Raw genomic sequence first — 57,671 nt, forward strand, 5'->3', positions numbered from 1 at the left:
CACGAGGTCAGGTCGACCCCGATCCAGGCATCGTACGTGAAGGGGCTGCAAATCTCATCTGCTGTCGAAATGCAGCCGCCGCGATACACCATCTTTGGGACACCAAGAGGCGCTCGCGCCGCACGGCAACACCAGCCTCGCGCGCACGCCCCTCTGTCCTCTACGCCCCAAATCTGCCAAGAGCGGCGCCAAGCCCGCCGCGTTCTCCAACTGCATCCCGCCGTACCGCGCGCGGACTGCAGCTAGGCCTAACCCGGCCTAACCTTCTTTTCCCAGCCAAGTCCGACGACTCGGCTCACCGGACCCACGCCATGACCCAATTTCCCCGCCGCACCTTCGCGATCATCTCGCATCCCGACGCCGGCAAGACCACGCTGACCGAGAAACTCCTCTATTTCGGCGGTGCGATCCATCTCGCCGGCGAGGTGAAGGCGCGGGGCCAGACGCGCCGCGCCCGCTCCGACTGGATGAAGATCGAGCAGCAGCGCGGGATTTCGGTCACGTCCTCGGTGATGACGTTCGAGCGCCAGGGGATCACCTTCAACCTGCTCGACACGCCGGGCCACGAGGACTTCTCCGAAGATACCTACCGCACGCTCACGGCAGTCGACTCGGCCGTCATGGTGATCGACGCCGCCAAGGGCATCGAGCCGCAGACGCGGAAACTGTTCGAAGTCTGCCGCCTGCGCAACGTGCCGATCATCACCTTCGTCAACAAGGTCGACCGCGAGGGCCGCGATCCGTTCTCGCTGCTCGACGAGGTGGCCGAGATGCTCCAGCTCGACGTCTGCCCGATGAGCTGGCCGGTCGGCATGGGCGGCGAGTTCGAGGGCGTCTACGATCTCTACGCCAACACGCTGAGCCGTCCCGAAGGCGACAGCCGGGAGTTCATGGGCAAGGCGATCCCGTTCACCGGCATCGACGATCCCGAACTCGCCAAGATCCTCAGCCCCGAAGCGATGATCCGCCTGAACGACGAAGCCGAACTCGCACAAGGCGGCTATTCGAGCTTCGACCCCGAGGCCTATCGCGCGGGCAATTTGACGCCGGTCTATTTCGGGTCCGCGCTGAAGGACTTCGGTGTCGCCGAACTGATCGCCGCGCTCGCCGACTATGCCCCGCCACCGCGCGCGCAGCCCGCCGAGCCTGCGCCTGTCTCCCCGGATGAGCCCGAAGTCACCGGCTTCGTGTTCAAGGTGCAGGCGAACATGGACCCCAACCACCGCGACCGGATCGCGTTCATGCGGCTATGCTCGGGCGTGTTCAAACGCGGCATGAAGCTTACGCCCACCGGCCACGGCAAGCCGATCGCAGTGCATTCCCCCATCCTGTTCTTCGCGCAGAACCGCGAGCTGGCGGACGAGGCATTCCCCGGCGACATCATCGGCATCCCCAATCACGGCACGCTCCGAGTCGGCGACACGCTCAGCGAAAAGGCCGCGATCCGCTTCACCGGCCTGCCGAACTTCGCGCCCGAAATCCTGCGCCGCGTCGTGCTCAAGGACTTCACCAAGACCAAGCAGTTGCGCAAAGCCTTGGACGACATGGCCGAGGAGGGAGTCACGCAGGTGTTCTACCCCGACATCGGCTCGAACTGGATCATTGGCGTGGTTGGGCAGCTCCAGCTCGAAGTGCTGCTGTCGCGGCTGGATGTGGAGTACAAGGTCGCGGCCGGGCTGGAGCCTGCACCGTACGAGACCGCGCGCTGGATCTCGGCGGAAGACCCGCTCGAACTCAAGACCTTCGCCGAGATCAACCGCGGCGCGATGGCCAAGGACCGCGACGGCAACCCTGTCTTCCTCGCCAAGAGCGCCTGGGAAGTGAACTACATCGCCGAACGCTATGCGAAGATCCGCTTCGCCGCCACGCGCGAGCGGTAGGATACCGGATCGGCCGGCAAGGTCTTCAAAGACTGCTAGAAGTCTTCGATCCTTGTCGGCCGCGGTTGCAAGATCACAGAGTCTGGTCTGTTTTGCCCGGCGACCGATAATGGCGCCGCTCCATCAGACGCCTCGCGGGATTTTCCCGCAGCAATTTCGTTGCCCAGTTGTCGCGTTTGATCGGCTTGCGATGCCGATGACGCCGTGCACCATAACGCTTGGTACGCGCAAGCTTTTGCTGCCACCGCACCACGCCTGTAATGGCAGCAACGAGTAAGGCACTCGCCACTATCAATTGAACGTTCATCTATCGGCCCCGCTTCCAATAGACGGAGTATCAAATATCGAGCCGATTTGTAATTAAATTATGTATCACGTCGAAATTACGACGCAACCCACTGAGTAAGTTCGCCTAATACTAGCGGAGTAACGAGAGGCGACAAATATCAACTAAAGGTGTTGTGAAAGGAAAACTATCCCACATCAACGAATGTAGCGAGTCGGAAGATATTGATAATGGGTAGTTATCAACAGTCATGCGAGTTGCTTGTGGGTGCCCTCAGTCAGCCAGCCAGCCGGAGCGCAACAGCAACAAGGGAACCGAGGTGGTTCGCACCACCCCGGCCCATCTCGATCAACGCTTAGGCTTGGCAGCGAATGCTGCCTTCAGCCGCGCGATCGCCAGCGTGTTCGCATCCTGTGCACCGCGCACGACCATGCCCATCCCGAAGAATTCATGCGTCACGCCCGGGAAGGTGCGCTGCTCGACCTTGTCGCCAGCCGCACGCATCGCCGCTGCCAGCGTCTCGCCGTCGGAGCGCAGCGGATCGATCTGCGCGTTGATGATCGTCGTCGGCGGCAGGCCGCGCAGGTTCGCCTTCACCAGGTTCAACCGCGGGTCCTGCGCGTCTGCAGGCGTGGTCTGGTAATAATAGCCGAACCACTTCAACATCGCGGCGTTCAGCGGCTTTGCATTCGCCGAATCCATCCGCGACGGCAGCGTCATGCTGCTGTTCGCGATCGGGTAGACCGACACGATGTGCAGCGGCGTGGTCAGGCGATTGTCACGTGCGTAGATGGCCGTCGCGACCGCCAGATTCCCGCCCGCACTCTCGCCTGCGACCGCGATCTTGCGCGGATCGCCACCCCAGCTTGCCGCATTCTGCAGCGTCCAGCGATAGGCGGCGGCTGCGTCGTCATGCTGTGCCGGGAACTTGAATTCCGGTGCATGGCGATACTCGACCGACACGACGATCGCACCCAACTGTTTGGCGAGCAAACGTGGTGCCGCGTCGTAGGTGTCGACCGTCGCGATCACCCAGCCGCCGCCGTGATAATAGACGACGACCGGCAGGTTCTTGGCGTTGGCGAGCGATGCCGGCTTGTAGATCCGGGCGAACTGGTTCGCGTCGCTGCCATAGGGCACGTCGCGCGTCGTCACGGTTGCGTCGGGCGTCGCCGACAGGCCGTGCTTGATCATGACCTGCTTGGCGCCATCGGCTGCCGACGGCTGCATCCGCGCGACGGCTGGCGTGAGCGTCTCGATCGGCTTGCCACCGAGCGCGGCGAGCTGGTCGAGTACAGCCTGCATGTCGGGTGCTGCCTTTGCCGGCTGGGTCGCAGTTGGTGCGGGCGGCGGCGGTGGCGGCGCATCGACCGACCGTGCGGACTGCGCGATGGCGCCGCTCGTCAGGGCGATACCCGATGTCGTGATCAAGGTCGCGGTGGCGAGCGCCATCAGCGTGCGCGATGAACGGTTGGTCATGCGGTATGGTATCCTGTTTCGAGTGCCCCCACTCGCCGCTTAGAACCACGTGATCGGGTTTCCGTTCCCGCAAGCCCGCGTAACCAACGCTTTTCACACGTGTTTCTGGCCGCCGAAGTGGCTCTCCGAAGTATCAGAATGGCGCAGCGCGTCCTGTGACCCAGGTTTCCACGACCTTGTCGACGTCGGCGATCGAGCGGGAGGGATCGCCATCGACGACCAGCAAATCGGCGCGCGTTCCGGCCACGATCACGCCGCGATCGCGCAATCCGAGCAGGTCCGCACCCGCAGCCGTCGCAACCCGCAAGGCTTGCTCGGGCGTCAGCCCCGCCTCGACCAGCAGTGCCAGCTCACGATGTTCGGCGATGCCGGGCACGCGCACTGCACTTGCTCCACTGTCCGTGCCGAACCCGATCTTCACGCCGGCGTCGTACAGCGTCTTCAGGTTACGCAGGTTCATCGCCAGCGATTTCCGCGCATCGGCCGTCTTCGGATCGGCCAGTATCTTGGCACGCCACGCCGGATCGTCGACCTGTTGCGCGAGGGCAGGCGACAGCGCGGCGCGGGCGAACGGCGTCTGCGTCCACGGCGCGCGATCGGCCCAGGCGAACGTCGCTTCGTCGAGTTGCAGCGTCGGGGTGTACCAGATGCCCTTCGCCTTCAGCGTCGCGACGAACGCAGGGGGCACCGGCGTGTCACGGATACCGTGCGCGATGATGTCCGCGCCTGCCGCGACGATCGCCTCCGCATCCGAGAGATCGTGGATATGCGCTGCCACGCGCAGCCCGCGCGCGTGCGCCTCGGCGATCACTGCGCGGTAGACGGCGGGGCTCATCTTGACTGGTACGCTGCCGCCGAAATCGTCGAGCCACAGCTTCACGAGATCGGTCTTTTCGGCGGCCATCATCGCGACCGCCTTGCGCGCTTCCTCGGGCGTCGAGGGTCGGAACAGCTGGTCCGGCCCGACCTTGAGCATCGCCTGCGGTGGTGCGCCGTTGGGAACGCCGATCCCCTGCATCACGCCGAACAGGTCCGCGCCTTCGATCCGCCCGGCATGCGCGTCGGCGCGTATCCCGACGAACGCCGGACCGTTATTACCGAGTGCCGTCACCGTCGTCACGCCGTAGCGGCGATACTGGGCGAGCTGTGCGACGATGTTGGCGCGCGTGTAGTTCTTCGCGCCCGTCTCGGTGCCGCTCACCTGGCCGACATGGCTGTGGTCCGAGACTAGGCCGGGCATAACGGTCCGTCCCCGATAGTCGCGTCGTTCCGCGCCCGCCGGCACCGCGACCTTGCCCGCCGCAACGATCCGTCCGTTCGCGATCACGATCGTCGCATCGTCCACCGATGCGCCGCCGCGCCCGTCGATCAACCGGACACCGGTCAGCGCGATCGTCTGCGCGGTAGCGGATCCGGCGGTGAGGGCCGATGCCGCGAGGGCGATCGTGCAGAGGCGAGCGGAGATTTTGGTTCGGCGCACGATGATGTCCTTCTCGGGAGGATGCGCCGACGGGACGCTATATCCCTGAAACGTCAGCGGATGACGCCCGTTCCGATCCGTGTCCGTCAACGCCGAACGCGCGCGACCCTCAGCGCGATCCGGACCGGCTGCATCAGCGAATTTGATCGACAAGTGGCACATCTTGGGCCGTTTTTTGTTAATAGCAGTTCTCTCGGTTTGTTGGTGGCCGCCCGGTCATTGCGGTTGCTCTAGTCGCTGCCGCGCGAGCCGGGACTGTGTCCCCTGGATGTCAGCGGACGTCGTCGACCGGCGCTGTCAGGATCACGCGCAGGCCGGGCATGTTGTCGTCCTGCTCGATCGTGCCCGACAGCCCGGCGACGATGGCGTTCATCATCCGGCTGCCGAAGCCGATCCGCGTGCCCGACTTGCCGACGCCCTGGTCCGCGACGATCAGGCGCAGTCGGTTGCGATGTTGTTCGAGGACGATGTGGATCGGGCCGGCATCGCCGCGATAGGCGTATTTGCTTGCGTTGATGACGAGTTCGGTCAGCACCAGCCCGATGTTCACCGCGCGATCGGTGGCGACAAGCACGGGCGCGAGATCGAGCGTCATCTGCGCCGCCCAGTCCTCGCCGAGCGACGTCTGCATGTCGCCCGCGAGTTCCTCGATATAGCGCGACAGGTCGACCGACTCGACCTGATCGTCGCGGTACAGGCGGCGATGCACCAGCGCGACCGCGGCGAGCCTTGCCTGCGCCTCGGCGAGATGCTCCTTCACCTTCGCGTCGTCGGATGATTTCGCCTGCAACGACAGGAACGCCGCGACCAGTTGCAGGCTGTTCTGCACGCGGTGATTGACCTCCTTCATCAGGACGTCCTTCTGCGCGATCAACGCATCCTTGTCGGCGAGCGTCCGCTGCAGGTCGGCGTTGAGCAGGCGCAGGCGCTGGTTGATATGCGCATCGTGGAACGCGCGACGCAGGCGGTGCGCCGCCTCGATCTCCTCGCGCGTCCAGCGCCGCGATCGACCGCTGACCGCCTGAGTCCAGGATTCGAACGACGCACGCGGGGTCAGCACCGCATTGGGATCGACCGACACCGCCTTGTGCGGATTGCCGGCCCATTCGACCTCTTCGATCTGCTCGGCGCGAAACCACAACAGCACCGCTCCCTCGTCGACCAGCGGCAGCGCAAGCAGGCCGCTCGCCTGCGCACGGTAAGCCTCGGCGCGGGGCAACAGCGACGACAGTTCATGCGTCGTGAACGGCTCGATCACGCCCCTCGTGCGAGCCCATGCGGCGAGATCGAGAATGTCGTCCTTGCCGGGACAAGGCCCGTCGGTATCGACGATCGTGCCCTCGACATAGGCGAAGCCGTCGCCGTCTAGCATCCGTCGGAGATCGTCGCGCAAAGCGGCGACGATGCTGCGCGGCGCCGGTTCGGTCGCGAGCTTGGGGATGACCGCATCCTCCGCCGCACGCAGCCGCAGCCGTTCGCGGTACGTCTCCGCCTCTTCCTTCGCGCGAATCTGGCGCGCGAGCCCACTGGCCAGCGTCGCCGACGCCGCGCGGATGTCGGGGGTGAGGCCCTTCGGCGTACCGTGATGGCAGGCGATCAGGCCCCAGAGCAGCCCGTCCTTGACGATCGAGATCGACGCCGACGCCGCCACGCCCATGTTGGCGAGATAGCGCAGATGGATCGGCGACACGCTGCGCAGCGCGACGTCGCTCAGGTCGAGCGTCTCGAACCCGGCCGGGCGCAGCACCGCAGGCACGTAATCGATCATCGGGATCGTCCGCGTCCGGTTGCGCACGTACAGCGCGCGCGCCTGTTTCGGGATGTCCGACGCGGGGAAATGGTGATTGAGGAAGGTGCCGAGCCCCGTCGCCTTGTCCTCGGCCATCACGCGGCCCGCCTCGTCGTCGAGGAAGCGATAGACCATGACGCGGTCGAAACCCGTCAACTGGCGGAACGCGGTCGCGGCGCGCTCGCACAACGCCTGGAGGTTGCTCGCGCGCTCGAACGTCATCGCCATCGCGTTGAGCCGGCCGAGCATGCCGGCCGCAGTGACCGGTTCCGCTTCGACGGGTTCGAGTTCGACCAGCACGTGCTCGGCGGTGCGGTGAAGGGTGACGTCGAACCGTTCGGTCAGGCCCGCTACCGGCAGTCCGGCAAGTGCCACGCCGGCGACCGTGTCATCGGCCGTGAGTGTCGCATCGATGTCCTGCGCCAACAGCGCCGACAGGTCGCTGCCGAGCCAGTCGGGGGTCAGGCGAGACTCGAGATCGCCCGCGCCCGCCACGACCGTCAGGCTGGTCGCATCGGCGACGAGCAGCAGGCCATGTGGCTGGATCGCACCGGGGATGTGGATCGGCTCGCGGTCGCACGCATTGAGGTCCAGCCCCACGCCGTCGGTGGAACCGGCAATATCGCTCGACGCGTTCATCTACCCGAAACTCTCCTATAGAGCCCCGATCATGCAGCCCCCGGCGGAACAAAGCAAATACCCGCAGCGGGTTACGATATTAATCTGAAGCAATATCGCGCGGTGCGGACTCGGCATAGCGGCGCGCGATCACCGCGCAGGCGATCAGCTGCAGCTGATGGAACAGCATGACGGGCAGCAGGATCACGCCGACCTGCGCCGGCGGGAACAACACGCCTGCCATCGGCACGCCCGACGCGAGGCTCTTCTTCGAACCGCAGAATTGCAGCACGATCGCATCCTCGCGCGGTAGCTTCATCAGCCGCGCAACGGCAAACGTCAGCCCAAGCACGAAGGCGAGCAGCGCGGCGCACAACAGCCCGATCAGGATCAGGTCGCCGAGCGATAATTTGGTCCAAAGCCCCTCGACCACCGCGGCACCGAACGCGCTGTAGACAACCAGCAGGATCGAACCGCGATCGACCACCGTCAGCAGGCCCTTGTTGCGCGTCACCCACGCACCGATCCAAGGCCGCAGCAGATGCCCGGCGACGAACGGCACCAGCAGTTGCAGCACGATCGCCTCGATACTCTCGATCGAGATCCCGCCGCTGCCCGATGTGTTCATCAGCAGCGCGACCAGCGCCGGCGTGACGAGAATACCGAGCAGGTTCGAGAACGACGCGCTGCACACCGCCGCCGCGACATTGCCGCGCGCGATCGCGGTGAAGGCGATCGACGACTGCACGGTCGAGGGGAGCAGCGTCAGGAACAGCAACCCGGCGGCGAGCGGCCCGGTGACGAACGGCAACGCGGTCAGCCCCAGCCCGAACAGCGGGAATGCGACGAAGGTGATGGCCAGCACCGCGAGATGCAGCTTCCAGTTGCGCAGACCCGCCCAGATCGCATCGCGCGACAGCTTCGCGCCGTGGAGGAAGAACAGCAGGACGATGCCGATATCGGCGGCATAACCGACGATCGTCGCCATCTCGCCGCGCGCCGGCAGCAGGCTCGCCAACACGACGGTGCCGAGCAGCATCAGGATGAACGGCTCGAAGACCGACAGGAAACGTCCGATCATGCGTGCGCCTTCACATAGGCGTCGAGCGTCGCGAGGTGGCCGCTGAGCGCCTCATCATCCAGGAAACTGCCGAGGAAGCTGTTGCGCGCGAGCGTCACGACCTGCTCGCGCGACAAGTTCTTAGCCCGCGCGGTCTGGCGGAAATTCTCGCCGATATAGCCGCCGAAATACGCCGGATCGTCCGAATGGATCGTCGCGCGCAGGCCGAGATCGAGCATCCGGTCGATCGGATGGTTCTCCAGCTTGTCGACGTTGCGCAAGGCCACGTTCGACAGCGGGCACACGGTCAGCGTCATCGCGTCACGGGCCAGCCGCGCGACCAGGGCCGGATCCTCCAGCGCGCGGTTGCCGTGGTCGATCCGGTCGACCTGGAGGATGTCGAGCGCCTCGTGGATGTAGGCGGGCGGGCCCTCCTCGCCGGCGTGGGCGCACAACATCAGCCCGGCATCCGCCGACGCCGCGAACACGCGCGCGAACTTCGAGGGCGGATGGCCGACTTCGGACGAATCGAGCCCGACGCCGATGAACTGGTCGAGCCACGGCTCCGCCTGCGCGAACGTCTTGAACGCATCCTCCTCGTCGAGATGGCGCAGGAAGCTCATGATGAGTCCGACCGACATGCCGTGCTTGGCCTGCGCCTCGTCGATCCCCGCGAACAGACCGCGCGCGACGACGTCGAACGGAATCCCGCGGTGCGTGTGCGTCTGCGGATCGAAGAAGATCTCGGCATGGACCACGCCGTCCTGCGCGACGCGGTCGAAATAGGCGACCGCCAGATCGCGGAAATCCTCCTCGGTCTGGAGCACTGCTGCGCCCGCGTAATAGATGTCGAGGAAGGTCTGGAGATTGGTGAAGCTGTAGGCCGCGCGGACGTCCTCGACGCTCTTGAACGGGATCGCGACCTTGTTGCGTTCGGCCAGCGCGAACATGAGCTCGGGCTCGAGACTGCCCTCGATGTGGAGGTGGAGCTCGGCCTTGGGCAGGTTCGTGATGAAGTCGTCTGTCATGATCCGTCCTGTCGCTTGGGTCGCGTCGGCTGCAACCATTCCGCCCGCCGCGCACTACCGCAAGTGCGAAAGCCGTTGCATGACAATCCTGTCACGTTACCGAGCGGCGATACTTACGCGAAGGACACCATCGATGCCGACAGGATTGGTCGCACTGCTCGACGACATTGCCGGGATCACCAAGCTCGCCGCCGCCAGCCTCGACGATATCGCCGCGACCACCGGCAGGGCGGGCAGCAAGGCGATCGGCGTGGTGGTCGACGATGCCGCAGTGACGCCGCGCTACATGGTCGGGTTCGAACCCAAGCGCGAACTGCCGATGATCGGCAAGATCGCGCTCGGGTCGTTCCGGAACAAGCTGGTCTTCATCCTGCCCGCCGCGCTGGCACTCAGCGCGTTCGCACCGTGGTTGCTGACGCCGTTGCTGATGGTCGGCGGCACGTATCTGTGTTTCGAGGGCGCAGAGAAGATCCTCGAGGCGTTCGGCGGTGGTCATGCCGATGAGGTCGTCGAGGCGCCGGTCGATGCAGCGACGCTCGAGGCACAGAAGGTCTCGGGCGCGATCCGTACCGACTTCATCCTGTCCGCCGAGATCATGGTGATCGCGCTGTCGGATGTCGCGACCAAGCCGATCTGGGAGCAGGCGATCGTATTGGCGCTGGTCGGCATCGTCATCACCATCGGCGTCTACGGCGTGGTCGCGCTGATCGTGAAGATGGACGATATCGGGCTGCATCTGGCGCAGCGCAGCAGCGCGGTGGTGCAGGCGATCGGCCGTGGGCTGGTGAAGGGCATGCCGATCGTGATGTCGGCACTGTCGGTGATCGGCACCGCGGCGATGGTGTGGGTCGGCGGGCAGATCATCGTTCACGGGATCGAGGAGTTCGGGTTCACGACGGTGCCGCACTGGATCCACGATACGGCGGAGGCGGCTTCGCATGCGGTGCCGTTCGCCAAGGGCGCGGTGAATTGGGTGATGAACGCGTTCTTCTCGGGGATCGTCGGGTTGATCCTAGGTGGTGCGATCGCGCTGGGGCTCCACGCGGTGAAGAAGCCGAAGGCGCACTGACCAACAGGCGTTCCCCGCCCTTCCTTGTTCTCCCGCGAAGCCGGGAGCCCAGTCTGAGTCCCCGCCTTCGCGGGGACACAAGTCGCGCTTGGTTATAAGACGCTACCACCACCATCAAACACCACCCCGGCGAAGGCCGGGGCCCAATTGGGGAACGGCGGTAACGGTGGACAGCCCTTCGTTACTTCGACCTCCCAATTGGGCCCCGGCCTTCGCCGGGGTGGTGCTCATTCGCCGGGAGAGGGCCATTTGCGAGGGAAAGCGACGCCCCCTACTTCCCCGTCCACTTCCCCATCCACCCCAACACTTCGCCATACCATTGCCGCGAGTTCTTCGGCTTCAGCACCCAGTGGTTCTCACCCGGGTTCACCAGCAACCGCGACGGGATCCCGCGCCGCTGCAACGCAGTGAACGTCGCAAGCCCCTGCGTGTACGGAATGCGGAAGTCCTTCTCGCCGGTGATCACCAGCATCGGCGTCTTCCACTTGGCGACGTAATTGACCGGGTTCCATTTCTCGAAAGCCTGCGGGTCCTCGTAATAGGCCTTCCCGCCATGCTCCCATTCGTCGAACCAGAGTTCCTCGGTCTCGTATGCCATCGCGCGCGCGTCGAACACGCCGTCATGCTGGACGATGCACTTGAAGCGATCGGGCCACTGACCCTCGAACCAGTTCATCATGTAGCCGCCGTACGACGCACCGAGCGCGCACGCATTGTCGGCATCGAGCCATGCGAACTTGTCGGTCGCGGCGGCCAGCCCCTTCTTCAGATCCTCGAGCGGCCAGCCGCCCCAATTGTTGCTGATCGCATCGGTGAAGCCCTGGCCGTAGCCGGTCGAGCCGTGGAAATCGACCGCGACCAAGCCGTAGCCCGCGCCCGCGAACACGGCCGGGTTCCAGCGATACGACCAACTGTTGTTGCTCGATCCCTGCGGGCCGCCATGGACCATGTACGCGACCGGGACCTTCCCGGTGGAGCCGTACGGCTTGACCGCATAGCCCCAGACGGTGTCGGCGTTCGCGCCCTTGAAGGTGAACCGCGTGACCGTCGGCATGTCGATCCCGGTGAGCCGGGCGGCGTTGACTTGGGTCAGCCGCTGCGGTGCGCCGGTGCCCGCGATGCGGTAGAAATCATCCGGCGCGGTCAGGCTGTCGAGCGCCACCACCGCTCCGCGCGGCGTGATCGCGACCGCGGCGACATGCCCTTCCTGCGTCAGCCGCGTGACGGCACCGCTCATGGCGTCGACGCGGAACAGCGGCGTCTCCTGCGTGTCGTCGGCGGTGACGTAGAGCGACTTCGAATCGGGCGCCCAGGCGATCGAGCCGACCGACCGGTCCCAGCGCTCGGTCAGCGACACCGTCTTGCCGCTGGCGATATCGCGCAGCGTCAGCACCTGGCGATCCGCCTCGAACCCCGGCCGGCGCATCGCGAAATAGGCGAGCTTGCGGCCATCGGGCGACACGGTCGGAAGGTTGTCGGTCGCCTTGTTCCCCGCGGTCAGGTTGACCGGTGCCGCCGAGCCGTCCGCGGGCACCGAGAAGATGTCGAGATTGGTCGACAGCGCTTCGATCCGGCCGGCTTCGCGCAGCGCGAAATAGACGGTGCGGCCGTCCGCGCTCCACGAGATTTCCTCACCGCCGCCATTGGGCTTCGATGGTGTATCACCGACTAGCGCGCCAACCAGCGGAACGCCGTTTCCGGTCGCACCCGCGGCGGTCAGCGGCAGCACGAACAGCTGCGAGCGCGTGCCGTCCGCCCACGTATCCCAATGCCGCACGAACAGCTCGTCGTACGTCCGCCCGGCGCCCGCATTCGGATCCTTCTTCACCATCGCCGGCTCGAGGCTCGACGCGCCGGGCTTGCGATCCGCCCAGACGAGCAGCCTGTCGCCCGTCGGCGCGACCTTGAACCCGCTGAACCCACCCTTGAAGCTGGTGATGCGCCGCGACGTGCCGCCAGTGACGGGCACCGACCAGACCGCATCTTCGCCGCCCTTGTCGGACGTGAAATACACGGTGTTGCCAACGATCTGCGGGTCGTTCTCGTTGACCTGCGGATCGGCGAGCAGCTTTACCGGCGTCGCGCCCGGCGTGCTCAAGTCGAGCCGCCAGAGATCGTAGCGCCCCTTGTCCGCTGCCAGATCGGTCTCGCGCTGTGCCCAGACGAGCCAATGCCCGTCCTGCGACGCGGTCGGCGCACCGACGCGGCTGAGCATCGTCACGTCGTCGATGGTGAGTTGCCGGGCGGCGGCGGGGGCACTCGCAAAGGCGAGCACGGCGAGGCTGGCGGAGAGCATGATCTTCATGGCGTGCTTGATAGGACGCTTGCGAGATCGCGCGCAATCACCTCGATCGCTTGCGTGAAAGCACCGGTTCAGATCATGGCGGTATGACGCCTCAGAAGACCCGCGCGCCCAGGATTTCGTCGTTCATGTTCACTATATCTGTTCGGTGGTTTCTGGCGGCGGCGCTGCTCGCACTCGGGGCGGGGCCGGTATCGGCGGCGCAGGTGCAACTGCCGGTCGACGCGCTGATGCAGGATGCGGGAGAGTATGCGACCCGGTTCGGCGTGCCGTTCGATGAGGCGCTGCGGCGGATGCGTGCGCAGGGCGCCACCGTGCCGACGACCGACGCGCTGCGCGAAACCTTCAAGGATCGCTGGGCCGGGGTCGCGATCGAGCATCAGCCGAATTACCGCATCGTCGTGCTGCTGACCGGCAGCGATCCGGTCGCCGACCAGTCGGTGACAGCGGGCGGGATGGTCGTGCCGATCGTCTTCCGCACCGGCGCACCTGCGACGCGCGAGGCGGTGCTCGCCGCGATCACGGCGTATCAGGCGAAGATACGCGAGTCCCTCCCACATCCGCCCGGGCTCGGCGTGGACCAGCGAACCGGCGAACTCGTCGTGATGATCGCATCGGGCGATGCCGATCTCGACCGCGACGGCGCGCTGCGCACCCGGATCGCGACGATGACCGGCGTTCCGGTGCGGATCGAAGCCGTTGATAAGCCGCCCGCGGACATGGCGCAGGATCAGGTCGCTCCGGTCCCCACGCTCATACCCGCCCCGGTCGACGGCGGCGCGATCGAGGGCGGCGGGCGCGTCGTCGGGACTGTCGACGGCAAGCGCTATGCCTGCACGACCGGCTTCGTCGTGTCCGACGGGCTGCGCAATGGCGTGGTCACCGCGGCGCATTGCCCGGACGCGCTATCCTATGTCGGCAAGCGCCCTTCGGACGGCAGCCGCGAGGAATGGCCGCTGGCGTTCGTCGGGCAATGGGGCTGGGGGTATCAGGACGTACAGGTCAACGTCGCGACCGCACCTGACGTCGGCTACGCGCCGCTGTTCTACGCGGATACGGCCAAGACTCTCGCGCGGCCCGTTGCGACGTGGCGCTACCGCACGAGCACGCGCGCGGGCGACTTCGTGTGCCATCGCGGGGAGCGTACCGGCTATAGCTGTGCGGTGATCGCGATGGTCGATTTTGCGCCGGCGGGCGATTTGTGCGGCGGCGCGTGCCTGCCGACCTGGGTTGCGGTCGAGGGACCGACGTGCAAGGCCGGCGACAGCGGCGCGCCGGTGTTCGAGGGCAGCACCGCGCTGGGCCTCGTCAAAGGCGGCACCTACCGGCGCGACGGGACGTGCCTCTTCTACTACTATATGTCGACCGACTACCTGCCGCAGGGCTGGACGCTGCTGCACCAGTAACACGGTGCCGGGCGCGCTGATTGTGTCTCCCGGCCAAGCGCTGTACGTCCCGCCGGGAACACGGTGCCGCTGAGCGCCGATCGGCGGCCTATCGACACGGGCATGACATGGACTCCTCGGGCCTTGAGGCCGTTTTCCTGGCTAATCGCGATACGCTGCTGCGGTTCATCCGCTCGCTTGGCGCGAGCGATGCGGAGGATCTGCTGCAAGAACTATGGGTGCGGATCCAGACTGCCCCGACCGGACCGATCGCGTCGCCTCTGTCGTACCTCTACCGGATGGCGAACAACCTGATGCTCGATCGCCACCGCGCGGTGCGGCAGGCGGAGAAGCGTGATCGCGAATGGACCGAGGTGACGGGGGGGGCGTCGCTCGACCGCTCCGAGGAGCCCTCCGCCGAACGCGTCGTGATCGCACGCGAGCAGGCGGCGCTGGCGGAGTCGGCGTTGCAGTCGGTCGGCGACCGGGCGGCGCGGATATTCCGGCGCCACCGGATCGACGGGGTCGAGCAGCGCGTGGTCGCGGCGGAGTTCGGGGTGAGCCTCAGCACCGTCGAGGGCGACTTGCGCAAAGCCTATCGCGCGATGATCGATGCAAAGCGACGTTATGATGAGGCTTGATCGCAACGTCTCCGTCTTCGGCTATAGGAGGCCATGATGGCGGAGCATGACGACATCGAAGCACGCACGCTGAACGAGACCGCGCTGGACTGGGTGGTCCGGACCGGCAGCGATGCGTTCGACGACTGGCCGGCGTTCCACGCCTGGCTGGAGGCGGACCCGCGCCATGCGGCGGCGTATCATGCGATGTCGATGGATATCGAGGAGATGGCGGCGACGGTGCCGCCCGTGCAGGCCGCGCCGATCGTGATGCAGCCTCCGCGGAGGCGCTGGCCGGTCTGGGCGGGTGGAGCGATCGCCGCGTCGCTCGCGCTGTTCGTTGGGTATGAGTCGATTGAAACGCGCGCGCATCCTTATGCGGTCGAAACCGCGGCGGGGACGATGCGGACGGTTCGGCTTGCCGATGGCAGCACGATCGCGATGGGCGGTGCGACGCGGCTGATGCTCGATCGCGACGATCAGCGGATCGCGACGTTGGAGCGCGGCGAGGCGATGTTCGTCGTCCGGCACGACGACAGCGATCCGTTCGAGGTCAGCGTCGGCGGCGCTCGGCTGGTCGATGTCGGCACCGCGTTCGACGTGAAGCACGCGCGCGGCGAAACGCGTGTCGCGGTGTCGGAAGGCGCGGTCGACTATAACCCAGGACGAGACGGCATCCGGCTCGTGAAGGGGCAGGGGCTGGTCGTGCGCGACGGCAAGGCGACCGTGACCGCGGTGGATGTGGCGAGCGTCGGATCGTGGCGCGACAGCGTGCTGGCGTACGAGGGCGCGACGCTGGCGGAAGTCGCCGACGACCTGTCGCGTGCGCTCGGCGTCGACCTGCGCGCCGATCCGGGCGTCGCGAAGCGCGCGTTCAGCGGCAGCATTGCGACGGCCAAGCTGTCGGGCGATCCCCGGCTTGCCGCGCCGTTGCTGGGTGTCGCGATCCGCAAGCGTGGCGGTCACTGGGTGATGTCCTCCCGCTCGTGAGGATGCGCGGATGTCTGGTCGTCGCGGCGCTCGCCGTCGCCGCTCCCGCGCAGGCGGGGCAGGGGGCGGTCGACTTGCCGGCGGGGCGTCTTGGGGATGCGGTGCTGGCGCTCGGGCGGCAGTCGGGGACAAGTATCGTCGTCGGCGATCCGGCTTTGTGGGCGCGGCGCGTGCCGGCGGTACGCGGGCGGATGAGCGCGCGCGAGGCGCTCGACCGGCTGGCGTCTGCGGCGAATGCGGACGTCGTCGCGGCGGGCGCTTTCGGGTGGCGGCTGACCGCTCGCGCACCGCGCGTCATTCCAGTGAAGCGCCCGAAAGTCGTTCCGATCGCCGCACCGCCGGCGGTCCAGGGCGCGGACATCATCGTCACCGGCAGCAAGCGCGACGTCAGGTTGCGCGATTTCGCAGGGCAGGTCGCGTTGCTCGACGGAGTCGATCTTGCGCTCGGCGGCGCGGGCGGGACCGAGGCGATCCTCGCGCGGCTGGCGAGCGTATCATCGACGCATCTGGGCGCGGGCCGCAACAAGCTGTTCATTCGCGGCATCGCCGATTCCAGCTTCACCGGGCCGACCCAGACCACCGTCGGCCAGTATTTCGGCGACCTGCGGTTAAGCTACAACGCGCCCGATCCCGATCTGCGGCTCTACGATATCGCCTCGGTCGAGGTGCTCGAAGGACCACAGGGCACGCTGTACGGCGCAGGCTCACTCGGCGGGATCATCCGCACCGTGCCGAACGCGCCGGAACTGGGCGCGGTGTCGGCGTCGATCGCGGGCGGTCTCTCCGCGACGTGGCACGGCGATCCGGGCGCGGATCTGGGCGCGACGCTGAACGTGCCGCTCGGCGAGCGGGTCGCGCTGCGCGTCGTCGGCTACGGCGTGAGCGAGGGCGGATATATCGACAACCCGGTGCTCGACCGCCGCGACGTGAACCGGACGCGGATCGGTGGGGGCCGGGCGGCGCTGCGGCTCAATGCGGGGAATGGCTGGACGGTCGATCTCGGCGGCATCGGGCAATGGACCAAGGGCGACGACAGCCAGTACGCGGACCGCGACGCGCCGCCGCTGACGCGGTCGAGCGCGATCGTGCAGGGGTTTTCGGCGGACTACATGATGGGGCAGGTCGTCGTCTCGGGCACGATCGGCGGGCTGAATGTCAAGTCCTCGACCGGGATCGTCAGCCAGACGCTGACCGAACGCTACGACGCGACCCTGCCGGCCGTCGATCCAACGCTACCGATCACCAACTGGCCTGCATTCGGCAGCCCCCTGACGACGGCTGCGGGCAGCCCGCGCGTGTTCGCGCAGCGCAACGCGACCGACATGATCGCGAACGAGACGCGGGTATGGCGGCCGATGCGAAACGGGTTCGGCTGGGTGGTCGGCGGCAGTTACACGCATAATCGCACGCGACTGTCGCGCTCGCTCGGCCCGATCGATGCGCCTGCACCAGTGACGGGCGTGACCAACAGCATCGACGAGGCGACGCTGTACGGCGAGGGGAGCGTGCAACTGGTGCGCGGGTTGACCGCCACCGCCGGCGCGCGGGTCACGCGGGCATCGCTCGCGGGGACCGGTGAGGACATCGCACCGGCGCGGTTGGAGGCGGTCGCGCTCGCCCGTTCGCGCGTGACCGCGGACCGGATCGAAACGAGCGTGCTGCCGTCCGCCTCGCTGATCGCGGCGGTGTTGCCGAAGGTGTCGCTTTACGGCCGCTACCAGCAGGGCTTTCGGCCCGGCGGGCTGGCGATCGAGAGCGATTTCGTCCGACGGTTCGAGAATGATCGCGTACGGACGCTGGAGACCGGCATGCGCTTCGGGCTCGCCGGTGTCGATCGCGCGTACCTGACGGCGAGCGTGTCGCACACGATCTGGCAGGATATCCAGGCCGACTTCATCGACGCGACCGGCCTGCCGAGCACCGCCAATATCGGCGATGGGCGGATCTGGACGTTCAGCGCGATGGGCGGGTGGAAGCCGGTGGCCGGGCTGACGCTCGATGCAGGCTTTACTTATAACGATAGCCGCGTGACCGAACCAAGTGCGGCGTTGTTCGTGGCGCTGGCGCGGATGAGCCAGGTGCCGAACATCGCGCGCTATGCCGGGCGGCTTGGCGCGGATTACCGGCGAGATATCGGGCGGGATCTGGAACTGCGCGTGTATGGCTGGGCGCGCTATGTCGGGCGGTCCCGGTTGGGTGTGGGGCCCGTGTTGGGCGAGGAGCAGGGCGATTATCTCGATACGGCGCTTACTGCACGGATCGGGCGGTCGTCGTTGGGCGTGACGCTCGGGGTAACGAACCTGACCGACAGCGTCGGCAACCGGTTCGCGCTGGGGACGCCGTTCCAGGTCGGGAGCGGGCAGCTTACCCCGCAACGCCCGAGGACGATCCGCATCGGCCTGGACGCCGCCTTCTAACTTCCCCCCTCCCTGGAAGGGAGGGGTCGGGGGTGGGTCGGCTTCCGCGTGTTCTAGCGGTGGTGGCTCGAACGGGCCGACCCACCCCCAGCCCCTCCCTTCCAGGGAGGGGAGCCCAGAAGCGCCTGATCAACTCACCCCTTTGCGTTCACCAGTGCTCGCTGATCCGCCGGCAGCAACGCCAGCGCCGTCTTGTAGCAATCCTCCACGTGCGAATTACCGACCAGCTTCATCGCGCCGAAGCTGATCGTCGCCGCCACCGCCGAACCCGCGAAAGGCACGAACTTCGCCATCGATCCCACCGCGATGCGCGCGCCGACGCGGCGGAGCAAGGCGACGACGATGCGCTTCGTCACCATCCGGCCGATCATGGTGTTGCCGAGACTCGACGCCATCACCAGCGCCTGCTGTGCAAGCTGCGGCTCGAGCTTCTGCACCTGCTCGTGATCGAGCCCGAAGCGCTTGCTGATCTCGGGCAGCAGCTTGGTGAGTAGGCCGATGTCCGCGACGATGTCCGCGCCGGGGATCGGCACGACCGCCGCGCCCGCCGACATCATCGAGCGCGTCGTGACGAGGCGCTTGCTGTCGTCGCGGATGCGGTCGAGTTCGGCGATGGTGGTGATCATGCTGGCATTTCCCTGAAGATGTCCGCCGCACAACGCGCCGCCTCGGCCATTGTGCCGCACGATAATGGAGCGCGCTTCAAGGTTCGCGAGCCACGTCTCCGTCCTCTTCTCGAAAACACATCGAAAAGGGTTCCGTATGCGTCGTCTCTTGCTGACCACCACCTGCCTGTTCGCGGTAACGACGGGCGCCCAGGCGCAGACCGTGATCGACACCAAGCGGACCGACACGGTGCGGACCTCGACGATCAAGGCCGGCGCCCCCGACAATATCCGCATCGCCGCCGCCGGCTCGGTGACGCCGACTACCGGCACTGCGGTCACCGTCGACAGCGTCAACTCGGTCACGAACGAAGGCACGATCCAGGTCACCAACGCCGACGGATCGACCGGCATCCTCGCCAACGCCGGCACCGGCGGCGGGATCACCAACGCGGCGACCGGCAAGATCATCATCGACGAAAGCTATGTCGCGACCGACACCGACAAGGACGGCGACCTCGATGGCCCGTTCGCGGCGGGCACCGGACGCACCGGCATCCGCACCGCGGGCGCGTACACCGGCGCGATCGTCAACAGCGGCGCGATCACCGTGAAGGGCAACAACTCCGCCGGCATCTGGCTGGGCGGACCGCTGACCGGCGCCTTCACGCATGACGGCCAGACCTCGGTCACCGGCAACGGATCGACCGGCGTGCGGATCGCCGACGTCACCGGCAACGTCCGGCTCGCGGGCACGATCGCGGCGATCGGGCAGGGCGCGGTCGCCGCGCGCGTCGATGGCGACATCGCAGGTGCGCTGGTGGTGCAGGGCGCGCTCGGCTCGACCGGCTATCGCTATGCGACGGCGCCGGCCGATACGACCAAGCTCGACGCCGACGATCTGTTGCAGGGCGGATCCGCACTGGTCGTCGCGGGTAACGTGTCAGGCGGAATCATCTTCGCGATCCCGCCAAAGGACGCGAGCACGACCGACACCGACGAGGACAAGGACGGTCTTCCCGACGCCACCGAAGGCTCGGCAGCGATCACCTCGTTCGGCGCCGCGCCGGCAGTGCAGATCGGATCGGCCACGCGCGCGATCGCGATCGGCGCGGTCGCGGGGACCGGAACCGGGTTCGGCCTGATCGTCGACGGCGGCATTGCGGGCAGCGGTGTCTATGGCGGCGTCGAGGGCAACGGCCTGGCGATCGGCGGCCTTGGCGGCGCGGTGACGATCGCAGGCGGGATCGGCATCAACGGCACCGTAGCGGCAACCGCAAACGGCGCGAGTGCGACCGCGTTGAAGCTTGGTACGGGTACGTCGACTCCCGAGATCCGCAACGCCGGCACGATCGCCGCGGCAGGCGGCGGCACGACCGCATCGCGCTCGACGGCGGTCCTGGTCGACACCGGCGCATCCGTCGCCACGATCCGCAACAGCGGCACGATCAAGGCGACCGCGCAGGCCGCCGATGGCACCGCGATCGCCATCCTCGATCGCTCGGGCACCGTCACGCTGGTCGAGAACAGCGGCGGGATCGGCGCATCGGGAGCACTCGCCACCTCGGAGCGCAACGTCGCGATCGATCTATCGGCGAACGCCGCCGGTACGATCGTTCGGCAGACCGCAGTCGCCACCGGCATCGCGGCACCAGCGATCGTCGGCGACGTGCGCTTCGGCAGCGGCAACGATCTGTTCGACGTCGCGGACGGCACGGTTGCCGGCACCGCGCGCTTCGGCAGCGGCAACAACCGCCTCGCGCTGTCCGGCGATGCCAATTTCTCAGGCGGCGCAGTGTTCGGCGCTGGCAACGACGCGCTCACCCTCGCAGGGACTTCGGTGTTCAGCGGCGCGGCGGACTTCGGTGGCGGTACCGACACGCTGACGCTCGGCGGCACGTCGCGCTTCTCCGGCACGCTCGCCAATTCGGGCGGCCTCGCGGTCGCGGTCAACGGCGGCACGCTCGACATCACCAAGGCTGCGTCGATCGCGTCGCTGTCGGTCGGCGGCGGCGGTATCCTCGCGGTGACGCTCGACAAGGCGGGCGGCACCAGCACGATGATTCAGGTCGCCGGCACGGCATCGTTCGACAAGGACTCGAAGCTAGCCCTGAAGCTCACCAGCGTCGTCGATGCGGAAGGACGCTACACCGTCCTGCGCGCAGGCACGCTGACGGGCGCCGCGAACCTGACCGCGACCACGACGTTGCTTCCATTCCTCTACAAGGGCAGCATCGCGACCGGCACGGGCAACGACCTGGCCGTCGACATCGCCCGCAAATCATCGACCGAACTGGGGCTCAATCGCTCGCAGGCGTCGGCCTATGACGCGATCTACAAGGCGCTCGGCAACGACGCGAAGGTCGGCGGTGCGTTCCTGAACATCACCGAAGCCGACGCGTTCCGGGGTTCGGTCCGCCAGATGCTGCCCGACCATGCCGGCGGCACGTTCGAAACCGTGACGATGGGCTCGCGCGCCACCGCTCGCCTGCTTGCCGACCCGCACGGCCCGTTCAAGGACGAAGGCAAATGGGGCTATTGGGTGACGCAGGTCGCCTGGGGCACGTCGAAGAGCGTCGCCGATACCGCGGGCTACGACATCAGCGGCTGGGGCGTCTCGGCGGGCGCGGAATACAAGACGGGCGTCGGCAACTTCGGGACCTCGCTCGCCTATCTCCACGGCCAGGATGCCGACGACGGCACGGACAACGAGGTGAATTCGGACCAGTATGAGCTGGCCGGATACTGGCGCGGGCATTGGGGCGGCCTCCAGGCCAATGCCCGCGCGTCGGGAGCCAAGGTGAAGTTCGACGGTGTCCGTCAGTTCGCCGGCGCGATCGGCGCCGAGGCCGTTGCCCGGACCGCTAAGGGCAACTGGGACGGCACGCTGTACGCGGCGTCCGGCGGCCTGTCGTACGAGGCCGGCACCGGCATGCTCACCTTCCGCCCGGTCCTTGCGATCGATTACTACAAGCTCAAGGAGGACGGCTACAGCGAGACCGGCGGCGGCAAGGCGATCGACCTCGTCGTGCGGTCGCGGACCAGCGACGAACTGGCGGTTACCGGCAGCGGCGCACTCGGGCTGAACTTCGGTGGACCCAAGTTCGAGAATGGCTGGTTCCGCGTCGAAGCCGAAGGCGGCCGTCGCCAGATCGTCGGCGGCGGTCTGGGCGCAACCACCGCATCGTTCGAAGGCGGCCAGTCGTTCACGCTGACCCCCGACAAGCGCACCAGCGGCTGGGTCGGCAAGCTGCGCGGCGTCGGCGGCAACGGCATCTTCCGGATGGGCGGCGAGTTCAACGCCGAGCAGCAACAGGGCCGCGTCGCGCTGTCGTTGCGCGCCAACCTCCAGATCGGGCTTTAGGCAACCGCACTTTTCGGGGGTGGAATGGCTCGATTCCGCCCCCGGACTGTTGTCGGCGCATAGCAGGAGTGAAGACATGGCCGAAGACCGTTTGAACATCGACGTGAAGACCCTCGAGGACAATAGCGACCTGCGCCAGGTCGAGTTCGAAGCCGAAGTGAGCGAGGAACGCTATCAGTTCGCGGTCCAGTACGACGTGCTCGAAGCGCTCAGCACGGTATCGCCCGAAGGCGACGCCGTGACGGTCTTCAAGCAGCATGCCGAAGAGATCGCCGAACTCGGCGTCGTCGCACTGGCGCGCGATCCCGACCAGGAGATCGTCGTCATCAGCGAAAACGATCTGGACTAGCGCCGGCTTCCGGCCGATCCTCCCCACCGAGCCGGCATTGTCGTCCGGACGGTGGGAGACGGATGATGAAAACGATCTGGACGAGCGTTGCAGTGGCGATGACGATCGCGGTGGGCGCGCCGGCGGCGCAAGCGCAGAAGGTCAGCCCCGCGGTCACCAGCGCGCTTGCCGATCCGGCGCGCGCCGACCAGCAAGGCGACGATGCCCGCCGCAAGGCCGCCGACGTGCTCGCCTTCTCCGGCGTGCGGCCGGGCAATGTCGTCGTCGATTACCTGCCGGGTGCCGGCTATTGGACCCGCATCTTCACCGGCGTCGTCGGACCCAAGGGCCATGTCTACGCGGTCTGGCCCGCTGCCGGCGCGAAATACGCCGAGAAGACGTTGCCGGCACTTCAGGCGCGCAACCTCGCCAACGTCACCGCCGTCGTCCAGACCACCAACCTGCCGACCTCGCCCAAACCGGTCGACCTGTTCTGGACCGTGCAGAACTACCACGACATCGCCAATAACGGCGGCGGCGAGGGCGCGTTGAAGGCGTTCGACAAGGCGGTGTTCAACATGCTCAAGCGCGGCGGCATCTACGTCGTGATCGATCATGCGGATGCCCCCGGCAGCGGCCTGGGCGGGACCGAGACGCGGCACCGGATCGACCCGGCGGTAGTAAAGGCACAGGTCCAGGCGGCAGGGTTCAAGTTCGTTGGCGAGTCCACCGCGCTGCGCAATCCGGCCGACGACCACACCAAGCCCGTATTCGACCCCGCGATCCGCGGCACGACCGACCAGTTCGTCTACAAGTTCAAGAAGCCGTAAGCGCATCGGCGACTGATCGGCGGCATTAGCGTTCGTCGATCAGTCGCCATCGCCTTTGCGTCACGGCGTCCGAGTCCAGCGCTCGGGCATGGCGTTCGAGCGGCGACAGTCCTAAGCGGCTTTCATGAACGACAAAATTGCTGCCCCATCGATGCGTCCAGGCGAGTTCGTCGCCTTCATCGCCGCGTTGATGGCGGTCAACGCGCTCGGCGTCGACCTGATGCTGCCCGCGCTCGCCGATATTGGCCACCAGCTTGGCATCGCCACCGCGAACCATCGCCAGTGGATCATCACCGCGTACATGCTCGGCTTCGGCGCGGGGCAGCTCGTCTACGGGCCGCTCGCCGATCGCTACGGCCGCCGGATCATCCTGCTCGTCACGCTCACGGGCTTTGTCGCAGCGAGTATTTTCGCCGCCGGATCGCAGACCTTTGCCGCGCTGCTCGGCGCGCGCGTTCTGCAGGGGCTGATGTCCGCATCTACGCGCGTGCTCGCGGTCGCGATCGTGCGGGATCGGTATTCGGGTCGCCAGATGGCGCGGACGTTGTCAGTCGCGCAGATGATCTTCTTCCTGGTGCCGATCATGGCGCCCAGCCTGGGGCAGGTGTTGCTCCAGTTCGGTCCGTGGCGGTTCATCTTTTACGCGCTGGCCGGCTTTGCGGCGTTCGTCCTTGCCTGGTCGGTGACGCGGTTGCGGGAATCGCTGCCGGTCGAGCGCCGATCGCCGCTGTCGTTCGCATCGCTCCGCCAGGCGTACACGCTGACGCTGACCAACCGCTATTCGGCCGGCTATGCAGTCGCCGCGTCGATGACGTTCGGTGGGATCATCGCCTTCGTCTCGTCCGCGCAGCAGATCTTCGTCGACGAGTTCCATGCCGGCGAGCGGTTCACCATCCTGTTCGCGGTCTGCGCGTTTTCGATGGGGTGCGCGTCGTTCGCCAACAGTCGGCTGGTCGAGCGTCTCGGCACGCGCCTCATATCGCAGGCCGCGGTGCTGGGGCTGATCGCGCTCTCGGTGGTCCACATCGGCGTGATCGCGGCAGGATCGGAATCGCTCTGGACCTACATGCTGTTCCAGGCGCTGAGCATGACGTGCATTGGCCTGTGCGGCTCCAATTTCGGCGCGATGGCGATGGAGCCGGTCGGGCATATCGCCGGCACTGCGTCGTCGATCCAAGGGTTCATCACCAGCGTCGGCGCGGTGATCGTCGGCTCGCTGATCGGCCAGTCGTACAACGGCACGACCTATCCGCTCGCGATCGGCTATCTTGCGATCGGGCTCGGCGTGCTGGCGGTGGTGTATGTGGTCGAAGGCGGCAAGCTGTTCCACGCGCATCACAAGGCCTGATACGCGTTACGCCCCCACGCCGCGTTCGTGCGCCCACACGATCGCGGCGCTGCGTCGGTTGACACCGATCTTCGCATAAAGCCGCGCGACATGGTTGCGCACCGTGTTGCGCGACAGGTCGAGCCGGGTGGCGATCGCCGCATCGTCGAGATCCTGGCAGATCAGTTCGAGCACCTCGCGCTCGCGCTTGCTGAGTTCGGTACTGGGGGGCGTGGCACCCGAGCCGGCGCGTGGATTTCGCAGCGTCGCCAGCTTGTCCATGATCGACCGGCTCAGCCAGTTGGCGTCCTTCATCACCGCGTCGATCGCCTCGACGAGTTCGAGTTCACCGCGGCGGCGCGCCGTGATGTCCTGGTACAGCCACAGGACGCAGGGGGTGCCGTCGACGCTGATCCGTTCGGCGGAGACGAGGCAGTCCAGCGTTTCGCCGTTCTTGTGCAGCAGGCGGACATCGTGGCCCCGAATGCCGTTCCGCTCGCGGATCTCGGTTTCCAGCTCCACCCGCTGTGCGGCGTCGTTCCATAGCTGGAGATCGTCGGCGATCCGGTCGACGACCGCGTGATCGGTGTAGCCGGTGAGGCTCTTGAACGCCGCGTTCACCTGCACGATGCGGTTCTCGTCGCCCTTGGTAATGACCATCGCGACGGGGGCCATCTCGAACACCGATGCGAAGTGCCGTTCGCTCGCCTGCAACGCCAGTTGCGCGCGCCGTCGGGGCTCGAGGTCGGCGAAGGTGAAGAGAAGGCAGTCCTCGTTGGCGAGTTCGATCGGCTGGCCGGCGAGGATGACCAGCGTCTTGTCGCCCCCAGCAAGCGGCAGTTCCGCCTCCAGTTGTGGCACGGTCTTGCCGGCCGCCACGCGTTCCTTGACGAACGGCTTGCGCTCGACCTCGGCGAGGAAGTCGAGATCGAACAGCGTCTTGCCGACGATCTGGTCGCGGTCGTAGCCGGAGAGATCGAGGAACCCCTGGTTCACCAGGACATAGCGCTGGTCGGCGACCCGCATGATGAGGGCAGGGGCGGGGTTCGCATGAAACATCGCCTGGAACCGGTCTTCCGCGTCGAACCGTTCGGAGACGTCGTTGATGACCATTCCCAGGCAATCGGGATCGCCGCCATCCTCGTCCATGACGATGTCGCGGACCTGATGCACCCAGCGCGGCTCGTCCGCATCCGGTGACGAGACCTCGACGATCAGGTCGGGAAAGCTTTCGCCGGCGAGCAACCGCATCAACGGATATTCGCGGCGCGGCAGCTTGCGACCGTCACGGTACCGCAATCGGAAGCGCGCCGCGTAATCATCCGCGGTCTCGCCCAGGTCGGCCAACGCCTTGACGCCGTGCATCTTCAACGCCGCCGGGTTCGCGCTGAGGATCATGCCGGTCGGATCCATCAGGATCACCCCTTCGAGCAACCCGGTCATGAGCTGTTCCAGGTGATGGAGCGTCGGGGCGTGAAGCGGCTTGCCGTTGGTCTTGGTCATGCCTGTCCAGCGACCAAAAGGGGGCTCCGGTTCCGTGCCCTGCGCTACATTTATACCAATGCGACCGGTATGTGAGCACCAATCGGGAAATCCTGGCGCGGCGCCGAAACTGAACGGATCGGCGATCCCGACTGTTGAGCCTCCTGTACCATCCACCAGTATCATCATCGTCCAGGAGCCTCATCATGAACCTCATCATTCTTCTCGTCGTCGGCGGGCTCATCGGTTGGGTCGCCAGCATGATCATGCGCACCGATGCGCAGCAGGGCATCCTCCTCAACATTGTAGTCGGCATCGTCGGCGCGTTGCTGGCGGGCTTCCTGATTACGCCGCTGATCGGTGGCGCATCGATTATGGACGGCGCGCTCAACATCCAGTCGATCCTGATCTCGCTGGTCGGCGCGGTGATCCTGCTCGCGATCGTCAACATGTTTCGTCGCGGTACGGTTCGCTGATCCGACCGGGAGGCGGCGTGGCTCACATGCCGCCTCCCACCCCGCGAACGTCCCCGTTTCCAAAACCAGAAACTCAGGAGAGTATCATGACCGTTCGAGCATTCATGGCATGCGGCGCAATGCTGCTGGCCTCCAGCGCCGTCGCGCAGACCGCAACGCATGCCGGCGCGCACAACCCCGCCGTCAAGAACAACGATGCCGCCCATGTCGCGGCACCGGCCAAGGGCGCCAATTCCTTCTCCGAGGATCAGGCTCGCGGTCGCCTGACCAAGGCCGGCTACCAGTCGGTCTCGCGGCTGGCGAAGGACAAGGACGGCGTCTGGCGCGGAAGCGCGACCAAGGCCGGCAAGAAGGTCAATGTCGGGCTCGACTACAAGGGCAACGTGACCGCACGCTGATCCATTTTTCCAGGAGAGAAACGATGACCAAGACCCTTACCCGCCTGTTCGACGACTATTCGGATGCGAAGTCGGCGCTGAACGATCTCGAGCGTCTCGGCGTGCCGCACGACTCGATCAGCATCGTCGCGAACAACGCCGATGGCGCGCATGGCGATCACGACACGTCGCTGGACGACGTCAACGATCGTGGCGATGTCAGCCGCGGTGTCTCGACCGGTGCGGCGGTGGGCGGCGTCGGTGGCCTGCTTGCCGGTCTTGGCCTGCTCGCGATTCCCGGCTTGGGGCCGATCGTCGCGGCTGGTTGGCTCGCATCGACCGTCGTCGGTGCCGGTATCGGTGCGGCTGGCGGCGCCGCCACCGGCACGATCGTCGGCGCACTGAAGGACGCGGGTCACACCGATGACGAAGCGCATGTCTATTCGGAAGGCGTCCGTCGCGGCGGCACGTTGCTCAGCGCACGCGTCGACGACAGCGTCGCGACCGAGGCCGAAGCGGTTCTCGATCGTCATCGTTCGGTCGATGCGACCACTCGTGGTGCGGCCTATCGCCAGGACGGCTGGACGCGCTTCGATGAGGCAGCGCCCGCATACACGCGCGATGAAGTCGTTGCCGAGCGTGGCCGCTATGGTTCGGTATCGTCGACGAACGCGTCGACCTACTGAACGACGCCGTCACGATCCTTGCCGCCAGCGTATCGGGCGGCGGGTGTGAGAGCGTCGAAATAGCGAAGGGGTCGGTTTGGGTTCATCCAAACCGACCCCTTCGTCGTTCAACTTCAGGCCAAAACCTTAGCCGTGCAACGATCGACGGAACGTCTCGGGCAGGAACACCAGACCGACCAGCACCGTCACCGCGCAGGCGACGATCGGATACCAGAGGCCGTAGTAAATATCCCCCGTCGCCGCGACCATCGCGAACGCCGCGGTCGGCAGGAACCCGCCGAACCAGCCATTGCCGATATGATAAGGCAACGACATGGAAGTGTAGCGGATCCGCGTCGGGAACAGCTCGACCAGCAGCGCCGCGATCGGCCCGTAGACCATCGTCACGTACAGCACGAGCAGGACGAGGATCGCGATGACCATCGGCTTGTTGATCTGTGCCGGGTCCGCCTTTTCAGGATAGCCCACCGCGGTCAGTGCGGTCTTCACCTCGGCACCGAACGCCTTGATCGCCGCCGCCTTTTCAGGACCGGTAACGACCGCCGGGTTGACGACCGGGATGGTCGCGCCGCCGATATGGATCTGAGCGACGGTGCCGGCTGGCGCAACGACGTTGGCATACGAGATACCCGCCTTCGCCAGATACGCCTTGGCGATGTCGCACGAGCTGCTGTCGAACTTGTTCTTGCCGACCGGATCGAACTGCACCGAGCATTCGTCGGGATTGGCGACGACGCTCACCGGCGAATTGGCCTGTGCCGCATAAAGCGCCGGGTTGGCAGCCTTGGACAGGGCATGGAACAGCGGCATGTACGTCAGCGCGGCAAGCGCACAGCCGGTCAGGATGATGTATTTCCGCCCGATCTTGTCCGATAGCCAGCCGAAGAAGATGAACGCCGGCGTCGCGATCAACAGCGCGATCGCGATAAGGATGTTGGTGGTCGGTCCGTCGACGCGCAGGTTTTTCTCAAGGAAAAACAAAGCGTAGAACTGGCTGGTATAGAAGATGACGCCCTGGCCGACGACCGCACCGAACAATGCGATCAGCACGACCTTCAAATTGCTCCACTGTCCGAACGCTTCGGTCAGCGGCGCCTTCGAGGTCTTGCCCTCGTCCTTCATCTTCTGGAACACCGGGCTCTCTTCGAGCTGCATGCGGATCCAGAGCGACACCGCCAGCAACGCGATCGAGACGATGAACGGAATCCGCCAGCCCCAAGCCGCAAACGCCTCTTCGCCCACCAGCGTCCGCACGCCGATGACGATCAGCAGCGCCGCGAACAGCCCGAGCGACGCGGTCGTCTGGATGAAGCTGGTGAACAAACCCCTCTTCTTGTCGGGCGCATGCTCCGCGACATAGGTCGCAGCGCCACCATATTCGCCGCCGAGTGCCAAGCCCTGCAGCAGGCGCAACACGACCAGCGCGATCGGTGCGGCGACGCCGACCGATGCGTAGCTTGGCAGCAGTCCGACCAGGAACGTCGAAAGCCCCATGATCGCCATCGTCACGAGGAAGGTGTTCTTGCGCCCGACGACATCGCCGATCCGCCCGAACACCAGCGCCCCGAACGGCCGCACTGCGAACCCGGCCGCGAACGCCGCGAGCGCGAAGATGAACCCGGTGGTCTCGTTGACGCCCGAGAAGAACTGCGCGGTGATGATCGTCGCCAGCAGCCCGTAGAGGTAGAAATCATACCATTCGAACACGGCGCCGAGCGACGACGCGATGATGATGAGCGGCTGGCTCTGCTTCACGTGCCCGAGGGGCGAAGCATCCCCTGTTGTAGTCGCCATGGCAGTGTCCTCTCAGGTGGAGCGATTATGTTTTAGAACGAGTAGCGTGCGGCGAGTTCGCCGCGGTCGAGCTTGCCGACCTGGCCGTCGACCAGCCGCCGTTCCGCGTGGCGGAACTCGACACCCAGATCGATGGCCTTGATCGGCGAGAAGAACAGGTTGGCCGACGTGCTCCACGCCGACGCGCTGGCGCCGATCGGTTCGCCGCCGGTCGGGTAGTCGATCGACTGGACGCTGCCGATGAAGGTCGAGCGCAGCTTGTCGGTCCAGCCGAGCTTGAGCGCCGCGAAGCCAGCGGTGAGGCTGGGCGTCCGCAACTCCGCACCCGGCACCGCCGCGAAGACGGCATCGGGCGCAAGGTTCAGGCCGACATACCGGCCGATCCCGTCGCCATGCGTCACCATGAAGCGGATATCGGAACGGCCCGACACGTCGAGCGGCACCTTACCCGCAAACGACACGCCCCAGCCCGTCGCACTCTCGTTCAACGCGCCGGTGTCGATCGTCAGTTTTCGCGCCAGCCCCGCCAGCGAGAACTCGCCGAACGCGGTCTTGTAGTTCAACCGAGCCGCGACGTCGGGCAGGCGATCGTCCGCATTCTCGACGACCGCGGCAGAGGTCAGGCCGGTCGACGCCGTCTCCGGGTTCTCGGCCGCGACCGACAGCGTCAGCGTATCGCTCAACTTGCGCGTGTACCGCACCTGCGCCTGCCGGACGAACACGGTACCTTCCGACGGTCCGATGAAGTCGGTCGTCTCGGGCAGTGCGCCGATATACTGGAAGGTCGTCCATTCCTGACCGAACAGCCAATTGTCGTAAGTGAAGAACGCGCGACGCAGGCCGGGGTTATAGCCGCTGACGACGCGCTGGTTACCCTGCGTCCCCGGTACGACCTGGAAATCGACTTCCAGCAGACCCTTCAGGCTGTGCCCCGCAATCGGCGTATCCGTCGCCAGCACGATCCGCGTCTGCTTGGCATGCGATTCCAGGCTGTTGCCCTCGTTGCGACCGCCGACCGGAATCATGCTCGGAAAATAGAAGTCGCGACCGACCGACTCGGGGGCGATGTTGCCGCCGCTGTAGCGACTGACCGACGCCCAGGTCTTGATGAAGCCGTTCAGCTTGACCGTCGTCCCCGCAACCTTGAACCCGTCGGTCGACGCTGCGGCGGGTGCTTTCGCTTCGGCAAGCGCGGTCGGCGCAGTCGGCCCGACAGGGGCCGTCGGATGCAGGTCGTTCGGCGCGGACGCGACCGCGGTCGGTGCGGCGGTCGACGTCGCCGGAGCGGCAGGTCGTGGCGCGGCCGCAGCCGTAGCCCGCGCCGCGTTCAGCTCGCCGCGCAGGTCCTGCACCGCCGCTTCCAGTGCCTTCAGCCGAGTCTCGAGCTCGACCTCGCGCGCCGTCTGCGCCTGCGCCGTGACCGGTACCAGCGCGGTGCCCGCGAGCAGCGCCGTCAGGGCCAGCCGTGTCTTGAACGCCATGAATGTCATCCCCGTCTCCGCACTTTTCCACTGGTCTTACGCGTGGAATTAGTACGGTCATCATGGCGCATTGCGTCCCTCCGTCCACCCCTTACTTTGGTGCGGGATGATCGCCCGAACACGACCGCGTACAGCGCGGCAAAAGGAGAGCCAAATGACCGAGGCAAGCTATCCCGTCCCCGCGGAATGGGCGAAGGACGCGCTGATCGACGCCGCCGCCTATGACCGGATGTATGCCGAGGCCGCGACCGATCCCGACGCGTTCTGGGCTAAGGAGGCCAAGCGCCTCGACTGGATCGTGCCGCCGACCAAGATCAAGGACACGTCGTTCGACGAGAGCGACTTCCACATCCGCTGGTTCGAGGACGGCCAGCTCAACGTCGCCGCCAACTGCGTCGATCGCCACGCCGACGCGCGCCCCGACGCGACCGCGATCCTGTGGGAAGGCGACGATCCCGCCGACGACCGCGCGATCAGCTACGCCGAACTGCGGGACGAGGTGTCGAAGCTCGGCAACGCGCTGAAGGCTAAGGGTGTCAGGAAGGGTGACCGCGTCACCATCTACCTGCCGATGATCCCCGAGGCGGCGTTCGCGATGCTCGCCTGCGCGCGGATCGGTGCGATTCATTCGGTGGTGTTCGGTGGCTTCTCGCCCGAGAGCCTGTGCAACCGCATCCACGATTGCGACAGCCGCATCGTCATCACCGCCGACGAAGGGCTCCGCGGTGGCAAGACCGTGCCGCTGAAGGCCAATGTCGACGCCGCGCTCGACCACGGCGATCTCGCGGTCGAAACCGTCATCGTCGTCCGTCGCACCGGCGGCAAGGTCACGATGACCGAGGGCCGCGACTGCTGGTATGCGGACTGCGTCGAAGGTCAGTCGACCGACTGCGCCCCTGAGCCGATGAACGCCGAGGACCCGCTGTTCATCCTCTACACCAGCGGCTCGACCGGCCAGCCCAAGGGCGTGCTCCACTCGACCGGCGGCTATCTGGTGTGGGCGTCGATGACGCACGAATACGTCTTCAACTACCGCCCCGGCGAGATCTTCTGGGGCGCCGCCGACGTCGGCTGGGTCACCGGCCACACCTATTCGCTGTACGGCGCGCTCGCGAACGGCGCGACCACCGTGATGTTCGAGGGCGTGCCGAACTACCCAGATCACAGCCGCTTCTGGCAGATCGTCGACAAGTATCAGGTCAACATCCTCTACACCGCCCCGACCGCACTCCGGTCGCTGATGCGCGAGGGCGACGACTGGGTGACGCGCACCAGCCGCAAGTCGCTGCGCCTGCTCGGCTCGGTCGGCGAACCGATCAATCCCGAGGCGTGGAACTGGTACCATAATGTCGTCGGCGACGGCCGCTGCCCGATCGTCGACACCTGGTGGCAGACTGAGACGGGGGGGCATATGATCTCGCCACTGCCGGGCGCAACCGCGCTCAAGCCCGGGAGCGCGACCAAGCCGCTGTTCGGCGTGCTCCCCGAACTGGTCGATGCGGAGGGCAAGGTTCTGGAGGGCGCGGTCGAGGGCAACCTCGTCATCGCCGACAGCTGGCCCGGCCAGATGCGCACCGTGTGGAACGATCACGAGCGCTTCTTCCAGACGTATTTCTCGACCTATCCGGGCAAGTATTTCACCGGCGACGGCTGCCGCCGCGACGAGGACGGCTATTACTGGATCACCGGCCGCGTCGACGATGTCATCAACGTCAGCGGCCACCGCATGGGCACCGCCGAAGTCGAGAGCGCCCTCGTCGCCCACTCGAAGGTCGCCGAGGCTGCTGTCGTCGGCATGCCGCACGACGTGAAGGGCCAGGGCATCTACGCCTACGTCACGCTCAACGCGAACGCAGAACCGAGCGACGATCTGCGCAAGGAGCTGGTGCAGTGGGTCCGCCGCGAGATCGGCCCGATCGCGACTCCCGACATCCTCCAGTTCGCGCCCGCTCTGCCCAAGACGCGCTCGGGGAAGATCATGCGCCGCATCCTGCGCAAGATCGCGGAGAACCAGCTCGACCAGCTCGGCGACACTTCGACGCTCGCCGATCCCGCGGTGGTCGACGCGCTGATCGCCGGCCGCGAGGAGGCTATCCCCGTACCGGCATGACGCGCACGATCCTCATCGCCGACGATCACCCGCTGTTCCGCCAGGCGCTCAAACTGGCGGTCAGCCGCGCCGCGCCCGACGCGGTGGTGATCGAGGCGGGGCAACTCTGCGAAGCGGTCGACGCGATGCGGGGGGCGGAGCGACTCGACCTGATCCTGCTCGACCTGCGCATGCCGGGCTCGGAAGGGTTCGCCGGCGTGGCGTTGCTCCACGCCGAACGTCCGGACACGCCGATCATGGTGATCTCCTCGGCCGACGAAGCCGAGGCGGCACCGCGTGCACGGGCGTATGGCGCAATCGGCTTCGTCTCGAAAACTGCTGATCTCGCCACGTTGGAAAACGCCGTAGCCCGAGCCCTCGCCGGCGAACGCGATGCGCCGATCGAAGGTCCGGCCGTCGATGACATGGCGACGCGGGTTGCGAGCCTCACCCCAACCGAACTAAAAGTCCTGCTTGGCGTCCTCGCCGGCCGTCTGAACAAGCAAGTCGCCTTCGACCTCGGCATCTCGGAAGGTACGGTAAAAGGTCACATGACCGCGATCCTCCGAAAACTCGGCGTCCAGAACCGCACTCAGGCGGTCCTCGCGGCGAGGGCGATGGACATCCACTTCGCCGACTGAGGCAGGCCATGCCGCCCGGATAAGAGCCAGTTCGCATCCCCGGCAGCACATAATTCCTTGTTCTCCCGCGAAGGCGGGAGCCCAGTCTGGATCCCCGCCTTCGCGGGGAAACATGCCTTGCTCGAAAGGTAGAGTACTGACTGGTTCCGACAGCCAGCCACTTCAGCTGAATGCCGCCCCCATTTGAATCCTCCCCCGCAAGGGGGAGGTGGCGCCGAAGGCGACAGAGGGGGCGGCCCGCGCAACGGCCGTATCTCTTTCCTCCCCCTCCGTCTGGCAAGAGCCAGCCACCCCCCCCTGGCGGGGGAGGATCGAGAAGCCTCAATTCCCCCGCGCAGCCGCCGCAGACGCATCCTCGATAAACCGCCACAAATCCGCCGGCACCACCGGCTTGGTCAACACCACCAGCCCAACACAGCGCGGATCGTCCGAAACCGCCCGATCCGCCGTCACCAGCGCAATCGCCGGCGCCGGCACCAGCGCCCGCAGCCGTGCCACGACATCCAGTCCGTCCTCCACTTCATCCAGATGGAAGTCGACGAGCGCCACGTCCGGCTCCTCATCCGCCGCCAACTCCATCGCCTCGGCGATCGTCGCCGCCAGCAACGGCACGCACCGCCGCGCGCGCAACGCCGCATCGAGCGCCGCGAGGATCGTCGCATCATTGTCGAGACACAGCACCCGCAACCCCGGCACCAGCGCACGTGCCACCGAGGACGTCGGCAACGCAACACCCAGCCCGGCCGGCGCCAGCGGCACGCGCACCGCAAACGTCGTCCCCCGCCCCAAGTCCGACCGCAACTCCACCGCCGACCCGAGCAACCGCGCGATCCGCCGAACGATCGCCAGCCCGAGCCCAACGCCGCCCCCAGCGCTCCCCTTGCTCTCCAGGCGCTCGAACTCCTCGAAGATCCGCTCGCGATCCCCAGCCGCGATCCCCGGTCCGTTATCCCGCACCTCGATCAGCACATCGTCGCCCCTGCGCCGCGCCCCGATCCAGATCCGCCCATCCGCCGAATAGCGCACCGCATTCGACAGGAAATTCTGCAGGATCGACCGCAGCAACGATCGATCCGTCGCCACACTGAACACACCGGGATGCGCTGCCAGTACCAGCCCGCGCTCGCCCGCCAACGGCCGGAACTGCACAGCCAGTTCCTCGATCAACGCCCCCAGCGCAAACCGCTCGACCTTCGGCACGACGCCCCCCGCATCGAGCCGCGACACGTCGAGCAGCGCCCGCAGCAACGTGTCCGCCGACCCGATCGCGCCATCGATCGCGCGTACCAGTTCCGCCTGATGCGGCGCCCCGTCCTCGGCCAGCGCCGCGCAGAACAGCCGTGCCGCATGCAGCGGCTGCAACAGGTCATGGCTCGCCGCCGCCAGGAACCGCGTCTTGTCGCGCGTCGCGGTCTCGGCGATCGCGCGCGCCTCGCCGAGCATGTGGTTCGACCGCGCAAGATCCTGCGTCCGTGCCGCCACCCGCGCCTCGAGATCGGCCTGCGCCTCCTTTTCCGCGGTGATGTCGGTGAAACTCTGGACATACCCGCCGCCGGGCATCGGTCGCCCGACCATCTTGATCCACCTCCCCGACGGCCGCTGCCGCTCGAAACTGTGCGGCGTACCGCGTGCGAGATGCGCCACCCGCCGACCGACATGCGCCGCGATATCGCCCGCGATACCCTCGCGCTCGGCATTGTAGCGGATCAGGTCGGCGATCGAGCGCCCGACGACGACATAGCCCTCGGGATAGTCGAACATCTCGACATAGCGCGGATTCCACGCGACCAGCCGCAGGTCCGCGTCGATCACGCTGACCCCCGGATCGATCGTCTCCAGCGTCGCGGACAACAGCGTGCGCGAGAACCGCAGCGATCGCCCGCGCTGGTCGAGCAGGCGGACCACGTCGCTGACGTCGATCGCCGACCCGGCAATGCTCGACGCGACGATCTTGCGCGCCGAGGGTGCGCCGATTACGCCCGCGATCAACCGCTCGGCGGTGCGCGCGGCGGGCCCGTCGATCGGCGCGCGTGGATCGGCGGACACCAGATCCAGCGCCAGCGCCTCGGTATCGCCGACGAACCTGGCCACGAGCGACTTCAACTCGCCGAGCGTCGTGACGTGATCGAGCGCGCTGTTGCCGCGCTGGCGTTCGCGGACGTGCAAGCCCGCCATCAGCGCGACGTTGACGCCGAGGCTCCACACCGTCCCGTTGACCAGCGGCGAGCCGATCCGCCAGCCGAGCAGCGCATCGGGATCGAGCCAGCCGCGCGTGAACTGCGCCAGCGCCGGCCCGACGCCCTCGCCGATCGACGGCAGCAACAGGCAGTAGATCCAGACGATCACGCCGCCGACCAGTCCCGCGCGCGCGGCGGTGTGATTGGCGAAGTTCCACCCCACGCTCGCAATCAGCGCAGGCGCGAACTGCGCGACGCCGGCAAACGCGATTAGCCCGATCGACGCCAACGGCAGGTCCGCGCCGAGACTCCGTCCATACACCAGCGCGACCGCGACGATCGCGGCGATGATGAGGCGCCGCACACGCAGCATCCGCCGCCCGAGTTCGCCCTCGCCCGCCTCGCCATGCCGCCGGAGCAACAGCGGCGCGAGCAGGTCGTTGGTCGCCATCGTCGACAGCGCGATCGTCTCGACCACCACCATCGCCGTCGCCGCCGAGAACCCACCGAGAAACGCGAGCAGCGCGACCAGATGCTGCCCTTGCTGCAACGGCACCGCGAGCACGTACAGATCGGGCTCGGCATCGCCCGGCAACAGCGTCATGCCCGCGAGCGCCAGCGGCAGGACGAGCAGCGAGATCACCACCATGTAGGCAATGAAAGGGCCCCGCGCCCTGGCGATCGCGTCAGGTCCCTGCGCTTCGATCACGCCAACATAGAATTGCCGCGGCAGGCACAGGATCGCGAGCGCCGACAACAAGGTTCGCACCCAGAAATCGGACGTCAGCGTACCCCAGGTAAAGCCGGCTCGAAGCCGCGCGACCGGCGATGCCAGCGTCTCGGCCGGCACGTCGGCGAGCAGTGCTACCGTCACCACCCCGAGCACAACGAAACAGAGCAGCTTGATTAGCGACTCCGCCGCGATCGCCGCGACGACGCCGGGGTTGCGCCCTGCAACCTCATACCGCCGCGCGCCAAAGACGATCGCGAACACCGCCAGCAACAGCGCGACGAACGTACCGACCTCCGCCGAACTCCCCACGCCAGCGATCGCGCCGAAACTCAGCGTCACCGACCGCAACTGAAGAGCGATATACGGCACCGACGCGAGCAACGCCGTGCCAGCGACGATCGCCGCGGTCCCCCGGCTCCGCCCGTAACGCGCGGAAATGAAGTCGGAGATCGAACTCGACCCTTCATCACGCGCCAGCCGTACCAGCCGCGCGAGAAACTTCGGTGCGAGCAGGAACACCAAAGCCGGACCGAGATAGATGGCAAGGTAATCCCACCCCCGCGTCGCCGCCGTGCCGACCCCGCCGAAGAACGTCCAGCTGCTGCAATACACCGCCAGCGACAGCGGATAGGCGATCCGCTGGAGCCGCACCGACAGCCCGCGCCGGTCGACGATCCATGCGATCCCGAACAACAGCGCGCCATAGGTCAGGATCGCGACGATGACACTTGGCCCGACGATGGCAGCGCTCCGGTTTAGGATTGAGCGGACGATCTAGCACAGGACGCGCGCCCGTCGTCGACCGGTATGTGACGCGCCGCGACGGCTAGCGGCTTGCACCGATCACCCGCCCGCGCTATCGCCGCACCGCTCTCGTGGTGGAACACTACCGGGAGCCTGCTTGGAAGCCCGACGGTTTCAATAGCATGCGGGTATAGTACAATGGTAGTACAGCAGCCTTCCAAGCTGAATACACGGGTTCGATTCCCGTTACCCGCTCCATCCCCGATCGAAATCACCGAACCGCGCGCATAGCGACCGGCACGCGTGCGTTCACGGCCATCGCGCCGGAAACGTAAGCAACATTGACCCTTGCATTTCCCTGCTGCGCTGCCGCAAAGAGGGACTGTCGGGCAGGTCTGGCGGCTCCGGGAGTCGCCACCAGTCGTGCCGCGTTCGGATTGGAATTCCTCCGTGATCGGTATCGTCAGGACCGCGTTATCGCGCCCGCTCACCTTCATCGTCATGGCCATTCTGGTCGCGGTCGTCGGCGTGCTGGCGGCCGTGCGGACGCCGGTCGACATCTTCCCCGACATCAAGGTGCCGGTGATCGCCGCCGCCTGGACGTACCAGGGCCTGTCGCCCGACGACATGGCGGGGCGGATCATCACCCCGTACGAGCGCGTGCTGTCGACCACGGTCAACGACATCGACCATATCGAGAGTCAGTCGATGCCCGGCATCGGCGTCGTGAAGATCTATTTCCAGCCGGGCGCCGACATCCGCACCGCCACCGCGCAGGTCACGTCGGTGTCGCAGACGGTGCTGCGCCAGTTGCCGCCGGGCGTCACCCCGCCGCTGATCCTCAACTACAGCGCGTCGACCGTGCCGATCCTGCAGCTCGCGCTGTCGGGCGTCGGGCTATCCGAGGGCAAATTGTTCGATACCGCGGTCAACCAGATCCGCCCGGGGCTCGTCACCGTGCCGGGCGCGGCGATCCCGTATCCGTCGGGCGGGCGCCAGCGTCAGGTGCAGATCGATCTCGACCCGCAGGCGCTGCAGTCGAAGGGCTTGTCCGCGCAGGACGTCGGCCTCGCGATCGCCGCGCAGAACCAGATCAACCCGGCCGGTTTCGCGAAGATCGGCGGGTTCCAGTATAATGTCCGCCTCAACAACGCGCCGGGCTCGATCGACGAGTTGAACAACCTGCCCGTGAAGGTGGTCAACGGCGCGACGATCTACATGCGTGACGTGGCGCACGTCCGCGACGGCAGCGCGCCGCAGACCAATGTGGTGCATGTCGACGGGTCGCGGTCCGTGGTGATGACGATCCTCAAGAACGGATCGACCTCGACGCTGGCGATCGTCCAGGGGATCAAGGATGCGCTGCCGGCGATCCAGGCGACCTTGCCCGACAGCCTCAAGATCGTGCCGATCGGCGACCAGTCGCTGTTCGTGAAGGCGGCGGTCGAAGGCGTCGTCAAGGAAGGCGCGATCGCCGCCGCGCTGACCAGCCTGATGATCCTGCTGTTCCTCGGATCATGGCGCTCGACCGTCATCATCGCGATCTCGATTCCACTCGCGATCCTCGCCGCGATCATCGCGCTGTCGGCGACTGGGCAGACGCTGAACGTCATGACGCTAGGCGGCCTCAGCCTCGCGGTCGGCATCCTGGTCGACGACGCGACGGTGACGATCGAGAACATCAACTGGCATCTCGAGCAGGGCAAGAGCGTCCGTCAGGCGATCCTCGACGGTGCCGCGCAGATCGTCACGCCGGCGTTCGTGTCGCTGCTGTGCATCTGCATCGTGTTCGTGCCGATGTTCTTCCTGCCGGGCGTCGCGGGCTTCCTGTTCGTGCCGCTCGCGCTGTCGGTCGTGTTCGCGATGATCGCGTCGTTCGTGCTCTCCAGGACGCTGGTGCCGACGATGGCGATGTATTTGCTCAAGCCGCATGCTGGCGACGTCCATGCCGCGGGCACGCCGACGTCGCGCAATCCGCTGGTCCGGTTCCAGCGCGGGTTCGAGGCTCGGTTCGAGCGGTTTCGTGGCGGTTATGGTCGCCTGCTCGAACGCGCGCTGGCGACCGGAAAGCCGTTCCTGCTCGGCTTCCTCGCGGTGGTCGCGCTGTCGATGCTGCTGATCCCGTTCCTCGGCCAGAACTTCTTCCCCGCGGTCGACGCAGGCCAGATCACGATGCACGTCCGCGCGCCGATCGGCAGCCGGATCGAGAGCACGTCGGCACAGTTCGACCGGATCGCGCGTCGCGTCCGCCAGATCATCCCCGCGAACGAACTGGTCTCGGTAGTCGACAACATCGGCTTGCCGGTCAGCTCGATCAACGCGACCTACAACAACTCCGGCACGATCGGCCCGCAGGACGGCGACATCCTGATCCAGCTCGCGCACGAACATGCGCCGACCGCCGATTACGTGCGCAAACTGCGCGAGACGTTGCCGGGCGCGTTCCCCGGCGCGACCTTCTCGTTCCTGCCCGCGGACATCACCAGCCAGATCCTGAACTTCGGTGCGCCCGCGCCGATCGACGTGCAGATCACCGGCAAGGATGCGGCGGGCAACTACGCCTACGCCCGGACGCTGCTGCGGAAAATCGCGGCGATCCCGGGCGTTGCCGATGCGCGCATCCAGCAATCGGCGCGCTACCCGGAACTGCGCGTCGACATCGACCGAAGCAGGATCGGCCAACTCGGCCTGACCGAACGCGACGTGACCGCCAGCGTCGGATCGTCGCTCGCGGGCACGATCCAGACCGCGCCGGTCTATTATCTCAACCCCGAGAACGGCGTGTCGTACAGCGTCGTCGCGCAGACCCCCGAATACCGCGTCGGATCGATGAGCGACCTGTCGAACATCCCGGTCACCGGCACCAATGCGGGCGGTACGTCGCAGGTGCTCGGCGGGCTTTCCACGGTCGTCCGCGGCACCTCGCCCGCGGTCGTCTCGCACTACAACATCGCGCAGGCGATCGACATCTACGCGACCCCCAACGGCCGCGATCTCGGTGCGGTCGCGGGCGACATCAAGCGCGTGTTGGCGGATGCGAAGGCCTCCGCACCGAAGGGCACGACGGTCGCGCTGCGCGGCCAGTATGCGACGATGAACAGTGCGTTCTCAGGCCTGTTCTTCGGGCTGATCGGCGCGATCGTGCTGATCTACCTGCTGATCGTCGTGAACTTCCAAAGCTGGCTCGATCCGTTCGTCATCATCACCGCGTTGCCCGGCGCAATCGCCGGGATCGTCTGGATCCTGTTCCTGACCGGCACGCCCTTGTCCGTGCCGGCGCTGACGGGGGCCATCATGTGCATGGGCGTCGCGACCGCCAACGCGATCCTGGTAGTGAGTTTCGCGCGTGAGCGACTCGCCGAACTCGGGGACTCGCACAAGGCGGCGATGGAGGCGGGGATGACACGTTTCCGCCCGGTGCTGATGACCGCGCTCGCGATGATCATCGGCATGTTGCCGATGGCGATGGGCTTCGGCGAGGGCGGCGAGCAGAACGCGCCGCTCGGCCGTGCGGTGATCGGCGGGCTGATCGTCGCGACGTTCGCGACGCTGATGTTCGTGCCGGTGATCTTCAGTCTAGTGCACCGCAAGGACGCAGAGCGCGCCGCCGCCAAAGCCCGCCGCGACGAGATTTTAGAGGAAGCGCATGTCTGAGATCGTTCATCCGGATCCCGTCGCCACCGAACCGCAGCGCGGGTCGCTGAAGAAAGTCGGCATCGTCGCGGCGATGATCGCGCTGGCGCTGGTGGCGTTCGGCATCTTCACGCGGCACCGCTCGGACTCGCAGCTGGCGACCTGGACGACCGCACAGTCGACGCCGATCGTCACCGTGATCCGCCCGACCGCCGAGGGCGCGAGCGATGCGCTGACGCTGCCGGGCAACGTCCAGGCGTATAACAGCGCCGCGATCTACGCGCGGACCACGGGGTATATCCGCAAATGGTTCGTCGACATCGGCGATCCGGTCCGCGCCGGCCAGACGCTCGCGATCCTCGACGCGCCAGAGGTCGACCAGCAGGTCGCCGCCGCGCAGGCCGATCTCCAGACCGCCCGCGCGAACCGCTCGCTCGCCGCTTCGACCGCGACGCGCTGGCGCGATCTGCTCGCCAAGGACGCCGTGTCGAAGCAGGAGACCGACGAGAAGATCGGCGACCTCGCCGCAAAGTCCGCGATCGCCAACGCGGCGTCGGCCAACGTCCGCCGGCTCGGCGCGTTGCAGGGCTTCACGCGCCTGACCGCGCCGTTCTCGGGCGTCGTCACGAGCCGCTCGACTCAGGTCGGTGCGCTGGTGACGGCGGGCACCGCAGCCTCGACGCCGCTGTTCACGATCGCCGACGTCAACCGGATGCGGATCTATGTCCGTGTGCCGCAGGCCTATTCGGGGCAGACCCGGCAGGGGATGCACGCGACGCTGACCGTGCCCGAATATCCGGGACGCGCCTTCGACGTGACGCTGACCCGCAGCGCCGACGCGGTCGATCCGCAGTCGGGCACCGTTCTGGTCGAGTTGCAGGCGGCGAACGCCGATCGCGCGCTTAAGCCGGGCGCCTATGCTCAGGTCAAGTTCCCGGTCGGTGCGGGCGGCACCGGCGTACGGCTGCCGTCGAGCGCGCTGGTGATCGGCGCGAAGGGTACGCAGGTCGCGGTCGTCGGCAGCGACGGCAAGGCGCATCTCAAGACGATTACGATCGGCCGCGACGATGGCGACAGCGTCGCGATCAGCGCAGGGCTCAGCGCCAGCGACCGCGTGATCGACAGCCCGCCGGACTCGCTCCAGACCGGCGACCCGGTCCGTATCGCACCGTCGACAGGACCGGCCCGTGCGAAGCGCTAGGCTGGGTATGGCGGCGGCGGCGGCGGCAAGCCTGGCCGGGTGCTCGCTCGCGCCGCCGTACAGCATCCCGCCGAGCCCGGCTGCGGCGGCGTACAAGGAACTAGGACCGCAGGGGCAGGGGCCCTGGCAGCCAGCCGTCACCGACACGTCGCTCCCCGCCGCGTGGTGGACCGCGTTCGACGATCCGACGCTGACCGCGCTCGAAGCGCGGATCGAGGCGGGCAATCCCGATCTCGCCGCCGCCGCGGCACGCTACGATCAGGCGCGCGGTCTGCTCGGCGAGTCCCGTGCCGCGCTACTGCCGTCGATATCGGTAGGGGCCGACGGTGGCCGTTCGCGCGTATCCGCCGGTCGACCACTCTCGCCGGGTAACGCCGCGACGTACAACAACCTCTCGGTCGGCGCGTCGCTGGCGTACGAGATCGACCTGTTCGGCCGCGTCCGCAATTCGGTCCGCGCGGATACCGCGTCGGCGCAGGCCAGCGCGCAGGATGTGGTCGCGGTCCGCCTTGGGTTGCAGGCGTCACTGGCGGACTCGTACTTTCAGATGCGCGGTCTCGATGCGCGGACCGTGTTGCTGCGCCAGACGGTGGCGGCGTTCCAGCGCGCCTACGACCTGACCGATACGCGCCATACCGGCGGCATCGCCTCAGGAATCGACGTCAGCCGCTCGGCCGCGTTGCTCTCGAGCGCACGCGCGGAACTGTCGGCGGTCGCTGGCGCACGCGCGGCGTTTGAGCACGCGATCGCCGCGCTGGTCGGCGAGACCCCCTCGACCTTCGCGATCCCCGTCGCCGACACGTTGCAGCGTCCGCCCGCGATTCCCGTCGGCGTACCGTCGACACTGTTGCAACGCCGCCCCGACATCGTCGCGGCCGAGCGCCGGATCGCCGCCGCCAACGCCCAGATCGGCGTGGCGCGCGCAGCCCAATACCCGTCGCTCACGCTCGGCGGGTCGGGCGGGTTCGAGGCGGGCAACGGCAACATCCTTCGCGCCTCGAACAGCTTCTGGGCACTCGGGCCGCTATCCGCCGCGCTCGCGATCTTCGACGGCGGTGCACGGCGCGCGCGCGTGCGCATCAGCCGCGCGCAATATGACGAGGCGGCGGCATCCTACCGCTCGACCGTCCTTACCGCCTTCCGCGAAGTCGAGGACGACCTCGCTCGTTCGCGCGCGCTGGTGGATCAAGAACGCGACCAGCTGGCCGCAACCCGCGCCGCCGAACGCACGCGCGACCTTGCGCTCATCCGCTACCGCGACGGCGCGTCCGACTATCTCGACGTGGTGACGGCACAGACCGCGGCGCTCGACGCGCAACGCTTGTTGCTGGAGGTGCAGAGCACGCGGCTACAGATCGCGGTCGACACCGTCCGCGCGATCGGCGGCGGTATCGCGACCTGACTGCCGAACCGCCGCCGCCGGGTCAGACCCGCAGGTAGCGGTAGTACCAGACCTCATGCCCCTGCCGCCGGGCCTTGCGTTCGTACCGCGTCTCGGGCCAGTCGTCTGGGCGGGTCAGGAAGTCATGCGGCGTTTTCGCCTGCCATTCGAAGTCTCTACGTGCGCTCATGATCATCATCGACCACCGGCAATAGGTCGGGTCGTCGGTACCAAGCCGGAATTCCGCGCCGGGCTTGAGCTTGGCGGCGATCGTGTCGAGCGGGCCGTGGTTGACCATGCGGCGCTTGGCGTGGCGCGCCTTCCGCCAGGGATCGGGATGCAGCAGGTACAGCCGGTCCAGGCTCGCGTCGGGCAGTCGCTCGATTACCTCCAACGCATCGCCCATGTGCAGCCGCACGTTGGTCAACTCACCATCGCGGATGTGCGCCAGCGCGCCGACGACGCCGTTGAGGAACGGTTCGCAGCCGATGAAGCCGACGTCGGGGTTCATCGCGGCCTGTCCCGCCAGATGTTCGCCTGCGCCGAAGCCGATCTCGACGTGCAACGGGCGGTTGTCGCCGAACAACGTCATCGCATCGATCGGCCCTTCCTCCGGCACCGACAGGTCGGCGAGCGTTTCCTCGACGAGCGCGGCTTGGCCGAGGCGCAGCTTGTGGCCCTGGCGACGGCCATAGAGGCGGCGGATAACAGAAGGATCGTTCATCGCCGCGCGCTCTAGCGGGCGATTGCGCCGGAGCAAAGCGCGACGCGGACCGTTGCACTCTCGTAATGGTCGATAACGCTTCCAATCCGCCCGGCGAAGACGTCGAGGATCTCAAGGCCGCCGATGCGCAGGATCTGCACAAGGCGGTTCGCGAGGAGGGCGAGGAAGAACTCGATCGTCCGGTATCGTCGCTGTTCTTCTCCGGGCTTGCCGCGGGGATGGCGATCGCCAGTTCGCTGATCGCGGAAGGCGCGCTGCACCACGCGCTGCCCGATACGCCGTGGCGGACGATCATCGTCTCGCTTGGCTATCCGATCGGGTTCCTGGTCGTGATCCTCGGGCGGATGCAGTTGTTCACGGAGAGCACGATCACCGCGATGTTGCCGTTGGTGACCAAGCCGTCTGGCTGGGCATTGCGGCGCACCTTGCGGCTCTGGAGTGTGGTGCTGGTCGCCAACCTCATCGGGACGGCGCTGGCCGGCGGGATGATCGCGGCGGGCCTGCTCGGCGGCAGCGAGCTTCGTACCGCGATGATCGAGGTGTCGATGGCGATCACCGAACTTTCGCCGGGCGCGACGTTCGTCAACGCGGTCCCGGCCGGGTTCATGATCGCGATCCTCGCCTGGTCGCTGCCGAATGCGCGCGAACAGTCGTTCCTCGTGATCGTCGCGATCACCTATGTCGTCGCGATCGCCGCGTTCAGCCATTCGATCGTCGGATCGGTGGAGGCGTGGCTGCTGCTGTTTTCGGGTAAGGTCGGCGTCGCTCAGGCGCTCGGCGGCCTGATGGTACCGGCGATCCTCGGCAACTTGCTGGGCGGTGCGGGGTTGTTCGCCTTGCTCGCGCATGCACAGGTGCGCGGTGAAATGGACGGACAGGGCGAAAATTGATGGGCAAGACCAAGGACGCCGCGAAGGCCGTCGAGAAGGCGGACCGCAAGGCGACGCACAAGGCCGCCGAGCACCGCGACCAGCCGCTGGTCAAGGCGACCGGGTTCCTCGCCGAGATCGGCGACCAGCCGCAGCTCGTGGCGACGTCGATTGGCACGGTCGTGATCGGCCTGATCGCGCGCAGGCCGGACGTGATCCGTGGCGGTGTACGGATGCTGGCGGCGCACGCGGCGGCGACCTTCGTCAAGTCGGCGATCAAGGCGTCGGTCGATCGCACCCGCCCGGAAAAGGCGATCGAGGACGGCAAGGCGCGGTTCGAGCCCGGCAAGAGCGACGATCACGAACAGACCTCGTTCCCGTCGGGTCACACTGCCGGCGCGGTCGCGGTTGCACGTGCTGCGTCGCGCGACATCACGGGCGCCGGTGGTCCGGCGGCGTTGATCTCCGGCGCGGTCGCGGCGGCGCAACCGGTGAACGGGAAGCACTACCTCTCCGATCTCGTCGTCGGTGCGGCGGTCGGCTGGATCGCCGAAGCGCTCGTCAGCGCGGTGTTCGACCGGGTCGCGCCCGTGGTCGAGACGGCCGTGGCAAACAAGGCACCTCTGTTGATCGAGCACGCCAAGGCCTGAATGGTTCGACGCAACCGAGTGTTACCCGTTGACCACAGATTGCGGCGAAATCGATATTTGTAAGGATCGGCAAGGGGATAGCGGAACCGTTACGCCCGCGTGACGGTTGCCACCGCATCGTAACCAGAACGGACTATCCCCATGAAGAAGCTTTCCATCGCCGTCACGCTCGCCGCCATGGCCGTCTCGCTCGCAGCATGCGGCGGCAAGGGCGATGACAAGCTCGGCAGCCAGGTCGAGAAGGCCGCGGACAACCGTGCCGACGCGCTCGAAGCGACCGCCGACAATCTCGAGGACCAGGCCAAGGCAGTCCGCAAGGACGGCGACCGCCAGTCGGACGCGATCGACGATGCCGACGTGAACGCACAGGCGATGCCGCAGGCGCAGAAGGATGCACTGGTCAACGGCAGCGAAAAGCTCCGCTGATCTTGTAGGCGCACACCAGCGCCGGCGTCTTGGCCGCCTTCCGGTACACACCGGGGGGCGGCTTTGACGTTTTGAAAGGGCCGGGTTCGACCGGCCGCTATTACGACAGGGGACACGGCAATGATCGACAGGCGTCGACTGGAAACGGGGGGCTTCATCACCTTCCTGGTGGCGATCACGATCGCGTTGTGCGTGGTCGTATCGTCGTTCGCGGCGGCGTTGTTGTGGAGCGCACTCGCGGCGATCCTGTTCCAGTCGCTGTACCAGTGGCTGCTCAAGCGCTGGCCCGACCGCCGCAACCTGGCGGCGGCACTGACGCTGCTGATCATCTTCGTCGCCGTGATCGTGCCGGCCTTGTTCATCGGCAGCCTGATGATCGACCAGTCCGCCTCGGTTTACGCCAAGCTGCAGAGCGGCCAGATCAACTTCGGCGCGTATTTCCAGCAGATCCACGACGCGCTGCCCAACCGGATCCAGGGTGCGCTGGACAAGGCCGGGCTCAACAGCTTCGAACAGGCGCAGTCGCGGGTGTCCAACATCCTCGGCAACAGCGTCCGATCGATCGCGGGTCAGGCGCTATCGATCGGCCGCAACGCAGCCGCGTTCCTGCTGTCGTTCGGCGTCGGGCTGTACGTGACGTTCTTCCTGCTCCGCGACGGCGACAAGGTCGGTCCTGCAATCCGTCGCGCATTGCCGTTCGAGCATTCGGTGGCGGCGAAGTTGGTCGACAAGTTCGTCGCGGTCGTGCGCGCAACGATCAAGGGGTCGGTGATCGTCGGGCTCGTCCAGGGTGCGCTCGGGGGCCTGACATTCTGGATCGTCGGCGTGCCCGCCGCCCTGCTCTGGGGCCTGCTGATGGCGCTGACGTCGCTGCTACCCGCGCTCGGGCCGGCGATCGTGTGGGTGCCGGTTGCAGTGTACCTGCTGGCGACGGGTGCGGTCTGGCAGGGCGTGGTCGTGATCGTCTCGGGCGTGGTGGTGATCGGTCTGGCCGACAACATCCTGCGGCCGATCCTGGTCGGGCGCGATACCGGGATTCCGGATTACATCGTGCTGGTGACGACGCTTGGCGGGATCGAGGTTGTCGGGCTGAGCGGTATCGTCGTTGGCCCGCTGGTCGCGGCGCTGTTCCTGACCGGGTGGCAGATCCTGACCGAGCAGCGGCATGCCCAGATTTCCCCCGTTCGTCCCGAGTAGCTGCCGAGCCTGTCGAAGCAGCGTATCGAGGGACAGCTTGGCAAGCGGAACGCGCCTGGTCCTCGATAACCCTCTCCCCTCGGGGAGAGGGAGGGGCCCGCACGGCGAAGCCGGGCGGGAGGGTGAGGGGGAGTGAGGCTCGGACCCTCTCCCCCAAACCCCTCACCCTTCCGTCGCCAAGCGGCTCCTCCCTCCCTCTCCCCGGCGGGGAGAGGGACTGGATGCTCAGTCCACAACAACAAAAAAACCTCCCGCGGACCGGTCCGCGGGAGGTTTTTTCACATCACAAAAGGCGTCGCTATCAGGCGACGGCAGCCTTCAGCGCGTCCACCAGATCGGTCTTCTCCCAGGTGAACATATCACCCTCGGGCTCGCGACCGAAATGCCCATACGCCGCGGTCTTCTTGTAGATCGGCGCGTTCAACTTGAGATGCTCGCGGATGCCCTTGGGCGTCAGGCGAACAAGCTTAGGCAGGACCGCCTCGAGCTTGGCTTCCTCGACGGTACCCGTGCCATGCGTGTCAACATACACCGACAGCGGCTCGGCAATCCCGATCGCATAGCTCAGCTGGATCGTGCAGCGACGCGCGAGCCCCGCAGCAACGACGTTCTTCGCCAGATACCGCGCGACATAAGCGGCCGAGCGATCGACCTTCGTCGGATCCTTGCCCGAGAACGCGCCACCACCGTGCGGTGCTGCGCCGCCGTAGGTGTCGACGATGATCTTACGACCCGTCACGCCTGCGTCGCCGTCCGGGCCGCCGATCTCGAACTGGCCGGTCGGGTTGATGTAGATCGCGGTCTCGTCGGTGATGAAGCCGTCAGGCAGCACATCCTTGAACACGCCCATGACGTAGTCGCGCAGCACCGCGTATTTCGCGGGATCGGCGTTGTCGCCCTTCTCGCAATAGCCCGGCGCGTGCTGCGTCGAGACGACGAGGGCGGTCGCGCCGACTGGCACTTCATTCTCGTACGACAGCGTGACCTGGCTCTTCGCGTCGGGCTCGAGGAACGGCGCGGCGCCCGAATGACGATCCTCGGCCATCCTGGCGAGGATCTTGTGGCTGTAGTACAACGTCGCAGGCATCAGGCCGGGGGTCTCGTCGGTCGCGTAGCCGAACATGATGCCCTGGTCGCCGGCGCCCTCGTCCTTGTTGCCGCTCTCGTCGACGCCCATTGCGATGTGCGCGGACTGGCCATGGAGGTTGTTCTCGAAGCGGAACGTCTCCCAGTGGAAGCCCGACTGCGCGTAGCCGATTTCCTTAACGGTGTTGCGGACAGCCGCCTCGATTTCGGCCTTGGCACCGGGCGCCCAGAAGTCCGTGTCCTTCCACTCGGCGCGACCATATTCGTAGACGCCCTTGCAGCGGATTTCGCCGGCGAGGACAACGAGCTGCGTGGTGGTCAAAGTCTCGCAAGCGATGCGAGCCTCGGGATCCTTGGCGAGGAACAGGTCGACGATCGTGTCGCTGATCTGGTCGGCGACCTTGTCGGGATGGCCTTCGGAGACCGATTCGGAAGTGAAGAGGAAAGACTTGCGCATGCGGGCCTCTTTGCCATGCTCTGAAGCGAGCGTCATATAAGGAAAGCTTTATATGACCCTAGCGCTGGCGACGGCGCAGGGCAACCGCGGTAACGAGCATGAGTAGGGCAACGATCGCCGCCATCGCGTTGCCGACGCGCGAGAACAGCGTCGGCGGCAACGCGGACGGCATTGGCTGCTCGATCGCACCGGCAGTCTCGTGCGGCACGGTCGCGACGAGGCGGCCATCGGCAGCGATAATCGCGGAAATACCCGTGGGAGTTGCGCGGAGGATCGGCAGCCCTTCCTCGATCGCGCGCATCCGGGCTTGGGCGAGATGCTGCGGCGGGCCCCATTTGCCGAACCACGCGTCGTTCGAGGGATTGAACAGGATGCGGGGGCGGTGTGCGCGATCCACGACCTCACCCGAGAAAATGATCTCGTAGCAGATCTGCATACCGATCGAGCCGAAGCCCGGCAGCGTCAGGTTCGCAGGGCCCTTGCCAGAGGTGAAATCGATGTCGCCGGGGACGAGCCGCGCGAGGCCGAGCGGCTTCAGTAGCCACGGCATCGGCAGATATTCGCCGTATGGCACGAGGTGCGCCTTGTCGTAGCGGCCCCGCAACCGCGCTTGCGCATCGAGCGCGAATACCGAATTGGCCGCGCCGGAGATCTGATCCCTGGCGTTGAACTCGAGCGCGGTGCCGCCGATCAGCAGGATATCCTCGGGGCCGAGCAGCCGGGCCATGCGGCGGCGCAGATAGAGCGGGCTCGACCAGCCGTAAGCGTAGAATGGGTAGCCGTCCTCGACGTAATCGCGGACGACGCCTTCGGGCCAGACGACGAGGCGCGGGGTGGTGCCGCCTTGGCCGGACAGCTTTTCGAGCGCGGTGAGAACACGTTCGCCGTCGGTTTCGCTGCGGTCTTCCTGGCCGATGTCGGGCTGGACCACGCGGACCAGAGGCGTGCCGGCAGCGGGCGGCGGCGCATTCGTCCAGAGCGCGGACAGTGCTGCGAGACCGAGCGCTGGAAGGGCGACGGCTGGCAGCGTCCAGCGGCGCACCGCGAGCATCAGCAATGCGCCCGCGGCAAGGATCGTCACACCCGACAGCGCATAGGTGCCGATCCAGGCGGACAGCCGCGCGACACCGATGGCGGGGAGCCAGACGACGCTCAGCGGATCCCACGCATAGCCGGTGAACAGCGTCGCGCGCAGCCACTCGGTCGCGATCCAGGCCGCGGCGAAGACGAACACGAACGTCGCGTCGGGGGCGCCGGGCCGTCGTGCGATCCGCCACGCCAGGCCGCCTGCAAGCATCGGGAACACTGCCAGATACAGCGCGAGACCGACCGCCGCGAAGTACCCTAGCACCGGCGGCATCGCATCCTGGAAGTCGAACGCATGCTGGAACCAGTTGTTGTTCACAGTGAAGTGCCCGACCCCGAACACCCACCCGCGCCATAGTGCGCTGCGCAGGGTCGGTGCGTCATGGACGATCTTCATCCACACCGCGAACGCGACGAGCGTCAGCGGCCAGAGATCGAGCGGAGCGAACCCGGTCGCGGCAAGCGCACCGAGGACGAGGCAGGCGAGGACAGGGTAACGGTTCACGCTCGCGCTATGGCGTGGCGGAGGGGGCCGGGCAATGTCTTAGCCTCGTTGGTCACGGCACTGCCGCCCCGCTCTCCACCACCCCGGCGGAGGCCGGGGCCCAATTGGGGGACGTTGCTAATGGAGTACGGCGCGTCGTTACTGCGACCTCTCCAATTGGGCCCCGGCCTTCGCCGGGGTGGTGCAGAGTTGTGAGCACACCCGCATCAAAGCTTGTTCTCCCGCGAAGGCGGGAGCCCAGACTGGACTCCCGCCTTCGCGGGAGAACAAGGAGGAGCGGGCAACACCCGCAAAAGGGTGACGAACCTACCTTCCCGACCTATCATCCCCCAATGACCCTACGCCCCTTCCACCTAGCCTTCCCGGTTCACGACCTAACCGCAGCGCGCACCTTCTACGGCAGCACCCTCGGCTGCCGCGAAGGCCGCTCCAGCGACCACTGGATCGACTTCGACCTGTTCGGCCACCAGATCGTCGCGCACCTCGACCCCTCAGCCAAACCCGTCGCGGTCGAGAACGCGGTCGACGGCCACGCCGTCCCGGTCCCGCATTTCGGCGTCGTCCTGACGATGGACGACTGGACCGCGCTGTCCGAACGCGTCACCGCCGCCGGCATCCAGTTCGGGATCGCGCCGTACATCCGCTTCAAGGGCGAGCCCGGCGAACAGGCGACGATGTTCTTTCTCGATCCCAGCGGCAACGCACTCGAGTTCAAGGCGTTCGCCAACGACGACATGATTTTCGCGACTTAAGGAATAGACATGGGCACTCCCATCACCGTCGACGTCCCTCATCAGCTCGGCAAGACCGCGGTCCGCGCGCGGCTCGACGGCGGGATCGGCAAGATCAGCGACAAGATCCCCGGCGGGTCGGTGACCGAGCAGCGCTGGGAGGGCGATACGCTGCACTTCACCGTCCAGGCGATGGGCCAGACGATCGCGAGCGCGGTCACCGTGTTCGAGACCAACGTCCACGCTGTCGTCGACCTGCCCGGCATCCTCGGCTTGTTTGCGAGCAAGGTGCAGGACATGATCCGCAAGGAAGCGCCCAAACTCCTGCGCTGAGATCAGGCCGGCGCGCGTCGATACAGCTCGAACGCCGCCTTTGCGCCGACGATGGCCTGCTCGACCCAGGCCTCGTCGGCGGTCTCCCCGTCGATCGCGGTCAGCAACGCGCGCCACTCGCCGGACAGATGCTTCGCCCCAAGATAGGCCGACGGCATCCCTTCGGGCACCGAGCGCGACAGCATGATGCCGCCGAGCCGCGAGCCCTCGATCACATACATCGCGCCCCAGCCGGCGGCCGTGCTGGGCGGGACGTCGAACAGCATCGGCACAGGCATGTCTTCACCCAGCGCGGCAAGATCCTCGGCCAGCGCTGCCCTCCGCGACCGAACCGCCGCCAGCCCTGGAATCGCGGCCAGCCAAGCCTCGACCGCCGGCAACGCCTTGGCATGCGCGATCAGGAACGCACGATAGTCATCCGCATCGGTCAGGTCGTAGCGCCCGAACCCCGCATCGACCGCGTCGTGATCGCTAGCCGTCGCCGCCCGAAGTCGCGCGACAGTCGAAAGCACGTCGGTCAACAGCAGCGTCCTCCGCCCTTGCTGCCGTACCGCGCCTCCTGCCGATCTCGGAAGAACGCGCGCTCGTCCATCGGCGCGTGGTCGGGATGCCGTTCCGCCATGTGCTGGCGATACGCGGCGTAGGACGGCACGCCGACCATGAGCAACGCGGTCTCGCGCACCTTCGCGTAGAGTGCACGGATCATTCTGCGGCCACCAGCTGCGGCGGGACTTCGGTCACCGTCGGCCGGTCGATCTTCAACGCGGCGAGGCAAGTCCGCACACCAAAGAACACGATCGACAGCACCACCGCGAGGAACAGCGCGCACAGCCCAGCATCGATCCGGTCGTTGAGGACGATCCGATGCATCTCCGCCATCGTCTTGGCCGGCGCCAGCAATTCGCCCCGCGCCGCCGCGTCCGCGAACTTCGAGGCATGCGCTAGGAAGCCAACCTTGGGATCGCTCGCGAACAGCTTCATCAGCCCCGCGGTGATCGTGCACAGGCACAGCCACGCGGCGGGCAGGATCGTCACCCACGCGTAGCGCTGCCGCTTCATCCGGAACAGTACGACCGTCGCCAGCACCAGCGCGACCGCCGCCAGCATCTGGTTCGAAATCCCGAACAGTGGCCACAACGTATTCACCCCGCCCAATGGATCGGTAACGCCCTGGTACAGGAAGAACCCCCAGGCGATCACGCAGAGCGCGGTCGCGATCAGCCCCGGTACGATCGCCGAGGCATTACGGAACGACGGCACCGCGAGCCCGATCAGATCCTGCAGCATGAACCGCCCGGCGCGCGTCCCCGCATCGACCGCGGTGAGGATGAACAGCGCCTCGAACAAAATCGCGAAATGATACCAGAACGCCTTCATCGCCTGCCCGCCGACGAGGTGGCTGAAGATCTCCGACATCGCCACCGCCAGCGTCGGCGCGCCGCCGGTCCGCGAGACGATCGTGGTTTCGCCGACGTCCTTCGCGGTCTGCGCGAGCAGTTCGGGGGTGATCGGGAAGCCCATCGCGGTGACCGCGGTAGCCGCGGAGGCGAAGTCGGTGCCGACCACCGCGGCCGGGCTGTTCATCGCGAAATACACGCCGGGATCTAGGATCGACGCGCCGACCAGCGCCATGATCGCGACGAAACTTTCCATCAGCATCGCGCCGTAACCGATGAACTGCGCATCGCCTTCGCTGGCGATCAGCTTGGGTGTGGTGCCGCTGGCGATCAGCGCGTGGAAGCCCGACACCGCGCCGCACGCGATCGTGATGAACAGGAACGGGAAGAGCCCGCCCGACCAGACCGGGCCGGAGCCGTCGATGAACGGGGTGAGCGCAGGCATCCGCAGCGGCGGCGCGACGACCGCGATGCCGATCGCCAGCGCGACGATCGCGCCGATCTTGAGGAAGGTCGACAGGTAATCGCGCGGTGCGAGCAGCAGCCACACCGGCAGGACGGAGGCAACCGCGCCGTACCCGACCATCAGCACGCAGAGCTGCACCGGGGTCAGCGTGAACAGCGGCGCGAGCGTCGGCGAGGCAGCGACGGTACCGCCATAGACGATTGCTGCGAGCAGCCCGATTACGCCGAGAACGGAGACTTCGCCGACCTTTCCGGGCCGGATCCAGCGCGTGTAGATACCCATCAGGAAGGCGAGCGGGATCGTCGCGGCGACGGTGAACAGCCCCCACGGACTGCCCGCGAGCGCACGCACGACGATCAGCGCGAGCACGGCGAGGATGATGACCATGATCGCGAACGCACCGATCAGCGCGATCACGCCGGGCACCGCGCCCATCTCCATGCGGATAAGCTCGCCGAGCGACCGCCCGTCGCGCCGCATCGAGATGAACAGGATCATGAAGTCCTGCACCGCACCGGCGAGGACTACGCCGGCGAGGATCCAGAGCGTGCCGGGGAGATAGCCCATCTGCGCGGCAAGCACCGGCCCGACGAGTGGGCCCGCGCCGGCGATGGCGGCGAAATGGTGGCCGAACAGGACGTTGCGATCGGTCGCGACGTAGTCGAGGCCGTCCGCGCGGCGCAGCGCCGGGGTCTGGCGACTTGGGTCGAGTTGCATCACATGCCGCGCGATATATCGCGCGTAGAACCGGTAGGCGATCAGCTGGACCGACACGGCCGCGGTGACGATCCACAGCGCGTTGACATGCTCGCCGCGCTCGAACGCGACGACGGCAAGCGCGCAGGCTGCGAGGAGCGCAAGGGCGCCCCAACCGATCTTCTCGCGTAATGTCATTGCGTTCGCCCTCCCGCGGTCCGTTACGCGCGGCATCGCGTATTCAGGCGCGGAGCGCTAGCCTAGATTAGCTCGTACACCCGCCCCACAGCTCCACCCCGGCGAAGGCCGGGGCCCAATTGGAAGGGTCGTCGTAACGCAGTGAGAGCTTCACCGTTACCGTTCCCCAATTGGGCCCCGGCCTTCGCCGGAGTGGTGGCTTGGTTGGATAAAGGTGGCGCTCCCCGGTCAACGGGGCTCGATCTGAGCAGGCGGCATGCAAAACGCAGTTCAACCCCATCCCGTCACCCCGGCGGAGGCCGGGGCCCACCGGCCCGCATACTCCACGGGCTGCGAGTATGCGGAACGGTGGATGCCGGAACGAGCCCGGCATGACGGGGAAGGGGGCTGGTTGCTGCTCCGGTTTGCGCGGGATATTCTCGCGGCCGTAGCGCGGATTCCAACGAGGCTGTTCCTCCGCGTACGCGGGGGAACAGCTTGGGTGGGCTCTCCCCAGCCGTGAGGGCAGACGTAGTGCGCGGCAGCGACGAGCAAGCGCCCTTCGCCAGCTCTACGCCGCAAACTCAAACCTGCGAGTGATGGCCCTTCAGCTCATCGCCGACGATCCGCACCACGTGCAGCACGTTGGTCGAGCCAGGCGTCCGGAACGGCACGCCCGCCAGTACGATCACCCGGTCGCCGGCCTTCGCCATCCCATGCCGTAACGCCATCCGCTTCGACTTGGCCACCATGTCCTCGAACGACTCGACGTCGCGCGTATGCACGGCATGCGTCCCCCACAGCAGCCCCAGGCGACGTGCGGTCTCATCGCTCGGCGTCAGCACCAGCAGCGGCACCGACGGCCGCTCGCGCGCGATCCGGCGGGCGGTCGAGCCCGACGTCGTGAAGCAGATGATCGCCACCGCCGACACGGTCGCGGCGATGTTCTTCGCCGCCTCGGCCAGCGCGTCCGCGGTCGTCGGATCGGGCTTCATCACGGTGAAGTGCATGCGGTCGCCATGCTCGGGATCGGCCTCGACCGACACGCCGATCGCATCCATCATCGCGACCGATTCGACCGGCCATGCACCCGCTGCGCTTTCCGCCGACAGCATGATCGCGTCGGCGCCGTCATACACGGCGGTCGCGACGTCCGACACTTCCGCCCGCGTAGGGGAGGGCGAGGTGATCATCGATTCGAGCATCTGCGTCGCGACCACCACCGGGCGGCCCATCCGGCGCGAGACCTCGACGATGCGCTTCTGCAAAGGCGGGACCTGCTGCGGCGGCAGTTCGACGCCGAGATCGCCGCGCGCGACCATCACGCCGTCGCAGGCCTCGACGATTTCCTCGAGCCGCTCGATCGCCGCCGGCTTCTCGATCTTCGCCATCAGCGCCGCCTTGCCGCCGATCAGTTTCCGCGCTTCCCACAGATCTTCCGGGCGCTGGACGAACGACAGCGCGATCCAGTCGACGCCCTGGTCGACCGCGAAGTCGAGATCGCTGCGATCCTTCTCGGTCAGCGCGGCCATCGGCAGCACCACGTCGGGGACGTTCAGACCCTTGCTGTTCGACAGTGCGCCGCCAACCTCGACCCGCGTTGTGATCTCGCGCGGGCTATGCGACACGACGCGCAGCACGAGCTTGCCGTCGTCGAGCAGCAGGCGCGCGCCCGGCTCGATCGCCGCGAAGATCTCGTCGTGTGGCAGTTCCACCCGCGTTGCGTCGCCCGGCGTCGGGTCGCGATCGAGCACGAAGGTCGAGCCGGTTTCGAGCACGGTGCGGCCGCCGTCGAACTTGCCGACGCGCAGCTTCGGCCCCTGGAGATCGGCGAGGATCGTCGAGGGGCGGCCGAATTCCTTCTCCAGCGCGCGAATCGCCTGGATCACGGCGATCTTCGACTGCTGGTCGCCGTGGCTCATGTTGATCCGGAACGCGTCTGCGCCCGTGCGGAAGAGGGTAGCGATCATCTCGGGGGTGCTGCTGGCAGGGCCGAGCGTCGCTAGAATGCGGACTTTGCGCGAACGGGGTGCGATGGCCTTGGTCATGCGGTGCGTCTTCCTCGGCGTTTCCTGGGGGAGGTCTTTGCCGCGACGGGCCTTAAACCCTATCTCCGCGGGATCAACCACGGAGCATAGTAATGAATCCCGATCGCCTCGATACTTTGGACGATGCCGTAGCGGCACAGGCCTTTCGCCGCCTGATCCGTCATCTCCGCCACCGCGAGGACGCGCAGAACGTCGACCTGATGGGGCTCGCCGGTTTCTGTCGCAATTGCCTGTCCGACTGGGTCGAGGAAGCGAGCGGCCTGTCGAAGGATGCCGCACGCGAGACGGTTTACGGGATGCCGTATTCGGAGTGGAAGGCGCACCACCAGGGCGACGCGACGCCCGAGCAACTCGAACGGATGAAGGCGAGCGTCGCGAAGAACGCGGTGGTCTGAGAACGGCTGCCATTGATTCGCGACGATCCCCCGCAGGGTCGCTTGAGCCGGCCACGGTAAACGCCTAGACGCTGGCCCGCACCCAATTCGGCATGATTCAGGACGTCTCCGGACGACGATCACCGGTGCGGGCTTGTATCTTGATTGGCTTTTGACCGGCGCGTGGGCGCTGGCGAGTGGGGAATTTTCGATGTCTGACGAACGGCAACACGGCATGGGCGGCGGCGCGGTCGCAGCGGACGAACTGCGCCTGCTGATCGAGCGCGCCGAGCGTCTCGAAGAAGAGAAGAAGGGTATCTCGGACGACATCAAGGACGTGATGGCCGAAGCCAAGGGCCGCGGTTACGACCCCAAAGCGATCCGGAAAATCCTGTCGATCCGGAAGAAGAAGAAGGAAGAGTATCAGGAGGAGGAAGCGATCCTCGAAGTGTATCTCCAGGCGTTGGGGATGATCTGAGGATCGCCAGGGCGGTGAGACGGCCAAACGCGTCGATTTTGACGTGTTTAACAAAACTGTCATCGGTTGCGGCTTAGTGTCCGGCTATGAACATCCGTTTTCTCGCCGCCCTCGCGCTGGCTACTATGGCCGCCCCCGCCCAGTCGGATGAGGGGGCGGCCAACGCCAGCTTCTGCCAGCGGATCGCAACCGAGCTCGGTATGAAGACGGCGAAACCGT

Annotated in this window: 46 protein-coding genes and 1 tRNA gene (1 of these 47 running past the window's edge); 28 read left to right on the plus strand and 19 right to left on the minus strand. The window is 66.7% G+C overall.

Annotated elements, in window-relative coordinates; translation table 11 throughout:
* Positions 1-311: 311 nt before the first annotated feature.
* A complete protein-coding gene (locus tag C8J42_RS00005; RefSeq protein WP_133018460.1) occupies positions 312-1,880 on the plus strand; it encodes a peptide chain release factor 3 in 1,569 nt (522 codons plus the stop codon).
* Positions 1,881-1,953: 73 nt separating this feature from the next.
* On the opposite strand, the gene C8J42_RS00010 is transcribed toward C8J42_RS00005, so the two are convergent.
* The 6 genes from C8J42_RS00010 to C8J42_RS00035 form a co-directional block, all read right to left on the minus strand.
* Positions 1,954-2,187 carry a hypothetical protein gene (locus C8J42_RS00010; RefSeq protein WP_133018461.1) on the minus strand — a complete coding sequence of 78 codons (234 nt, stop codon included), beginning with the start codon at positions 2,185-2,187 and terminating at the stop codon, positions 1,954-1,956.
* Positions 2,188-2,514: 327 nt separating this feature from the next.
* The gene (locus C8J42_RS00015; protein ID WP_243643959.1) at positions 2,515-3,645 is read right to left on the minus strand and encodes an alpha/beta hydrolase; all 1,131 of its coding nucleotides are present in this window, start codon (positions 3,643-3,645) and stop codon (positions 2,515-2,517) included.
* A 133-nt stretch (positions 3,646-3,778) separates the two neighbouring features.
* Positions 3,779-5,125: an amidohydrolase family protein gene (locus tag C8J42_RS00020; RefSeq protein ID WP_207897038.1), complete on the minus strand. Its 1,347-nt coding sequence runs from the start codon at positions 5,123-5,125 to the stop codon at positions 3,779-3,781.
* Positions 5,126-5,396: 271 nt separating this feature from the next.
* Entirely contained in the window at positions 5,397-7,553 is a 2,157-nt protein-coding gene (locus tag C8J42_RS00025; RefSeq protein ID WP_133018463.1) for a histidine kinase dimerization/phosphoacceptor domain -containing protein, read from the minus strand.
* A gap of 79 nt (positions 7,554-7,632) precedes the next feature.
* Positions 7,633-8,613, minus strand: a complete 981-nt coding sequence (locus tag C8J42_RS00030; protein ID WP_133018464.1) for a bile acid:sodium symporter family protein — start codon at positions 8,611-8,613, stop codon at positions 7,633-7,635.
* The gene (locus tag C8J42_RS00035) at positions 8,610-9,620 is read right to left on the minus strand and encodes an adenosine deaminase (RefSeq protein ID WP_133018465.1); all 1,011 of its coding nucleotides are present in this window, start codon (positions 9,618-9,620) and stop codon (positions 8,610-8,612) included. Before C8J42_RS00035 ends, C8J42_RS00030 begins: the two co-directional genes overlap by 4 nt.
* 133 nt (positions 9,621-9,753) lie before the next feature.
* On the opposite strand from C8J42_RS00035, the gene C8J42_RS00040 reads away from it, so the two are divergent.
* Positions 9,754-10,689 (plus strand): DUF808 domain-containing protein, encoded by a 936-nt coding sequence (locus C8J42_RS00040; protein ID WP_133018466.1) that lies wholly within the window; start codon positions 9,754-9,756, stop codon positions 10,687-10,689.
* Between the two features lie 271 nt (positions 10,690-10,960).
* Here C8J42_RS00040 and C8J42_RS00045 read toward each other — a convergent pair whose 3' ends face one another.
* The gene (locus C8J42_RS00045) at positions 10,961-12,994 is read right to left on the minus strand and encodes a S9 family peptidase (RefSeq protein WP_133018467.1); all 2,034 of its coding nucleotides are present in this window, start codon (positions 12,992-12,994) and stop codon (positions 10,961-10,963) included.
* Between the two features lie 125 nt (positions 12,995-13,119).
* Here C8J42_RS00045 and C8J42_RS00050 point away from each other — a divergent pair, with 125 nt between their 5' ends.
* The 4 genes from C8J42_RS00050 to C8J42_RS00065 all read left to right on the plus strand — a co-directional run bounded on the left by C8J42_RS00050 (position 13,120) and on the right by C8J42_RS00065 (position 18,403).
* Positions 13,120-14,397, plus strand: coding sequence for a hypothetical protein (locus C8J42_RS00050; protein ID WP_133018468.1), 1,278 nt, complete (start codon positions 13,120-13,122; stop codon positions 14,395-14,397).
* A 107-nt stretch (positions 14,398-14,504) separates the two neighbouring features.
* Positions 14,505-15,017: an RNA polymerase sigma factor gene (locus tag C8J42_RS00055; RefSeq protein ID WP_133018469.1), complete on the plus strand. Its 513-nt coding sequence runs from the start codon at positions 14,505-14,507 to the stop codon at positions 15,015-15,017.
* Positions 15,018-15,053: 36 nt separating this feature from the next.
* Positions 15,054-15,986: a FecR domain-containing protein gene (locus tag C8J42_RS00060; protein ID WP_165895391.1), complete on the plus strand. Its 933-nt coding sequence runs from the start codon at positions 15,054-15,056 to the stop codon at positions 15,984-15,986.
* 2 nt (positions 15,987-15,988) lie between these two features.
* Positions 15,989-18,403, plus strand: coding sequence for a TonB-dependent receptor (locus C8J42_RS00065; RefSeq protein ID WP_133019154.1), 2,415 nt, complete (start codon positions 15,989-15,991; stop codon positions 18,401-18,403).
* 134 nt (positions 18,404-18,537) lie between these two features.
* Here the strand turns inward: C8J42_RS00065 and C8J42_RS00070 are convergent, their stop codons facing one another.
* Complete coding sequence (locus tag C8J42_RS00070) at positions 18,538-19,029, minus strand: hypothetical protein (RefSeq protein WP_133018471.1); 492 nt, start codon at positions 19,027-19,029, stop codon at positions 18,538-18,540.
* A gap of 136 nt (positions 19,030-19,165) precedes the next feature.
* On the opposite strand from C8J42_RS00070, the gene C8J42_RS00075 reads away from it, so the two are divergent.
* The 4 genes from C8J42_RS00075 to C8J42_RS00090 all read left to right on the plus strand — a co-directional run bounded on the left by C8J42_RS00075 (position 19,166) and on the right by C8J42_RS00090 (position 24,878).
* Positions 19,166-22,372: an autotransporter outer membrane beta-barrel domain-containing protein gene (locus tag C8J42_RS00075; RefSeq protein WP_133018472.1), complete on the plus strand. Its 3,207-nt coding sequence runs from the start codon at positions 19,166-19,168 to the stop codon at positions 22,370-22,372.
* Between the two features lie 76 nt (positions 22,373-22,448).
* Positions 22,449-22,721: a DUF1488 family protein gene (locus tag C8J42_RS00080; RefSeq protein ID WP_133018473.1), complete on the plus strand. Its 273-nt coding sequence runs from the start codon at positions 22,449-22,451 to the stop codon at positions 22,719-22,721.
* Between the two features lie 65 nt (positions 22,722-22,786).
* A complete protein-coding gene (locus C8J42_RS00085) occupies positions 22,787-23,530 on the plus strand; it encodes a class I SAM-dependent methyltransferase (protein ID WP_133018474.1) in 744 nt (247 codons plus the stop codon).
* A 151-nt stretch (positions 23,531-23,681) separates the two neighbouring features.
* The gene (locus C8J42_RS00090; protein WP_107952523.1) at positions 23,682-24,878 is read left to right on the plus strand and encodes a multidrug effflux MFS transporter; all 1,197 of its coding nucleotides are present in this window, start codon (positions 23,682-23,684) and stop codon (positions 24,876-24,878) included.
* Between the two features lie 6 nt (positions 24,879-24,884).
* Here C8J42_RS00090 and C8J42_RS00095 read toward each other — a convergent pair whose 3' ends face one another.
* The gene (locus C8J42_RS00095; protein WP_133018475.1) at positions 24,885-26,360 is read right to left on the minus strand and encodes a helix-turn-helix transcriptional regulator; all 1,476 of its coding nucleotides are present in this window, start codon (positions 26,358-26,360) and stop codon (positions 24,885-24,887) included.
* Between the two features lie 185 nt (positions 26,361-26,545).
* On the opposite strand from C8J42_RS00095, the gene C8J42_RS00100 reads away from it, so the two are divergent.
* The 3 genes from C8J42_RS00100 to C8J42_RS00110 all read left to right on the plus strand — a co-directional run bounded on the left by C8J42_RS00100 (position 26,546) and on the right by C8J42_RS00110 (position 27,878).
* Positions 26,546-26,815: a GlsB/YeaQ/YmgE family stress response membrane protein gene (locus tag C8J42_RS00100; protein ID WP_133018476.1), complete on the plus strand. Its 270-nt coding sequence runs from the start codon at positions 26,546-26,548 to the stop codon at positions 26,813-26,815.
* Positions 26,816-26,901: 86 nt separating this feature from the next.
* On the plus strand, positions 26,902-27,213 hold the full coding sequence (locus tag C8J42_RS00105) for a hypothetical protein (RefSeq protein ID WP_056484947.1): 312 nt from the start codon (positions 26,902-26,904) through the stop codon (positions 27,211-27,213).
* Between the two features lie 23 nt (positions 27,214-27,236).
* A complete protein-coding gene (locus tag C8J42_RS00110; protein ID WP_133018477.1) occupies positions 27,237-27,878 on the plus strand; it encodes a general stress protein in 642 nt (213 codons plus the stop codon).
* 126 nt (positions 27,879-28,004) lie between these two features.
* Here the strand turns inward: C8J42_RS00110 and C8J42_RS00115 are convergent, their stop codons facing one another.
* Both C8J42_RS00115 and C8J42_RS00120 read right to left on the minus strand, forming a co-directional pair.
* Complete coding sequence (locus C8J42_RS00115; RefSeq protein WP_133018478.1) at positions 28,005-29,672, minus strand: MFS transporter; 1,668 nt, start codon at positions 29,670-29,672, stop codon at positions 28,005-28,007.
* A 32-nt stretch (positions 29,673-29,704) separates the two neighbouring features.
* A complete protein-coding gene (locus C8J42_RS00120) occupies positions 29,705-31,153 on the minus strand; it encodes a DcaP family trimeric outer membrane transporter (RefSeq protein ID WP_243643960.1) in 1,449 nt (482 codons plus the stop codon).
* A gap of 154 nt (positions 31,154-31,307) precedes the next feature.
* Here C8J42_RS00120 and acs point away from each other — a divergent pair, with 154 nt between their 5' ends.
* The gene (gene acs / locus C8J42_RS00125; protein WP_133018479.1) at positions 31,308-33,263 is read left to right on the plus strand and encodes an acetate--CoA ligase; all 1,956 of its coding nucleotides are present in this window, start codon (positions 31,308-31,310) and stop codon (positions 33,261-33,263) included.
* Positions 33,260-33,883: a response regulator transcription factor gene (locus C8J42_RS00130; protein ID WP_133018480.1), complete on the plus strand. Its 624-nt coding sequence runs from the start codon at positions 33,260-33,262 to the stop codon at positions 33,881-33,883. Before acs ends, C8J42_RS00130 begins: the two co-directional genes overlap by 4 nt.
* A gap of 321 nt (positions 33,884-34,204) precedes the next feature.
* Here C8J42_RS00130 and C8J42_RS00135 read toward each other — a convergent pair whose 3' ends face one another.
* Positions 34,205-37,486 (minus strand): PAS-domain containing protein, encoded by a 3,282-nt coding sequence (locus C8J42_RS00135; protein ID WP_243643961.1) that lies wholly within the window; start codon positions 37,484-37,486, stop codon positions 34,205-34,207.
* 235 nt (positions 37,487-37,721) lie between these two features.
* Between C8J42_RS00135 and C8J42_RS00140 the strand changes: the two genes are divergently transcribed.
* From C8J42_RS00140 to C8J42_RS00155, 4 genes are all read left to right on the plus strand, one after another.
* A tRNA-Gly gene (locus C8J42_RS00140) sits at positions 37,722-37,795 on the plus strand.
* Positions 37,796-37,987: 192 nt separating this feature from the next.
* Positions 37,988-41,191 carry an efflux RND transporter permease subunit gene (locus C8J42_RS00145; protein WP_133018482.1) on the plus strand — a complete coding sequence of 1,068 codons (3,204 nt, stop codon included), beginning with the start codon at positions 37,988-37,990 and terminating at the stop codon, positions 41,189-41,191.
* Positions 41,184-42,371 carry an efflux RND transporter periplasmic adaptor subunit gene (locus C8J42_RS00150; protein WP_133018483.1) on the plus strand — a complete coding sequence of 396 codons (1,188 nt, stop codon included), beginning with the start codon at positions 41,184-41,186 and terminating at the stop codon, positions 42,369-42,371. Before C8J42_RS00145 ends, C8J42_RS00150 begins: the two co-directional genes overlap by 8 nt.
* Positions 42,358-43,773 (plus strand): efflux transporter outer membrane subunit, encoded by a 1,416-nt coding sequence (locus C8J42_RS00155; RefSeq protein WP_243643962.1) that lies wholly within the window; start codon positions 42,358-42,360, stop codon positions 43,771-43,773. Before C8J42_RS00150 ends, C8J42_RS00155 begins: the two co-directional genes overlap by 14 nt.
* A gap of 22 nt (positions 43,774-43,795) precedes the next feature.
* On the opposite strand, the gene trmB is transcribed toward C8J42_RS00155, so the two are convergent.
* Entirely contained in the window at positions 43,796-44,476 is a 681-nt protein-coding gene (gene trmB, locus C8J42_RS00160) for a tRNA (guanosine(46)-N7)-methyltransferase TrmB (protein ID WP_133018484.1), read from the minus strand.
* A 65-nt stretch (positions 44,477-44,541) separates the two neighbouring features.
* Here trmB and C8J42_RS00165 point away from each other — a divergent pair, with 65 nt between their 5' ends.
* From C8J42_RS00165 to C8J42_RS00180, 4 genes are all read left to right on the plus strand, one after another.
* Positions 44,542-45,366, plus strand: a complete 825-nt coding sequence (locus tag C8J42_RS00165; protein WP_133018485.1) for a formate/nitrite transporter family protein — start codon at positions 44,542-44,544, stop codon at positions 45,364-45,366.
* The gene (locus C8J42_RS00170) at positions 45,366-45,995 is read left to right on the plus strand and encodes a phosphatase PAP2 family protein (RefSeq protein ID WP_133018486.1); all 630 of its coding nucleotides are present in this window, start codon (positions 45,366-45,368) and stop codon (positions 45,993-45,995) included. The genes C8J42_RS00165 and C8J42_RS00170 overlap by 1 nt, the downstream gene beginning before the upstream one ends.
* Positions 45,996-46,136: 141 nt before the next feature.
* The gene (locus tag C8J42_RS00175) at positions 46,137-46,421 is read left to right on the plus strand and encodes a hypothetical protein (protein WP_093399730.1); all 285 of its coding nucleotides are present in this window, start codon (positions 46,137-46,139) and stop codon (positions 46,419-46,421) included.
* A gap of 120 nt (positions 46,422-46,541) precedes the next feature.
* Positions 46,542-47,618: an AI-2E family transporter gene (locus tag C8J42_RS00180; RefSeq protein WP_133018487.1), complete on the plus strand. Its 1,077-nt coding sequence runs from the start codon at positions 46,542-46,544 to the stop codon at positions 47,616-47,618.
* A 301-nt stretch (positions 47,619-47,919) separates the two neighbouring features.
* Here C8J42_RS00180 and metK read toward each other — a convergent pair whose 3' ends face one another.
* Positions 47,920-49,161, minus strand: coding sequence for a methionine adenosyltransferase (metK, locus tag C8J42_RS00185; RefSeq protein ID WP_133018488.1), 1,242 nt, complete (start codon positions 49,159-49,161; stop codon positions 47,920-47,922).
* 58 nt (positions 49,162-49,219) lie between these two features.
* Complete coding sequence (lnt, locus tag C8J42_RS00190) at positions 49,220-50,752, minus strand: apolipoprotein N-acyltransferase (protein WP_133018489.1); 1,533 nt, start codon at positions 50,750-50,752, stop codon at positions 49,220-49,222.
* 332 nt (positions 50,753-51,084) lie between these two features.
* Between lnt and C8J42_RS00195 the strand changes: the two genes are divergently transcribed.
* Together C8J42_RS00195 and C8J42_RS00200 are read left to right on the plus strand one after the other, a co-directional pair.
* Positions 51,085-51,504 (plus strand): VOC family protein, encoded by a 420-nt coding sequence (locus C8J42_RS00195; RefSeq protein ID WP_133018490.1) that lies wholly within the window; start codon positions 51,085-51,087, stop codon positions 51,502-51,504.
* 9 nt (positions 51,505-51,513) lie between these two features.
* Positions 51,514-51,816 carry a polyhydroxyalkanoic acid system family protein gene (locus tag C8J42_RS00200; RefSeq protein WP_056061302.1) on the plus strand — a complete coding sequence of 101 codons (303 nt, stop codon included), beginning with the start codon at positions 51,514-51,516 and terminating at the stop codon, positions 51,814-51,816.
* Between the two features lie 2 nt (positions 51,817-51,818).
* Here the strand turns inward: C8J42_RS00200 and C8J42_RS00205 are convergent, their stop codons facing one another.
* The 4 genes from C8J42_RS00205 to pyk form a co-directional block, all read right to left on the minus strand.
* On the minus strand, positions 51,819-52,337 hold the full coding sequence (locus tag C8J42_RS00205) for a biliverdin-producing heme oxygenase (RefSeq protein ID WP_133018491.1): 519 nt from the start codon (positions 52,335-52,337) through the stop codon (positions 51,819-51,821).
* Entirely contained in the window at positions 52,334-52,522 is a 189-nt protein-coding gene (locus C8J42_RS00210) for a YbdD/YjiX family protein (protein ID WP_133018492.1), read from the minus strand. The genes C8J42_RS00205 and C8J42_RS00210 overlap by 4 nt, the downstream gene beginning before the upstream one ends.
* On the minus strand, positions 52,519-54,573 hold the full coding sequence (locus C8J42_RS00215) for a carbon starvation CstA family protein (RefSeq protein WP_133018493.1): 2,055 nt from the start codon (positions 54,571-54,573) through the stop codon (positions 52,519-52,521). The genes C8J42_RS00210 and C8J42_RS00215 overlap by 4 nt, the downstream gene beginning before the upstream one ends.
* 563 nt (positions 54,574-55,136) lie before the next feature.
* Positions 55,137-56,600 (minus strand): pyruvate kinase, encoded by a 1,464-nt coding sequence (pyk, locus tag C8J42_RS00220; RefSeq protein WP_133018494.1) that lies wholly within the window; start codon positions 56,598-56,600, stop codon positions 55,137-55,139.
* Between the two features lie 92 nt (positions 56,601-56,692).
* Here pyk and C8J42_RS00225 point away from each other — a divergent pair, with 92 nt between their 5' ends.
* The 3 genes from C8J42_RS00225 to C8J42_RS00235 form a co-directional block, all read left to right on the plus strand.
* The gene (locus C8J42_RS00225) at positions 56,693-56,995 is read left to right on the plus strand and encodes a DUF1244 domain-containing protein (protein WP_133018495.1); all 303 of its coding nucleotides are present in this window, start codon (positions 56,693-56,695) and stop codon (positions 56,993-56,995) included.
* Positions 56,996-57,209: 214 nt separating this feature from the next.
* On the plus strand, positions 57,210-57,452 hold the full coding sequence (locus tag C8J42_RS00230; protein WP_197942503.1) for a DUF2312 domain-containing protein: 243 nt from the start codon (positions 57,210-57,212) through the stop codon (positions 57,450-57,452).
* Positions 57,453-57,538: 86 nt separating this feature from the next.
* Positions 57,539-57,671 carry the beginning of a hypothetical protein gene (locus tag C8J42_RS00235; RefSeq protein WP_133018496.1) on the plus strand. It continues 296 nt past the right edge of the window, so only the first 133 of its 429 coding nucleotides appear in the window; the start codon lies at positions 57,539-57,541; its stop codon lies beyond the right edge, outside the window.

The organism is Sphingomonas sp. PP-CE-1A-559, assembly GCF_004340965.1.
Lineage (GTDB): Bacteria > Pseudomonadota > Alphaproteobacteria > Sphingomonadales > Sphingomonadaceae > Sphingomonas.

What these genes read in the sequence shown, in the direction of transcription:
- C8J42_RS00005 (WP_133018460.1), top strand. Translation starts at nt 312, where the DNA reads ATGACCCAATTTCCCCGCCGCACCTTCGCGATCATCTCGCATCCCGAC.
- C8J42_RS00010 (WP_133018461.1), bottom strand. Translation starts at nt 2,187, where the DNA reads ATGAACGTTCAATTGATAGTGGCGAGTGCCTTACTCGTTGCTGCCATT.
- C8J42_RS00015 (WP_243643959.1), bottom strand. Translation starts at nt 3,645, where the DNA reads ATGACCAACCGTTCATCGCGCACGCTGATGGCGCTCGCCACCGCGACC.
- C8J42_RS00025 (WP_133018463.1), bottom strand. Translation starts at nt 7,553, where the DNA reads ATGAACGCGTCGAGCGATATTGCCGGTTCCACCGACGGCGTGGGGCTG.
- C8J42_RS00030 (WP_133018464.1), bottom strand. Translation starts at nt 8,613, where the DNA reads ATGATCGGACGTTTCCTGTCGGTCTTCGAGCCGTTCATCCTGATGCTG.
- C8J42_RS00035 (WP_133018465.1), bottom strand. Translation starts at nt 9,620, where the DNA reads ATGACAGACGACTTCATCACGAACCTGCCCAAGGCCGAGCTCCACCTC.
- C8J42_RS00040 (WP_133018466.1), top strand. Translation starts at nt 9,754, where the DNA reads ATGCCGACAGGATTGGTCGCACTGCTCGACGACATTGCCGGGATCACC.
- C8J42_RS00045 (WP_133018467.1), bottom strand. Translation starts at nt 12,994, where the DNA reads ATGAAGATCATGCTCTCCGCCAGCCTCGCCGTGCTCGCCTTTGCGAGT.
- C8J42_RS00050 (WP_133018468.1), top strand. Translation starts at nt 13,120, where the DNA reads ATGTTCACTATATCTGTTCGGTGGTTTCTGGCGGCGGCGCTGCTCGCA.
- C8J42_RS00055 (WP_133018469.1), top strand. Translation starts at nt 14,505, where the DNA reads ATGGACTCCTCGGGCCTTGAGGCCGTTTTCCTGGCTAATCGCGATACG.
- C8J42_RS00060 (WP_165895391.1), top strand. Translation starts at nt 15,054, where the DNA reads ATGGCGGAGCATGACGACATCGAAGCACGCACGCTGAACGAGACCGCG.
- C8J42_RS00065 (WP_133019154.1), top strand. Translation starts at nt 15,989, where the DNA reads ATGCGCGGATGTCTGGTCGTCGCGGCGCTCGCCGTCGCCGCTCCCGCG.
- C8J42_RS00070 (WP_133018471.1), bottom strand. Translation starts at nt 19,029, where the DNA reads ATGATCACCACCATCGCCGAACTCGACCGCATCCGCGACGACAGCAAG.
- C8J42_RS00075 (WP_133018472.1), top strand. Translation starts at nt 19,166, where the DNA reads ATGCGTCGTCTCTTGCTGACCACCACCTGCCTGTTCGCGGTAACGACG.
- C8J42_RS00080 (WP_133018473.1), top strand. Translation starts at nt 22,449, where the DNA reads ATGGCCGAAGACCGTTTGAACATCGACGTGAAGACCCTCGAGGACAAT.
- C8J42_RS00085 (WP_133018474.1), top strand. Translation starts at nt 22,787, where the DNA reads ATGAAAACGATCTGGACGAGCGTTGCAGTGGCGATGACGATCGCGGTG.
- C8J42_RS00090 (WP_107952523.1), top strand. Translation starts at nt 23,682, where the DNA reads ATGCGTCCAGGCGAGTTCGTCGCCTTCATCGCCGCGTTGATGGCGGTC.
- C8J42_RS00095 (WP_133018475.1), bottom strand. Translation starts at nt 26,360, where the DNA reads ATGACCAAGACCAACGGCAAGCCGCTTCACGCCCCGACGCTCCATCAC.
- C8J42_RS00100 (WP_133018476.1), top strand. Translation starts at nt 26,546, where the DNA reads ATGAACCTCATCATTCTTCTCGTCGTCGGCGGGCTCATCGGTTGGGTC.
- C8J42_RS00105 (WP_056484947.1), top strand. Translation starts at nt 26,902, where the DNA reads ATGACCGTTCGAGCATTCATGGCATGCGGCGCAATGCTGCTGGCCTCC.
- C8J42_RS00110 (WP_133018477.1), top strand. Translation starts at nt 27,237, where the DNA reads ATGACCAAGACCCTTACCCGCCTGTTCGACGACTATTCGGATGCGAAG.
- C8J42_RS00115 (WP_133018478.1), bottom strand. Translation starts at nt 29,672, where the DNA reads ATGGCGACTACAACAGGGGATGCTTCGCCCCTCGGGCACGTGAAGCAG.
- C8J42_RS00120 (WP_243643960.1), bottom strand. Translation starts at nt 31,153, where the DNA reads ATGGCGTTCAAGACACGGCTGGCCCTGACGGCGCTGCTCGCGGGCACC.
- acs (WP_133018479.1), top strand. Translation starts at nt 31,308, where the DNA reads ATGACCGAGGCAAGCTATCCCGTCCCCGCGGAATGGGCGAAGGACGCG.
- C8J42_RS00130 (WP_133018480.1), top strand. Translation starts at nt 33,260, where the DNA reads ATGACGCGCACGATCCTCATCGCCGACGATCACCCGCTGTTCCGCCAG.
- C8J42_RS00150 (WP_133018483.1), top strand. Translation starts at nt 41,184, where the DNA reads ATGTCTGAGATCGTTCATCCGGATCCCGTCGCCACCGAACCGCAGCGC.
- trmB (WP_133018484.1), bottom strand. Translation starts at nt 44,476, where the DNA reads ATGAACGATCCTTCTGTTATCCGCCGCCTCTATGGCCGTCGCCAGGGC.
- C8J42_RS00165 (WP_133018485.1), top strand. Translation starts at nt 44,542, where the DNA reads ATGGTCGATAACGCTTCCAATCCGCCCGGCGAAGACGTCGAGGATCTC.
- C8J42_RS00170 (WP_133018486.1), top strand. Translation starts at nt 45,366, where the DNA reads ATGGGCAAGACCAAGGACGCCGCGAAGGCCGTCGAGAAGGCGGACCGC.
- C8J42_RS00175 (WP_093399730.1), top strand. Translation starts at nt 46,137, where the DNA reads ATGAAGAAGCTTTCCATCGCCGTCACGCTCGCCGCCATGGCCGTCTCG.
- C8J42_RS00180 (WP_133018487.1), top strand. Translation starts at nt 46,542, where the DNA reads ATGATCGACAGGCGTCGACTGGAAACGGGGGGCTTCATCACCTTCCTG.
- metK (WP_133018488.1), bottom strand. Translation starts at nt 49,161, where the DNA reads ATGCGCAAGTCTTTCCTCTTCACTTCCGAATCGGTCTCCGAAGGCCAT.
- C8J42_RS00195 (WP_133018490.1), top strand. Translation starts at nt 51,085, where the DNA reads ATGACCCTACGCCCCTTCCACCTAGCCTTCCCGGTTCACGACCTAACC.
- C8J42_RS00200 (WP_056061302.1), top strand. Translation starts at nt 51,514, where the DNA reads ATGGGCACTCCCATCACCGTCGACGTCCCTCATCAGCTCGGCAAGACC.
- C8J42_RS00210 (WP_133018492.1), bottom strand. Translation starts at nt 52,522, where the DNA reads ATGATCCGTGCACTCTACGCGAAGGTGCGCGAGACCGCGTTGCTCATG.
- C8J42_RS00215 (WP_133018493.1), bottom strand. Translation starts at nt 54,573, where the DNA reads ATGACATTACGCGAGAAGATCGGTTGGGGCGCCCTTGCGCTCCTCGCA.
- pyk (WP_133018494.1), bottom strand. Translation starts at nt 56,600, where the DNA reads ATGACCAAGGCCATCGCACCCCGTTCGCGCAAAGTCCGCATTCTAGCG.
- C8J42_RS00225 (WP_133018495.1), top strand. Translation starts at nt 56,693, where the DNA reads ATGAATCCCGATCGCCTCGATACTTTGGACGATGCCGTAGCGGCACAG.
- C8J42_RS00230 (WP_197942503.1), top strand. Translation starts at nt 57,210, where the DNA reads ATGGGCGGCGGCGCGGTCGCAGCGGACGAACTGCGCCTGCTGATCGAG.